General features: G+C 66.0%; 52 protein-coding genes, 5 tRNA genes and 2 pseudogenes (1 of these 59 cut by a window edge). 33 read left to right on the top strand and 26 right to left on the bottom strand.

Going from position 1 to position 54,335, the window contains the following annotated elements:
- From GD429_RS02160 to GD429_RS02175, 4 genes are all read left to right on the top strand, one after another.
- Positions 1–758, top strand: partial view of a helix-turn-helix transcriptional regulator gene (locus GD429_RS02160; protein ID WP_152855451.1) — the 3' portion only. The gene continues 52 nt to the left of window position 1, outside the view; 758 of the gene's 810 nt are visible here — the last part of the coding sequence; its start codon lies off the left edge, out of view; the stop codon is at positions 756–758.
- Between the two features lie 166 nt (positions 759–924).
- Positions 925–2,658 carry an FAD-dependent oxidoreductase gene (locus GD429_RS02165; protein WP_152855452.1) on the top strand — a complete coding sequence of 578 codons (1,734 nt, stop codon included), beginning with the start codon at positions 925–927 and terminating at the stop codon, positions 2,656–2,658.
- On the top strand, positions 2,655–2,876 hold the full coding sequence (locus tag GD429_RS02170) for a hypothetical protein (protein ID WP_152855453.1): 222 nt from the start codon (positions 2,655–2,657) through the stop codon (positions 2,874–2,876). The genes GD429_RS02165 and GD429_RS02170 overlap by 4 nt, the downstream gene beginning before the upstream one ends.
- A 254-nt stretch (positions 2,877–3,130) precedes the next feature.
- On the top strand, positions 3,131–3,385 hold the full coding sequence (locus GD429_RS02175) for a GlsB/YeaQ/YmgE family stress response membrane protein (RefSeq protein ID WP_046545158.1): 255 nt from the start codon (positions 3,131–3,133) through the stop codon (positions 3,383–3,385).
- Between the two features lie 79 nt (positions 3,386–3,464).
- Here the strand turns inward: GD429_RS02175 and GD429_RS40875 are convergent.
- From GD429_RS40875 to GD429_RS02190, 3 genes and pseudogenes are all read right to left on the bottom strand, one after another.
- A pseudogene (locus tag GD429_RS40875) lies at positions 3,465–3,686 on the bottom strand (TlpA family protein disulfide reductase); the annotation flags it as partial.
- Between the two features lie 106 nt (positions 3,687–3,792).
- Positions 3,793–6,153 carry a TonB-dependent receptor gene (locus GD429_RS02185; protein ID WP_152855454.1) on the bottom strand — a complete coding sequence of 787 codons (2,361 nt, stop codon included), beginning with the start codon at positions 6,151–6,153 and terminating at the stop codon, positions 3,793–3,795.
- A 127-nt stretch (positions 6,154–6,280) separates the two neighbouring features.
- Positions 6,281–6,670: a DUF2946 domain-containing protein gene (locus GD429_RS02190; RefSeq protein ID WP_152855455.1), complete on the bottom strand. Its 390-nt coding sequence runs from the start codon at positions 6,668–6,670 to the stop codon at positions 6,281–6,283.
- A 208-nt stretch (positions 6,671–6,878) separates the two neighbouring features.
- Here GD429_RS02190 and GD429_RS40245 point away from each other — a divergent pair, with 208 nt between their 5' ends.
- Positions 6,879–7,025 (top strand): hypothetical protein, encoded by a 147-nt coding sequence (locus GD429_RS40245; protein WP_009690993.1) that lies wholly within the window; start codon positions 6,879–6,881, stop codon positions 7,023–7,025.
- A gap of 223 nt (positions 7,026–7,248) precedes the next feature.
- Entirely contained in the window at positions 7,249–7,842 is a 594-nt protein-coding gene (locus tag GD429_RS02195; RefSeq protein WP_152855456.1) for a chorismate mutase, read from the top strand.
- A 38-nt stretch (positions 7,843–7,880) separates the two neighbouring features.
- On the opposite strand, the gene GD429_RS02200 is transcribed toward GD429_RS02195, so the two are convergent.
- Positions 7,881–9,008 (bottom strand): exonuclease domain-containing protein, encoded by a 1,128-nt coding sequence (locus GD429_RS02200; protein ID WP_152855457.1) that lies wholly within the window; start codon positions 9,006–9,008, stop codon positions 7,881–7,883.
- Positions 9,009–9,149: 141 nt separating this feature from the next.
- The gene (locus GD429_RS02205; protein WP_027783827.1) at positions 9,150–9,353 is read right to left on the bottom strand and encodes a cold-shock protein; all 204 of its coding nucleotides are present in this window, start codon (positions 9,351–9,353) and stop codon (positions 9,150–9,152) included.
- Positions 9,354–9,746: 393 nt separating this feature from the next.
- Here GD429_RS02205 and GD429_RS02210 point away from each other — a divergent pair, with 393 nt between their 5' ends.
- Complete coding sequence (locus GD429_RS02210; RefSeq protein ID WP_152855458.1) at positions 9,747–10,013, top strand: hypothetical protein; 267 nt, start codon at positions 9,747–9,749, stop codon at positions 10,011–10,013.
- A gap of 497 nt (positions 10,014–10,510) precedes the next feature.
- Entirely contained in the window at positions 10,511–11,653 is a 1,143-nt protein-coding gene (locus GD429_RS02215; protein WP_152855459.1) for a porin, read from the top strand.
- An 85-nt stretch (positions 11,654–11,738) separates the two neighbouring features.
- On the opposite strand, the gene greB is transcribed toward GD429_RS02215, so the two are convergent.
- Positions 11,739–12,299, bottom strand: a complete 561-nt coding sequence (gene greB, locus GD429_RS02220) for a transcription elongation factor GreB (protein ID WP_072436094.1) — start codon at positions 12,297–12,299, stop codon at positions 11,739–11,741.
- 131 nt (positions 12,300–12,430) lie between these two features.
- Here greB and GD429_RS02225 point away from each other — a divergent pair.
- From GD429_RS02225 to GD429_RS02235, 3 genes are all read left to right on the top strand, one after another.
- Positions 12,431–12,507: transfer RNA gene (locus GD429_RS02225), tRNA-Arg, on the top strand.
- Positions 12,508–12,572: 65 nt separating this feature from the next.
- Positions 12,573–12,649 (top strand) — tRNA-Arg (locus GD429_RS02230).
- Positions 12,650–12,710: 61 nt separating this feature from the next.
- A tRNA-Arg gene (locus GD429_RS02235) sits at positions 12,711–12,787 on the top strand.
- Positions 12,788–12,978: 191 nt separating this feature from the next.
- Here the strand turns inward: GD429_RS02235 and GD429_RS02240 are convergent.
- The 4 genes from GD429_RS02240 to GD429_RS02255 form a co-directional block, all read right to left on the bottom strand.
- Complete coding sequence (locus tag GD429_RS02240; RefSeq protein ID WP_152855460.1) at positions 12,979–15,345, bottom strand: RelA/SpoT family protein; 2,367 nt, start codon at positions 15,343–15,345, stop codon at positions 12,979–12,981.
- Between the two features lie 63 nt (positions 15,346–15,408).
- The gene (rpoZ, locus tag GD429_RS02245) at positions 15,409–15,612 is read right to left on the bottom strand and encodes a DNA-directed RNA polymerase subunit omega (RefSeq protein ID WP_006025620.1); all 204 of its coding nucleotides are present in this window, start codon (positions 15,610–15,612) and stop codon (positions 15,409–15,411) included.
- A gap of 58 nt (positions 15,613–15,670) precedes the next feature.
- The gene (gmk, locus tag GD429_RS02250; RefSeq protein ID WP_152855461.1) at positions 15,671–16,354 is read right to left on the bottom strand and encodes a guanylate kinase; all 684 of its coding nucleotides are present in this window, start codon (positions 16,352–16,354) and stop codon (positions 15,671–15,673) included.
- A 6-nt stretch (positions 16,355–16,360) separates the two neighbouring features.
- The gene (locus tag GD429_RS02255; RefSeq protein WP_034182984.1) at positions 16,361–17,284 is read right to left on the bottom strand and encodes a YicC/YloC family endoribonuclease; all 924 of its coding nucleotides are present in this window, start codon (positions 17,282–17,284) and stop codon (positions 16,361–16,363) included.
- A gap of 175 nt (positions 17,285–17,459) precedes the next feature.
- On the opposite strand from GD429_RS02255, the gene rph reads away from it, so the two are divergent.
- The 9 genes from rph (at position 17,460) to GD429_RS02305 (ending at position 24,071) form a co-directional block, all read left to right on the top strand.
- Positions 17,460–18,200, top strand: coding sequence for a ribonuclease PH (gene rph / locus GD429_RS02260; RefSeq protein WP_152855462.1), 741 nt, complete (start codon positions 17,460–17,462; stop codon positions 18,198–18,200).
- Entirely contained in the window at positions 18,193–18,819 is a 627-nt protein-coding gene (rdgB, locus tag GD429_RS02265; protein ID WP_152855463.1) for an RdgB/HAM1 family non-canonical purine NTP pyrophosphatase, read from the top strand. Before rph ends, rdgB begins: the two co-directional genes overlap by 8 nt.
- A 34-nt stretch (positions 18,820–18,853) precedes the next feature.
- Complete coding sequence (gene hemW, locus GD429_RS02270; protein ID WP_152855464.1) at positions 18,854–20,068, top strand: radical SAM family heme chaperone HemW; 1,215 nt, start codon at positions 18,854–18,856, stop codon at positions 20,066–20,068.
- Positions 20,069–20,211: 143 nt separating this feature from the next.
- Positions 20,212–20,299: transfer RNA gene (locus GD429_RS02275), tRNA-Ser, on the top strand.
- Positions 20,300–20,438: 139 nt separating this feature from the next.
- Entirely contained in the window at positions 20,439–20,834 is a 396-nt protein-coding gene (locus GD429_RS02280) for a hypothetical protein (RefSeq protein WP_152855465.1), read from the top strand.
- 212 nt (positions 20,835–21,046) lie between these two features.
- Entirely contained in the window at positions 21,047–21,340 is a 294-nt protein-coding gene (locus GD429_RS02285; protein ID WP_152855466.1) for a hypothetical protein, read from the top strand.
- A 349-nt stretch (positions 21,341–21,689) separates the two neighbouring features.
- On the top strand, positions 21,690–22,181 hold the full coding sequence (locus GD429_RS02290) for a TonB family protein (protein WP_193727035.1): 492 nt from the start codon (positions 21,690–21,692) through the stop codon (positions 22,179–22,181).
- 294 nt (positions 22,182–22,475) lie between these two features.
- Positions 22,476–23,786, top strand: coding sequence for an MFS transporter (locus GD429_RS02300; protein WP_152855468.1), 1,311 nt, complete (start codon positions 22,476–22,478; stop codon positions 23,784–23,786).
- A 105-nt stretch (positions 23,787–23,891) separates the two neighbouring features.
- Positions 23,892–24,071, top strand: coding sequence for a hypothetical protein (locus tag GD429_RS02305; protein ID WP_152855469.1), 180 nt, complete (start codon positions 23,892–23,894; stop codon positions 24,069–24,071).
- 19 nt (positions 24,072–24,090) lie between these two features.
- Here GD429_RS02305 and waaC read toward each other — a convergent pair whose 3' ends face one another.
- A complete protein-coding gene (gene waaC / locus GD429_RS02310) occupies positions 24,091–25,089 on the bottom strand; it encodes a lipopolysaccharide heptosyltransferase I (RefSeq protein WP_321574350.1) in 999 nt (332 codons plus the stop codon).
- A gap of 172 nt (positions 25,090–25,261) precedes the next feature.
- On the opposite strand from waaC, the gene GD429_RS02315 reads away from it, so the two are divergent.
- On the top strand, positions 25,262–26,803 hold the full coding sequence (locus GD429_RS02315; RefSeq protein WP_152855471.1) for a chloride channel protein: 1,542 nt from the start codon (positions 25,262–25,264) through the stop codon (positions 26,801–26,803).
- 116 nt (positions 26,804–26,919) lie between these two features.
- Here GD429_RS02315 and GD429_RS02320 read toward each other — a convergent pair whose 3' ends face one another.
- From GD429_RS02320 to GD429_RS02340, 5 genes are all read right to left on the bottom strand, one after another.
- Positions 26,920–27,321: a YXWGXW repeat-containing protein gene (locus tag GD429_RS02320; RefSeq protein ID WP_152855472.1), complete on the bottom strand. Its 402-nt coding sequence runs from the start codon at positions 27,319–27,321 to the stop codon at positions 26,920–26,922.
- Positions 27,322–27,481: 160 nt separating this feature from the next.
- Positions 27,482–27,736 carry a cell division topological specificity factor MinE gene (gene minE, locus GD429_RS02325; RefSeq protein ID WP_006486661.1) on the bottom strand — a complete coding sequence of 85 codons (255 nt, stop codon included), beginning with the start codon at positions 27,734–27,736 and terminating at the stop codon, positions 27,482–27,484.
- A gap of 12 nt (positions 27,737–27,748) precedes the next feature.
- Positions 27,749–28,564 carry a septum site-determining protein MinD gene (gene minD / locus GD429_RS02330; protein ID WP_034182973.1) on the bottom strand — a complete coding sequence of 272 codons (816 nt, stop codon included), beginning with the start codon at positions 28,562–28,564 and terminating at the stop codon, positions 27,749–27,751.
- Positions 28,565–28,623: 59 nt separating this feature from the next.
- Positions 28,624–29,403 carry a septum site-determining protein MinC gene (minC, locus tag GD429_RS02335; protein WP_152855473.1) on the bottom strand — a complete coding sequence of 260 codons (780 nt, stop codon included), beginning with the start codon at positions 29,401–29,403 and terminating at the stop codon, positions 28,624–28,626.
- A gap of 158 nt (positions 29,404–29,561) precedes the next feature.
- On the bottom strand, positions 29,562–30,224 hold the full coding sequence (locus GD429_RS02340; RefSeq protein WP_227791523.1) for a GNAT family N-acetyltransferase: 663 nt from the start codon (positions 30,222–30,224) through the stop codon (positions 29,562–29,564).
- Between the two features lie 518 nt (positions 30,225–30,742).
- Between GD429_RS02340 and GD429_RS02345 the strand changes: the two genes are divergently transcribed.
- Complete coding sequence (locus GD429_RS02345) at positions 30,743–31,903, top strand: alkane 1-monooxygenase (protein WP_152855475.1); 1,161 nt, start codon at positions 30,743–30,745, stop codon at positions 31,901–31,903.
- A gap of 114 nt (positions 31,904–32,017) precedes the next feature.
- Here GD429_RS02345 and GD429_RS02350 read toward each other — a convergent pair whose 3' ends face one another.
- The 3 genes from GD429_RS02350 to serS all read right to left on the bottom strand — a co-directional run bounded on the left by GD429_RS02350 (position 32,018) and on the right by serS (position 35,491).
- Positions 32,018–33,553, bottom strand: a complete 1,536-nt coding sequence (locus tag GD429_RS02350; RefSeq protein WP_152855476.1) for a methyl-accepting chemotaxis protein — start codon at positions 33,551–33,553, stop codon at positions 32,018–32,020.
- 429 nt (positions 33,554–33,982) lie between these two features.
- Positions 33,983–34,073 (bottom strand) — tRNA-Ser (locus GD429_RS02355).
- 116 nt (positions 34,074–34,189) lie between these two features.
- Positions 34,190–35,491: a serine--tRNA ligase gene (serS, locus tag GD429_RS02360; protein ID WP_034182968.1), complete on the bottom strand. Its 1,302-nt coding sequence runs from the start codon at positions 35,489–35,491 to the stop codon at positions 34,190–34,192.
- Between the two features lie 248 nt (positions 35,492–35,739).
- On the opposite strand from serS, the gene GD429_RS02365 reads away from it, so the two are divergent.
- The gene (locus GD429_RS02365; protein ID WP_034182967.1) at positions 35,740–36,009 is read left to right on the top strand and encodes a DUF2164 domain-containing protein; all 270 of its coding nucleotides are present in this window, start codon (positions 35,740–35,742) and stop codon (positions 36,007–36,009) included.
- 39 nt (positions 36,010–36,048) lie between these two features.
- On the opposite strand, the gene GD429_RS02370 is transcribed toward GD429_RS02365, so the two are convergent.
- From GD429_RS02370 to GD429_RS02380, 3 genes are all read right to left on the bottom strand, one after another.
- Positions 36,049–37,359 (bottom strand): replication-associated recombination protein A, encoded by a 1,311-nt coding sequence (locus tag GD429_RS02370; RefSeq protein WP_152855477.1) that lies wholly within the window; start codon positions 37,357–37,359, stop codon positions 36,049–36,051.
- Between the two features lie 177 nt (positions 37,360–37,536).
- A complete protein-coding gene (gene lolA, locus GD429_RS02375; protein WP_152855478.1) occupies positions 37,537–38,226 on the bottom strand; it encodes an outer membrane lipoprotein chaperone LolA in 690 nt (229 codons plus the stop codon).
- Between the two features lie 46 nt (positions 38,227–38,272).
- Positions 38,273–40,582: a DNA translocase FtsK gene (locus tag GD429_RS02380; protein ID WP_034182964.1), complete on the bottom strand. Its 2,310-nt coding sequence runs from the start codon at positions 40,580–40,582 to the stop codon at positions 38,273–38,275.
- Between the two features lie 401 nt (positions 40,583–40,983).
- Between GD429_RS02380 and trxB the strand changes: the two genes are divergently transcribed.
- The 3 genes from trxB to GD429_RS02395 all read left to right on the top strand — a co-directional run bounded on the left by trxB (position 40,984) and on the right by GD429_RS02395 (position 43,471).
- Positions 40,984–41,946, top strand: coding sequence for a thioredoxin-disulfide reductase (trxB, locus tag GD429_RS02385; protein ID WP_152855479.1), 963 nt, complete (start codon positions 40,984–40,986; stop codon positions 41,944–41,946).
- Positions 41,947–42,081: 135 nt separating this feature from the next.
- Positions 42,082–42,861 carry a Smr/MutS family protein gene (locus tag GD429_RS02390; RefSeq protein ID WP_152855480.1) on the top strand — a complete coding sequence of 260 codons (780 nt, stop codon included), beginning with the start codon at positions 42,082–42,084 and terminating at the stop codon, positions 42,859–42,861.
- Positions 42,848–43,471 (top strand): trimeric intracellular cation channel family protein, encoded by a 624-nt coding sequence (locus GD429_RS02395; RefSeq protein ID WP_034182961.1) that lies wholly within the window; start codon positions 42,848–42,850, stop codon positions 43,469–43,471. The genes GD429_RS02390 and GD429_RS02395 overlap by 14 nt, the downstream gene beginning before the upstream one ends.
- Positions 43,472–43,561: 90 nt before the next feature.
- Here GD429_RS02395 and GD429_RS02400 read toward each other — a convergent pair whose 3' ends face one another.
- From GD429_RS02400 to GD429_RS02415, 4 genes are all read right to left on the bottom strand, one after another.
- Positions 43,562–44,680, bottom strand: a complete 1,119-nt coding sequence (locus tag GD429_RS02400; protein WP_131947152.1) for an ABC transporter ATP-binding protein — start codon at positions 44,678–44,680, stop codon at positions 43,562–43,564.
- Positions 44,681–44,790: 110 nt separating this feature from the next.
- Positions 44,791–45,648 carry a carbohydrate ABC transporter permease gene (locus GD429_RS02405; RefSeq protein ID WP_105393441.1) on the bottom strand — a complete coding sequence of 286 codons (858 nt, stop codon included), beginning with the start codon at positions 45,646–45,648 and terminating at the stop codon, positions 44,791–44,793.
- Positions 45,638–46,576 (bottom strand): sugar ABC transporter permease, encoded by a 939-nt coding sequence (locus GD429_RS02410; RefSeq protein WP_321574352.1) that lies wholly within the window; start codon positions 46,574–46,576, stop codon positions 45,638–45,640. Before GD429_RS02410 ends, GD429_RS02405 begins: the two co-directional genes overlap by 11 nt.
- 138 nt (positions 46,577–46,714) lie before the next feature.
- Positions 46,715–47,962: an ABC transporter substrate-binding protein gene (locus GD429_RS02415; RefSeq protein WP_152855482.1), complete on the bottom strand. Its 1,248-nt coding sequence runs from the start codon at positions 47,960–47,962 to the stop codon at positions 46,715–46,717.
- Positions 47,963–48,394: 432 nt separating this feature from the next.
- Between GD429_RS02415 and zwf the strand changes: the two genes are divergently transcribed.
- The 7 genes and pseudogenes from zwf to GD429_RS40880 all read left to right on the top strand — a co-directional run.
- Positions 48,395–49,864, top strand: a complete 1,470-nt coding sequence (gene zwf / locus GD429_RS02420; RefSeq protein ID WP_152855483.1) for a glucose-6-phosphate dehydrogenase — start codon at positions 48,395–48,397, stop codon at positions 49,862–49,864.
- 88 nt (positions 49,865–49,952) lie between these two features.
- The gene (gene pgl / locus GD429_RS02425; protein WP_321574353.1) at positions 49,953–50,633 is read left to right on the top strand and encodes a 6-phosphogluconolactonase; all 681 of its coding nucleotides are present in this window, start codon (positions 49,953–49,955) and stop codon (positions 50,631–50,633) included.
- Complete coding sequence (locus GD429_RS02430) at positions 50,611–52,539, top strand: bifunctional transcriptional regulator/glucokinase (RefSeq protein ID WP_152855484.1); 1,929 nt, start codon at positions 50,611–50,613, stop codon at positions 52,537–52,539. Before pgl ends, GD429_RS02430 begins: the two co-directional genes overlap by 23 nt.
- Positions 52,540–52,868: 329 nt before the next feature.
- Positions 52,869–53,096 carry a hypothetical protein gene (locus tag GD429_RS02435; protein WP_152855485.1) on the top strand — a complete coding sequence of 76 codons (228 nt, stop codon included), beginning with the start codon at positions 52,869–52,871 and terminating at the stop codon, positions 53,094–53,096.
- A 15-nt stretch (positions 53,097–53,111) separates the two neighbouring features.
- Entirely contained in the window at positions 53,112–53,543 is a 432-nt protein-coding gene (locus GD429_RS02440) for an STM2901 family protein (protein WP_152855486.1), read from the top strand.
- Positions 53,543–53,899, top strand: coding sequence for a DUF1493 family protein (locus tag GD429_RS02445; protein ID WP_105393447.1), 357 nt, complete (start codon positions 53,543–53,545; stop codon positions 53,897–53,899). The genes GD429_RS02440 and GD429_RS02445 overlap by 1 nt, the downstream gene beginning before the upstream one ends.
- 118 nt (positions 53,900–54,017) lie before the next feature.
- Positions 54,018–54,200, top strand: a pseudogene (locus GD429_RS40880) (T6SS amidase immunity protein Tai4 family protein); the annotation flags it as partial.
- Positions 54,201–54,335: the final 135 nt, after the last annotated feature.

Consider the following 54,335-nt stretch of genomic DNA (forward strand, 5'->3'; position numbering starts at 1 on the left):
CCCGCGCGACGCGCCTCGTCGCCGCGATCGGCGGCAACGAACCGAACGCATTCGCGGCCGAAGTCCTGAAGCTGTTCGACGACGCGCTGTCCATCACGCAGTGCACGATCTTCGCGTACGAATTCGGCAACCGCCCGCGCACGATGTCGGTCGCCGATCATCGCGGCGGCCGCTACCTGCGCGACCTCGCCGACACCTACGCACGACATTTCTACGCACTCGACGGCAACCAGCAGATCGTGTCGACCGCACATCGCGGCGCACGCCGCCACGACCTGCTGCTGCACCTGCAGGCCGGCGACGAGATCGGTCACGAAGCGTATCGCGCGGCCTGCTACCGCGGCCCCGACGTGTCCGACCGGCTGGCGCTGCTGATGCAGCCCAACGATGCGAGCTGGCTGTCGATCAACCTGTACCGCGCGCATCGCAGCGGCGCGTTCCAGCCGCGCGAGATCGCGGCGATCGAAACGCTCGCGCCGCTGATCGCGCAAGCCGCGAAGCATCACTACGCGCTCGCCGGCGCGACGCAGGTCGGCATCCCGCAAATGATGCTCGCACGGCTGCGCAGTGCGTGCCCGGCGTTGTCCAAGCGCGAACTCGACGTGCTGCGCGGCGTGCTCGAAGGCCAGACCGCGCACGACATCGGCGACACGATCGACGTGAAGGCATCGAGCGTCGTGACCTACCAGAAGCGCGCGTACCGGCGCCTCGGCATTTCGGGCCAGCGCGAACTGTTTGCGCTGTGCCTGCGACCTTGAACCGTCCCGGCTCGCACTGAGCCCGTCGCGGTCACGCCTGCAACCGGTCGCTGTACCCGGAATGGGGACAACGACGGCACGGCCGGCTTCCATACTGCAGCGACCTGTTGCCCGCATCGCATCGCCGATGCGCAAGCGTCGAACCGGATCACCCTGGAAGCCAACGATGGACATCGAATTCAAGCCCTACCCGTTCGTCGCCGAACGCCATCCCGCGCGTCTGCCGGACTGCGTCGACGGCATCGATACGCGCCGGCATCGCGTCGCGATCGTCGGCGGCGGCCCCGTGGGTCTCGCCGTCGCGCTCGGTCTTGCAAACCACGGCATCCGCAGCGTGCTGATCGAGGCCGACGACTCGGTCTGCCACGGCAGCCGCGCAATCTGCATCTCGCGGCGCAGCCTCGAGATCATCGAACGGCTCGGCGCGCTCGACGACTTCCTGCGCACGGGGTTGCCGTGGGTCGGCGGACGCAGCTTCTACCGTCGCGACGAAGTGCTGCATTTCACGATGCCGCAGGACGAGAACCAGAAGCTGCCTCCGATGGTGAATCTCGCGCAGTACCACATCGAGCAGTTCCTGCTCGACGCGGCGCTGCGCCGCCCCGAGCTCATCGATATCCGCTGGCAGACGAAGGTCGTCGGTGTGACGCGGCAGCCGGACGGCGTGCGCCTGGACGTCGACACGCCGCTCGGCGGCTACGCGCTCGACGCCGACTGGGTCGTCGCGTGCGACGGCGGACGCAGCACGATGCGCGACACGCTCGGACTGTCGCTCAAGGGCACGAGCTACGAGGGCCGCTACGTGATCGTCGACATTGCGCTCGACAGCGACCGGCCGACCGAACGGCTCGCGTACTTCGATCCGTCGTCGAACCCGGGTTCGACGGTGCTCGTCCACAAGCAGCCCGACAACGTGTGGCGGATCGACTACCAACTGCGCGACGACGAGGACGCCGAAGCGGCCGTGAAACCCGAGAACGTGATCCCGCGCGTGCAGAACCTGCTCGACATCATGGGCGAGCGCGGTGCGTGGTCGCCGATCTGGATCACGATCTACAAGGCGAACGCGCTGACGCTCGAACGCTACCGGCACGGCCGCGTGCTGTTCTGCGGCGACGCCGCGCATCTCGTGCCGATCTTCGGCGTTCGTGGCGCGAATTCGGGCATCGACGATGCCGACAATATCGCGTGGAAACTCGCGTACGTGATCCTCGGCGTCGCAGCAGACACGCTACTCGACAGCTACTCGGACGAGCGCGTGTACGCGGCGCACGAGAACCTGCGCTACGGCACGAAGAGCACCGAGTTCATGGCACCGCCGTCGTTTGCATTCGAGCTGATGCGCAAGGCCGTGCTGACACTCGCGGTCCGGCATCCGGCGCTGCGTTCGCTGATCAACCCGCGCCAGACATCGGCAATCGCATATGCGGCGTCGCCGCTCAACGCGGCCGAACGCGACACGTTCGCGGCCGGCCCGCCGCCCGGCACGGTGCTCGCGGAATGCCCGCTGACGCTGTACGCGACGCACGACAGCGACACTCGGCGCGGCCATCTGATCGATCTCGTCGCGCCACGCTTCACCGCGTTCTGCTTCACGCGCGACGGCGTGCCCGATCCGTCGCTGGCCGATCTCGAACGACGCCTGCAGGATGCGCGGATACCGTTCGCACTCGTCACGCTCGCACGGCGTGCGGCGCCGCGGGCACCGGCCTGCGGCGGCCATGACGACGACGGCCGGCTGTTCGACATGTACGGCGCGCGCGACGGCACCGTCTATCTCGTGCGTCCGGACGGGCATGTACTCGGCCGCTGGCACGACGCTCGCGCCGACGACGTGGCCGCGGCGCTGGAACGCGCGCTCCATCCGCGCGCATCAACCGATCGTCAGGAGACCGCATGATCACCGACGCCGAGCGCGACACGCTCTACACCGACCTGTGCCGCACGATGACCCGTATCGGCGAAGCCGGCACATCGCTCTTTCTCGCCCGTTTCGCCCTGCTGTCGATCGAGGCGATCGGCGACACCGCGACCGTCACACGGCTGATCGCCGACGCAAGCGACGGGCTGCCCGATGCGGGCATGCAAGCATCGGCGCACGGCGGCGAAGGTTCCTGACTGACGGACTTCATCGTCGACCATTTCTTACAAATTCATTTCGGCACACATCGTCCGCGCGCGAGCCGTGCCATGGGCAGGCAAATTCCCTGGAAAATCCGCTTAAGGGTGCATAACATTACTTAACGATTCTGACCCGCCTATCGCGTTACATTGCGTGGGCGGCGCGGCGGGTCGCAATGCCGCCTTCACCCAGCTTGCGGCGCGACAGCCGAAGTCCGGTCATTTCGACTCAACACAAGGAGAGGACCACCATGACTCATGGCTTGATTATGTGGCTCATCATCGGCGCGATTGCCGGCTGGCTTGCCGGCCTTCTCGTCAAGGGCGGCGGCTTCGGGCTGATCGTCGACATCATCGTCGGGATCGTCGGCGCGGTGATCGGCGGCTGGCTCGCCGGGATGCTCGGCATCAGCATCGGCAGCGGCTTCATCGGCTCGGTGATCGTCGCGGTCGTCGGCGCGGTGATCCTGCTGTTCGTGATCCGGCTATTCAAGCGAGCGGCCTGACGCTTCTCTCCACGCGCCTTCGGGCGCGTTTTCGCATCAGGCCGGCGCGCGGCCCGTTCGCCGCGCGCCACCGGCCCGTTCAGCGCTTCGCGCGCTGCGCCCAGCCGGTCGAGCACGTCGGCCGTCAGCAATCCGCTGCGCGCCTCGCGTGTGCCATCGCGCCCGATCCACACGGTGCGCGGCATTTCCCCTAGCCATCCCACATCGAGCACCGCGCGCAGACGCTCGGGCATCGGTTCCGCGTTCGCATATTGCGCGACCTGCGGCGCAGGTTCATCTGCGCGAGCGCCGTCGACATGCTCATGTGCGCGGCATGCGGCTCGGCGGCCTTCGACACGTCACGCATCGTGCGCGCCGGCGGGCGACAGCGCCGCGAGCCCACAACGCTCAGCCGGCCGCGAACGATTTCACAGCGACCACTTCAGTTCTCCATAGAAAGTTCGGCCCGGATACGGATGGAACACGTAGTAGCGGCGGTCCGTCAGGTTGTCGATGCCGACCGACGCGGTCCAGTGACGGTCGAAGCGGTAGCGTGCCTTCAGGTCGACGACCGTGAACGAGCTCGTGCTGCCGTAAACGTCCGGATTCACGTCGCTGTTGTCGAGCGTGTTGAACTGGCGGCCCGAGTAGCGAACGCCAACGCTCGCGAGCCAGTGTTCGTCGAAGCGATACGACGCGAGCAGATTCGCACGCATGCGCGGAATACGCGGAAAGCGCGAGCCGACATAAGCGGGATTCGCGGCATCGGCAAGGATCTGCGCGTTGCTCGCCGACACGTTCGCGTCGATCGCGAGCCCCTTCAGCCCGACGTTCTCGCCGCTGAACGCGAGTTCGACGCCGCGCACGCGCACGCGGTCGACGTTCGAGATGTTGGTGACGGTCGACGCGCCCGACACGGTCGTCTGGCTGTAGATCGAATCGCGCAGGTCGCTCTGGAACACGCTGGCGCGCACGACGCCGACACCCACGTCCCGTTCGGCGGTGAAGTCCCAGTCGATCGCCTTTTCAGGCCGCAGGTTCGGGTTGTTGTTGACGATCGCGTTGTTCGAGATCGTGCCCTGGAACAGTTCGCCGACCGTCGGGAAACGTGTGCCGGTCGCGAACGACAGCCGGAAGCGCCAGACGTCCGTCGCGTCCCATTGCAGCGCGACTTTCGGCGACAGCGCGTTCGCGCCGCGGTCCGCATAGCCGAGCGTGCCGGTCGCATTGCCGAGCGCGCCGCCGTACGCATCCCAGCGCTCGTAGCGCAGCCCGAGCGTCGCGAGCCAGCCCGGCGCGAAGCGCCACGCATCCTGCGCGAACAGCGCCTGCGTGCGCGTATCGCCCCGATAGACGCTCGCGAGCGACGTGGTCGGCCCGGCCAGCCAGTCCGCCGTGTTGTACGTGACGTTGCGCAGGAAGTAGTTGTCGAAGTGATAGCCGAACGTGAACGTGTGGCCCTTCACTTCCGGCGCCTCGGCCTTCAGGTCGAGCGTGCGCCAGCCCGTGCCGTCGCCCTGGAACAGCGTGCCCGCGCCGCCCCGCACGGCCGACGCCACGCGCAGCACGTCGCGCGACACGTCGTACGCGGACACGACGCCCGACAGCCGCCAGCCGGAATCGAGCCGGCCGTTCAGGCCGAGCGCATACAGCCAGTTCTCCTGGTCGCCGTGCTGCGGCGCGAACGCATTCGGCGCGACGGTCATGTTCTGGCCGCCGATCGACACGTTGCCACCGTAGACCGGATTGCCGGCCGCATCGCGCAGGAAGGATTCGCCGTGCTGCCGGTAATGGTTCTCCCAATGCCCGAGCGTGAGGGTCGCGTCGACGTGGTCGGTGAACGCGTAGCCCATCCGGACCGTCTCGTTGAGCTGCTCGGTCCGCTCGATCGTCTGCGCGCCGACGATCGTCCGCGGCTTGCCGTTGGGCCCGATGTCGGTCGCGGCGCCCGTCACCGGCACGGCGGCGCCCAGCTTCGGGTTGTAGGCCGAATTGGGGCTTGCGTACTGCATCGGCTGCCCGTTGTTTTCCAGCCGGTCGAGCGACAGCGCGAACCAGAACCGGCCGACGCGGTTCGCGATCCGCGCGGTCTGGTGATTGCCGCCGAAGCTGTCCGCGAACCCGTAGCCGTCGTGGTAGCGCTGCGTAAAGAACTGCGTCGACAGCGACGCCTCGAGTTTTTCCGGGCGGCGCGTCGTGAGCAGCACGGTCGAGCCGATCGAATTGCCGGGATACAACGCGGAAAAGGGGCCATAAAGCACGTCGACGCGTGCGATGTCGTCAGGTGGAATCAGCGACCAGCGCGGCGGGTACGCATAGCTCGAGCCGAGCAGGTTCGACAGCAGCACGCCGTCCGCGTAGACGAGCCCGCGCGCGCTCTGCAGTTCGTTGAAGTCGCGGCCCGCAAACACGCTGTTGCGGTCGCCGATATAGCGCTTGCGAACCATCAGGTTCGGCGCGTACTTCAGCGCATCCTCGGTGGTGACGTTGGTGTGCGTATCGATCTGCTCGCGCGTGATCGACTCGACGACGGCCGGCATATCCGGATCGACGGGTTGCCGCTGCGCGGTCACGCTGACGGCGGTCAGCGTATCGCCGGCCGTGGCAGCCGGCACGGCTGCGACAGCGGAGGCCGGCTCGGCACCGGCGGATCGATCGATACCGCTGCGGGCCGGATCGTTGCGTGCATCATCCGGCGAGGCCGCGTGGGCGGCCGGCCATGCGAAAGCGGCCGCGCATGCGAGCGCGAGCCGGCCGCGCGACGACCGCGCGGCGAAGGTAGACGACATGAGTGAATTCCTGAAAACGTGATCGGACGCCGCCGGACACGAGCAGGCGCGCCGCGCACGAGCGGCGCGGCACGCGGACCCGGCCGCGGGCGGCACGCGCGCCACCGGGGCGCGCGGACGACATCAATCAGATCGGCGCGTTTTCAGGCGGGGCGCGCGGCTGCGCGAGGCGGATCCCCTTGCGGGGGAAATCGGGAATGGCCGGGGCGGCCGCACGGTAGGCGAACGTCCGCACGAAGCCCGGCATTGCGGGCAGGCTCGTGCCGAGCGCGACGTTCGCCGCGAAGCCCGGACAGTACACGCAGTGCGGCACGCCGGCATGGTCGAACGACGACGCGTCGCGGTCGTCGCCCGACTGCGCGAGCACGACCTGGCGAGCGCCCGCTGCACTGCACAACTCGAGCGTGAGCTCGCCGGAACCGCTCGACGCAAGACGCGCGTAGCCGATGACAGGCGACAGTACATTCAGTACCAGCGCCAGCCACACAAGGCCGATCCAGCGCGTCGTTCGTTTCATCGCGGTCCAGGAAAAAGTGCGCGCAAGTATAACAAGCGGCCCGATTGTTGCCGATTGCGCAGGACGCAATAGTCGGCATCACACCTCGTCGCACTTCGCATCGGAGCGCATGTGCCGTTAATACAACAGAGACAAAATCTAACGATTCGCCTCTGGCATAAATCCAAGCACGAGGTTGATAATTATCGAACCTGCTGGAGAAACCACCATGGACGAAAGACCAACTCGCATGCCACCGCCCGAGCAAGTGATGAGCCCGGATCCGGAACCCGTCGGCGTGGAATTCCTCGCCGAATTGCCCGAGCACGTCCGGGCATTCTTCGACGAGCAGCACAAGCTGTACTCGCCGAAGTGAACGTCTGTTCGGTTCTGTAACCGCCACGTGTCGATCATCGCTATCGTGCGGTTCATCGCTGCGCATCGCGCGCAATTCGCCTCGCACCCGGGCCGCAACAGCCTGACGGTGCCGGATCAGTTCGCCTGCTGATTCTCCTGTCGCGTCGCTACGCCGCGCGACTGTCTTCGTCTATTCTTCTGGTTTTCCACGTCCGGCCTGCCCGGCTCTCCCGATCATTCCGATGAAACAAGCCATTCGTGCCAGCATCGCTGTCGCCGCGCTCGGCATCGCCCTCTTTTCGTCGCCGCGCATCGCCAGCGCAGACGGCGACGACACCGCACTCACCAACGTCGTCGCGCTCGCGTCGCAGCGCCTCGCACTCGCCGAACCGGTCGCGCGATGGAAATGGGCGAATCACAAGGCGATCGAGGACCAGCCGCGCGAAGCGGCACTGCTCACGTCGGTCGAGAAGCGCGCGGTAGAGGCCGGCGTCGATCCTGCGTTCGCACGGACGTTCTTCGAGGATCAGATCGCCGCGAGCAAGGACGTCCAGAACGCGCTGTTCGCGACCTGGCGCGCGACGCGGCCGCCCGAGGGCACGCCGCCCGATCTCGCGACCAGCACGCGCCCGGCGCTCGACCGGCTGACGCAGAAAATGCTCGCGGGCCTCGCGCAGGTCGCGCCGCTGCGCGATGCGCCCGATTGCCAGGCGCGGCTTGCGCGCAGCATCGCGAACTGGAAGACGCTCACGCGCTATGACTCGACGCAGACGCGGGCGCTCGACACCGCGCTGTCGCATATCTGTTCAGCCGGCGGCGCAAGCGCGATCGGCTGACGCGGCAGGCACCGCTGGCGCGGATTGCGCCGCTGCGCTCAACCCGCGGGCGTCAGCGCGGCAAGCGGAATCAGTTGAAGCCCGCGCGCGAGATGCGTCTGCAGCAGGCGATGGGTGAAGGGTTCGAACGTGCCGTCCGCCGCGTCGGCCACGAGCCGCGCGGCCGCGTCGAGCGATTCGGCCGAACCGAGGTAGCGCCAGCCGTCGATCACATGAAACAGGCGACGCTCGCCGTTCGCCTCGAACGCAACGGCGCCCTCGAACGGCCAGGGCGCACCTCCCGCACGGGCTATATCGGCCGCCGGACGCCGGTTGTACGACGGGCGCAGCCGGGCGATCCATTGCGCTTCTGCCAGCATCGCGCCCAGTTCATTACCGGTCTCGCACCATTCGACACGCCGCACCTGCCGCGCGAGCCGCATTTCCTTCGACGAGCGCCGTTCGCCCGTCAGCAGCGCGCGCAGCCGCTGCCGCACGCGCACGCTGCGGCCGACATACAACGCTTCGTCACCCTCCCCGAACAGCGCGTACGCACCGCACCCGGCCGGCGCGGTGTCGAGCCAGGCTTCGGTCAGATCGCCGGCCAGACGGAAGTGGCGCGTCGTGTGAGCGATCTGGTCGCGCAGCCGCTCGAGCGGCACGATGTCGTGCAGCTGGCGCCAGAACTGCCAGAGCAGGTCGGCATCCGCGAGCGCCCGGTGGCGCGCGGCCGGAACGAGGCCATGCCGTTCGATCAATGCGTCGAGCCCGTGCCGCGATTCGCGCGGGAACAGCGCGCGTGACAGCCGCACCGTACACAGCACATCGGGATTGAACGCAAAGCCGGCGCGCTCGAATTCGGCACGCAGGAAACCGCGGTCGAAACTCGCGTTGTGCGCAACGAACAGCTTGCCGTCGAGCCGCTCGAACAGCGCAGGCGCAAGCGACGCGAACGACGGCGCGTCGCGCACCATCGCGTCCGAAATACCCGTCAGTTGCTGGATGAACGGTGGAATCGACTGGCCCGGATTGACGAGCGTCGTCCACGTCGACACGCCGAGCGGGCCGATTTCGACCACACCGATTTCGGTGATGCGATGCTCGGCGGACGAGCCGCCGGTGGTTTCAAGGTCGACGAAGACGAGCGGTTGTTCGCTGGCGGGATCGGATAGACGGGAATCGGACATGAAAAGACACGGAAACGATGCTTCCGTGAGTATGCACCGGCACGCGTGTTCGCGGCCAGCACGGACGAAAACGATCCGCCCCCGGAAAACAAAAAGCCCCCGCCATGCGGGGGCTGGACGTGATCTGTAACGCGTGGCGCGTCAGACCGCCTGGATATTCGCTGCCTGCTTGCCTTTCGGCCCGACTTTCACTTCGAACGAAACACGCTGGTTTTCCTTCAGCGTCTTGAAGCCGTCCATCCGGATTTCGGAAAAGTGCGCAAACAAATCTTCACCACCATTGTCCGACGTAATAAAGCCGAAACCTTTAGCATCGTTAAACCATTTCACGATACCGGTATCCATGTCTTCGTTCCCCACTCGATTAGATCAAAAAAGCTATTTTTATAGCCGTTTCCCGAAATCCCGAAACATTGCGCCAGCACCCGCACCAGCACGCCGCCCGAGGACGGAGTGCTGACTTTATAAATTGGACAATCCAGGTGCGTCAAGAAAATTTTTGGCGACCTCTTTATCAAAAAAGCGCTAATACCACTGGAATCGGTACACCGTCGCCTTTGATTAATTGATTCGCATCAAAAACCTGTCATTATTACCGGGATCGGATCACCAATAATCCCGACCACGAAAATCCTACCGGGGACAAATCGACTCGGTAAAATCCTCGGGTTTTTTCCGGGTTGCGGAAATCCGGGGACGTTGCGATGCTGGTGTAACGCCGAAAGGAAGGAGAGGGTCATGTGGCTGGACGAAATCAAGCGCTTCGCGAGCCGGCTCGGGCGCGTACGCCGCAAGTCCCGCGCCCTGGCCGAGTCCGCTCGCGAAGCGCCGTGCGATACCGAGTTCGATACGACGTGGCACGGTGATCACTGGCAGAACCTGCTCGCGTCGCCGCTGGATGCCCGTCACTACGTGATGGAAGACTGGACCTACACGCCGCCGCACACCGAACCCGAGGAAGCCGCGCCGACAGGCAAGCGCAAGCGGCGCTCGTACGCGCAATAGCACACGGAGAAGCGGGGCAAAAAAAAGCGCGACTGGGAAGTCGCGCCGACAAAGGTTTGGAGATCTTTTCCGTCAACGAAAAAGTCTGCTTCGGAAAGCAGAGACCGCAGTATAGCGAGAGAACCACCTTTCATTATTCATGCTCCACACAAACCTCTATTGCCGATGCGTCAATAATCGCGCTAAGGCTGCCGCCGCCTGCTGATCGCCTGTCGCGATCACGCAACGCCCGTTACGCAGTCCTGATCGCCATTTCCCTTCGCCGCACTGCCGCAAACCCTTGATGGGTAACGGCTTCCGCATGTTTTTCGATCTTTGCGGATTCCAAAATACACTATTGCTTAAAGCGTGACCCTCCCCCGCTTCGCGCACTCCGTACACTGCAAGTGGCTTTCTGATACGCGCACCGTCGCTCTGCCGGGCCGGTCACAGCGTCACCCAAACATGCCGGTTCGGCAGCAGGTTCGATCGACATCATCCTGTTTGGAGACAGATCCATGAAAAAAACTCTGATCGTCACCGCGTTGTCGGGTGTATTCGTTACGGCAGCACACGCACAAAGCAGCGTTACGCTATACGGCCTGATCGACGCAGGCATCACCTACACGAACAATCAGCACGGCCACAGCGCCTGGCAGGAAACGAGCGGCTCGATCAACGGCAGCCGTTGGGGACTGCGCGGCACCGAGGATCTGGGCGGCGGCCTGAAAGCGATCTTCACGTTGGAAAACGGCTTCGGCATCAACAACGGCACGCTGAAGCAGAACGGCCGCGAATTCGGCCGGCAAGCGTTTGTCGGCCTCGCGCACGACAGCTTCGGTTCGCTGACCTTGGGCCGGCAATACGACAGCGTCGTCGACTATCTCGGGCCGCTGTCGCTGACCGGCACGCAGTACGGCGGCACCCAGTTCGCGCATCCGTTCGACAACGACAACCTGAACAACTCGTTCCGGATCAACAACTCGGTCAAGTACCAGAGCGCGAACTACAACGGGCTGAAGTTCGGCGCGTTGTACGGCTTCTCTAATTCGTCCAGCTTCTCGAACAACCGCGCGTACAGCGTCGGCGCGTCGTACAGCTTCATGGGCTTCAACGTCGCGGCCGCGTACATGCAGTTGAACAACAACATCAATTCGCTGGCGCTCGCGGCGACCGATCCGGGCGCGGTCGCCGGCGACTGGACCTTCGCGGCCAGCCGCCAGCGCACCTGGGGCGGGGGCCTCAACTACACATTCGGGCCGGCGACCGCGGGCTTCGTGTTCACGCAGACGCGCCTGACCGATTCGGCCGGCATCAGCGCGGGCCAATCCGGCGTATCGGGCGGCATTCCGCTGGCGGGCGGCACCCGCTTCAACAACTACGAACTGAACGGCCGCTATGCGCTCACGCCGGCGTTGTCGCTCGCGGGCTCGTACACGTACACCGACGGCCGTCTCGACGGCCAGAAGCCGAGCTGGCATCAATTCAACCTGCAGGCCGACTATGCGCTGTCGAAGCGCACCGACGTGTACCTGCAGGGCGAATACCAGCGGGTGCTGGCGGACGGCCTGCCGATCGGCGCCAACATCAACGGGCTGGGCGCCGCATCATCGACCAACAAGCAGATCGCGGTCACGGCCGGCCTGCGCCATCGCTTCTGAGCGACCGGCGCATCCGCTGCTTCACGCCGGATGACGAAGCGCCCCGCCGGGGCGCTTTTCTTTGCCGGAATACGTGGGCCGCCGCTCAGGCGCCCGGTGCCGGATAGCGGACGTCGAGTATGTCGATCGGCTGCGGGCCGGCCGGCGTCATCAGTGTGACGGTATCGCCGATCTTCGCCTTGATCAGCGCACGCGCGACCGGCGAAATCCAGCTGACGCAGCCGCGGTCGAGATCGACCTCGTCGATCCCGACGATCGTGACCGTATGATCCTCGCCGTCCGGCGTCTCGTAATCGACCGTTGCGCCGAAAAACACCTGGTCGACATTCTCCTGACGGCTCGCGTCGACGACTTCGGCGAGATCGAGCCGCTTCGTCAGGAAGCGGATGCGGCGATCGATCTCGCGAAGCCGCCGCTTGCCATAGATGTAGTCACCATTCTCCGACCGGTCGCCGTTCGACGCGGCCCACGACACGAGCCGCACGACCTCGGGGCGCTCGACGTCGATCAGGTTCAGCAACTCGTCCCGCAGCCGCTTGTGGCCGGCCGGCGTGATGTAGTTCTTCGCGCCCGCCGGAATCGCGGGTTGAGCCTGGTCGAGATCGTCGTCGTCACCGTCCGACTCTTTGACAAACGCCTTGTTCATGATGCAGATTCAACACGTGGATGACTGATGCTCCAAGGGTACACGAAGGGCGCGCCGCAAAGGTCGCGCCACGTAATTCGCGAATAAGGCTTCCCTTTTTATACAACCCTGCTATAATTTCGCTTCTGCGTGCGGCTGTAGCTCAGTTGGATAGAGTACTTGGCTACGAACCAAGGGGTCGTGGGTTCGAATCCTGCCAGCCGCGCCACCTTTTCGAGGGCCTTCCAAACCGAAGGCCCTTTCAGTTCGAAGTAGTAGCATTTTGTTTTGCGTGCGGCTGTAGCTCAGTTGGATAGAGTACTTGGCTACGAACCAAGGGGTCGTGGGTTCGAATCCTGCCAGCCGCGCCACTTTTTTGGGGGCCTTCCCATCGCAGAAGGTTCCGACAGTTGAAGCAGTACCGTTTTGCGTGCGGCTGTAGCTCAGTTGGATAGAGTACTTGGCTACGAACCAAGGGGTCGTGGGTTCGAATCCTGCCAGCCGCGCCACCTTAAAAGGGCTTTCCTCCGGGAAGGCCCTTTTTCTTTTCCGCCCCCCTCTCCCGTCACTCGCGCCCGATTTGCGAGCGCCCGACGCGCTTCGGCAGAGCGCCGGCAAGGCCGCACCTTCGCTCCACGACACAAATGAAAACGGCGGCCATCGGCCGCCGTCGAACCATCGCCCGCAAGAGGGGTACGCGTCAATAATCCTGCCGCTCGCGCTCGATGCGCATGCCGCCATCGTGGCGCGCATGCGCGCCGTCGTCGGTCGAGCGCTCGCGCATGATCCGCATCACGTCCGGATTGGTTCGCACGCGCCGCATCACGTTCGCGAGATGCACGCGATCGCTGACCTGGATCACGAAGCGCAGCACGGTCGATTCGTGCGTCAGATCCTCGTCCATCGCGATATGAACGATGTTCGCGTCGGCCGACGTGATGTCCGCCGCGACGCGCGCGAAGATGCCCTTCGTGTTCTTCACGAGCGCCTTAACCGCGACATCGAACAGCCGGCCCGGCTGCGGCGCCCATTCGACGTCGATCCAGCGGCCCGGATCGCGGCGATGGATGCGCTGCGCGACGCGGCAATCTGTCGTATGAATCGCCATCCCCAGGCCGATGCCGATGTAGCCCATGATCGCGTCGCCCGGAATCGGCCGGCAGCATGCCGACAACTGCACGGACATCCCTTCGGTGCCGGTAATCACGACCGGCGGCGCATGATGCGCCGGATGCCGCTCGGACTTCGGCAGGTCGTCGTCCGCGTCGCGGCCGCTCATCAGCACTTCGATGCGCTTGGCCATCACCGCTGCGACGCGGCGGCCGAGGCCGATGTCCGCGAAAATTTCCTGACGGCTCTTGTTGCCCGTCCACTGCACGAGCTTTTCCCACACTTCCGGCGCAACGTCGGCCAGCGCGAGACCATAGCCCTTCAGGCTCTGGTCGACGAGCCGCTCGCCAAGCTGCACGGATTCGTTCAGGCGCATCGTCTTCAGGTAGTGACGAATCGCCGAGCGCGCCTTGCCGGTACGCACGAAGCCGAGCCACGCGGGGTTCGGCTTCGAGTACGGCGCGGTGATCACCTCGACGATATCGCCGCTCTTCAGTTCGGTACGCAGCGGCAGCAGCTCGTTGTTGATCTTCACGGCCACGCACTGGTTGCCGAGATCGCTGTGGATCGAATACGCGAAATCGAGCGCCGTCGCGCCGCGCGGCAGCGCCATGATCTTCGACTTCGGCGTGAACACGTAGACCGCGTCGGGGAACAGGTCGATCTTTACGTGCTCGAGGAATTCGCTCGAATCGCCTGCTTCGCTCTGGATGTCGAGCAACGATTTCAGCCACTGGTGCGCGCGCTTCTGCACGTCGCTGAGATCCGCACTGCCGTTCTTGTACAGCCAGTGCGCGGCAACCCCCGCCTCGGCAATCTCGTGCATCTTGCGCGTGCGCACCTGGAACTCGATCGGCGCGCCGAACGGGCCGACGAGCGTCGTGTGCAGCGACTGATAGCCGTTGATCTTCGGGATCGCGATGTAGTCCTTGAACTTGCCGGGCACCGGCTTGTACAGCGAGTGCAGCGCGCCGATGCACGTGTAGCAGTCGAGCGCGCTCTCGACGACGACGCGAAAGCCGTACACGTCGAGCACCTGCGAGAACGACAGCTGCTTGTCGCGCATCTTGCGGTAGACGCTGTAGATCGTCTTTTCGCGGCCGGTGATCTCGGCGTCGATCTTCGCGTCGGCCATCGCGCGCTGCGCGGCCTCGAGGATCTTGCTGATCACTTCGCGGCGGTTGCCGCGCGCGGCCTTCACGGCCTTCTCGAGCGTCGCGTAGCGATGCGGGTTGAAGTTCGCGAAACTCATGTCCTGCAGCTCGCGATACGTGTTGTTCAACCCGAGCCGGTGCGCGATCGGCGCATAGATGTCGAGCGTTTCCCGCGCGACGCGGCGGCGCTTTTCCATCGGCACCGCGCCAAGCGTGCGCATGTTGTGCAGGCGGTCGGCGAGCTTGACGAGGATGACCCGCACGTCGCGCGCCATCGCCAGCAGCATCTTGCGGAAGTTTTCCGCCTGCGCTTCCTCGCGGCTGCGGAATTCCATCTTGTCGAGCTTCGACAGGCCGTCGACCAGTTCGGCGACCTTCGGGCCGAACCGTTCGGCCAGCTCGTTCTTGGTCACGCCCTGGTCTTCCATCACGTCGTGCAGCAGCGCGGCCATCACGGCCTGCGCGTCGAGCTTCCAGCCGGCGCAGATTTCCGCGACGGCGACGGGATGGGTGATGTAGGGTTCGCCGCTCTGGCGATATTGACCGAGGTGGGCTTCGTCGCTGAAGTGGAACGCCGCCTTGACCTCTTTGATTTCGTCCGGGGCGAGGTACTCGGCAAGCGCGGCCGTCAGTTTCGCGATCGAAACGACGCCGTGCTTGCGCGGCTGCTCCGGAGTGGCGGTCGGCCCGAACAGATGCCGGAAGGACTGTTCGAGGACCGCATCGATGTACTGGCGCGCAGGCGACTGGGCCGTGGTTTCGGTGGTCGAATCCGCGGAGGCGGACGATGGGGTGGTGCTCATATTCGCCTCCAGGTCGAGTCGTTGCGCGCGTGGACTACATGGCTGGAACGGGCCGGATGCGCGTTAGACCGGCACCTTCTTCAGCATCTCGACGCCGACCTGGCCGGCGGCGATTTCGCGCAGCGCGACGACGGTCGGCTTGTCGCGGCTTTCGATCTTCGGCGTATGGCCTTGCGCGAGCTGCCGCGCGCGATAGGTGGCGGCGAGCGCCAGTTCGAAGCGGTTCGGGATTTGCTTCAGGCAGTCTTCGACGGTAATGCGAGCCATGTTGGTAATTCCTTCTGAATATAGTGCTTATTCTACCTTATGTCCCTCGTCCCCCGCGTCATTCCGCGTGGGGCAGATGGATGCCGAGTTCGATGAACAGCTCGGCGTGTCGCGCGTACTGCGAAGCAAAGCGCAGGCGCGTCGCCGCGACGATGCATTCGAGCTCCGCGAGCGCACGCTCGAAATTCTCGTTGATCACCACGTATTCCGCTTCCGACGCGTGCGCGATCTCGCTGCCGGCGGCAAGCAGACGCCGCGTGATCACGTTCGGCTCGTCCTGGCCGCGCTTCTTCAAACGCTCCTCGAGCGCGTCGAGCGACGGCGGCAGGATGAAGATGCCGACCGCGTTGCGGAACTGCTTCTTCACCTGCAATGCGCCCTGCCAGTCGATTTCGAGCAGCACGTCGTGGCCGTTCTTCATCTGCTCTTCGATCCAGACGCGCGACGTACCGTAGTAGTTGCCGTGCACTTCCGCGCTCTCGAGGAATTCGTGCGCCGCGTGACGCGTGCGGAAATCCTCGACGGTCGTGAAGTGGTAATGCTGGCCGTCCTGTTCGCCCGGGCGCGGCTTGCGCGTCGTGTACGAGATCGACAGGCAGATGTCGCTGTCCTTCGACAGCAGCGCATTCACGAGCGTCGACTTGCCGGCGCCCGACGGCGCGACGACCATGAACAGGTTGCCGGGATAGACGCCGCCGTGCAGCGAATGCGCGGCGTGGCCGTCGTGAGTGGGTTGGGTCATGTTGCGTTACTCCAGGTTTTGCACTTGCTCGCGCATCTGCTCGATCAACAGCTTGAGCGCCATCGACGCGTCGGCCAGTTCCTTCGCCGCCGCCTTCGAGCCGAGCGTGTTCGCTTCGCGATTCAGCTCCTGCATCATGAAGTCGAGACGCTTGCCGACGCGGCCGCCCTTCTCGATCACGTGACGCGTTTCGTTCAGGTGCGCGGTGAGCCGCGACAGCTCTTCCGCGATGTCGATCCGGATCCCGTACATCGTCACTTCCTGACGAATGCGCTCCGCGGCTTCCTCGCGCGTCACGATCGGCGCGCTGCCTTCGGGCGCCGCGATGCCGAGCGCTTCCTGCAGCCGCTCGACGATCTTCTGCTGATGCTTCGCGATCAGCTCCGGCACGAGCGGCGTGATGCGCGCGACGATCGCTTCCATCTCGGCGACGTTCGACAGCAGCATCGTCGCCAGTTGCGCGCCTTCGCGCGAACGCACGACGACGAGCTCGCCGATCGCTTCCTTGCCGCACGCGAGCACCGCGTCGCGGATCGCGTCGGCCGACACGCCACTTTCGGCGATCACGCCGGGCCAGCGCAGGATCTCGCCCGCACGCAGGCGGCCGACGCCCGGGAACGAGTCGAGCACCGCGCGTTCGAGATCGGCAAGCTGGCCGAGCGCCGACTGGTTCAGCGCGCCCGCGCCGATGCTCTGTTCGCCACGCTGCAGGTTGATGCGCACGTCGACCTTGCCGCGCGACAGCTTGTTCATCAGCATTTCGCGCAGCGCGGGTTCGCACGCGCGCACGTCGTCCGGCATCCGGAAATTCAGGTCGAGGAAGCGCGAATTCACGGTGCGCAGTTCGACCGACACGCTGGTGCCACCGTTGCCGGTGGCCGTCGCGAGTTCGCGCGTCGCGCTCGCGTAGCCCGTCATGCTGTAGATCATGGTTCGTCTCGCCGTCTGGGTGCCCTCGCGGGCGGAGGATATGTCGAGGCGCCCGGCGCATCGGATAAGCGCGGGGCGGGAAGCGCGCATTATCCCATTTTTGCGGACCACCCCGCCGGGCAAGCCCGCCGTTCGGCGCTAAAATCGCGGTTTCCCCTCCTTCCGCGATTCCCACATGACGTCCTCCCTTTCCCGCCCGAGCGGCCGCCGCGCCGACGAACTGCGCAAGGTCGCCCTCACGCGCCACTACACGAAACATGCCGAAGGCTCCGTGCTGGTCGAATTCGGCGACACCAAGGTGCTCTGCACCGCGAGCGTCGCCGAACGCGTGCCCGAATTCCTGCGCGACCGCGGGCAAGGCTGGCTGACCGCCGAATACGGGATGCTGCCGCGCGCGACGCACACGCGCAGCGACCGCGAAGCCGCGCGCGGCAAGCAGACGGGCCGCACGCAGGAAATTCAGCGCCTGATCGGCCGCGCGCTACGCGCGGTGTTCGATCTCGAGGCGCTCGGCCCGCGCACGATTCACATCGACTGCGACGTAATCCAGGCCGACGGCGGCACGCGCACGGCGAGCATCACCGGCGCATTCGTCGCCGCGCACGACGCCGTGTCGAAGCTGATCGCGGCCGGCAAGCTCACGCGCTCGCCGATCACCGACCACGTCGCCGCGATCTCGGTCGGCGTGTACGAAGGCGCGCCGGTGCTCGATCTCGACTACGCGGAAGATTCGCAATGCGACACCGACATGAACGTCGTGATGACGGGCGCCGGCGGCTTCGTCGAAGTCCAGGGCACGGCCGAAGGCGTGCCGTTCTCGCGCGCCGAGATGAACGCGCTGCTCGACCTCGCGCAGGGCGGGATCGCCGAGCTCGTGCAACTGCAGAAGGACGTCCTGGGCGCCCGCCATGCCTGACGATCGCACCATCGCGCCGCTGTCGCGCATCGTTCTCGCGTCGAACAACCCCGGCAAGCTGCGCGAATTCACCGCGCTGTTCGCGACGGTCGGCATCGAGATCGTCCCGCAGGGCGACCTCGAGGTGCCCGAGGCGGACGAGCCGTTCGGCACGTTCATCGAGAACGCGCTGACGAAGGCGCGGCACGCGTCGCGGCTCACCGGGCTGCCGGCGATCGCCGACGATTCGGGTCTGTGTGTGCGCGTGCTGCGCGGCGCGCCGGGCGTCTATTCGGCGCGCTACGCACAGCGCGCGGGTCGCGACAACGGCGACGCGGCGAACAACGCGTATCTCGTCGAGCAGTTGCGCGGCGTCGACGACCGGCGCGCATACTATTGCTGCGTGCTCGCGCTCGTGCGCCATGCGGACGATCCCGAGCCGCTGTTCGCCGAAGGGCGCTGGGCCGGCGAGATCGTCGACGCGCCGCGCGGCGAGCACGGATTCGGCTACGACCCGTATTTCTACCTGCCGTCGCTCGGCGCGACGGCAGCCGAACTCGAGCCGGACGTGAAGAACACCCACAGCCATCGCGCGCTTGCGCTGAAGGCGCTGCTTGCGCGGCTCGCGGAGGAAGCATGACCGTGCCCGATACCCAACCGCTGCGGGAGGCCGCATGAGCCAGGCCGCGGAAACCGGCGCGCGCGTCGTCGCGACGTTCACGTCGCCCGGACAGGTGCGACTCACGTCGCTGCCGCCGCTCGCGCTGTACGTGCATTTTCCGTGGTGCGTGCGCAAGTGCCCGTACTGCGATTTCAACTCGCACGAGTGGAAAGGCGAACGATTCCCTGAAACCGAGTATCTCGACGCGCTGCGCGCCGATCTCGAGCAGGCGCTGCCGCTCGTGTGGGGACGGCAGGTGCATACCGTGTTCATCGGCGGCGGCACGCCGAGCCTGCTGTCGGCGGCGGGTCTCGACCGGATGCTGTCCGACGTGCGCGCGCTGCTGCCGCTCGACGCCGATGCCGAAATCACGCTCGAGGCGAATCCGGGCACGTTCGAGGCCGCGAAGTTCGCGCAGTTCCGAGCGAGCGGCGTGAACCGGCTGTCGGTCGGCATCCAGAGCTTCAACGAGGCGCACCTGAAGGCGCTCGGCCGGATTCACGACACCGCGCAGGCGCGTGCGGCCGTCGAGATCGCCGCGAAGAACTTCGACAACTTCAACCTCGACCTGATGTTCGCGCTGCCGAACCAGACGCTCGACGAATGCCGCACGGACATCGAGACCGCACTGTCGTTCGCGCCGCCGCATCTGTCGCTGTATCACCTGACGCTCGAGCCGAACACGCTGTTCGCGAAGTTCCCGCCCGTCGTCCCCGACGACGACGCATCGGCCGACATGCAGGAATGGATCCACGCGCGCACGGCCGAGGCCGGCTACGGGCGCTACGAAGTCTCCGCCTACGCGAAGCCGAATCATCAGTGCAAGCACAACCTGAACTACTGGCGCTTCGGCGACTATCTCGGGATCGGCGCGGGCGCGCACACGAAGCTGTCGTTCCCGAACCGGATCCTGCGGCAGGCACGCTACAAGCATCCGGCAACCTTCATCGAGCAGGCGATGGCCGGCGCGGCGGTGCAGGAAGAACGCGAGGTCGGCGCACGCGACCTGCCGTTCGAGTTCATGCTGAACACGCTGCGGCTCGTCGAGGGCTTCCCCGTGCACAGCTTCGCCGAACGCACTGGCCTGCCGATGAGCACGATCGAGCCGGCGCTGAAGGAAGCGGAACGGCGCGGGTTGATCGAGCGCGATTTCACGCAGATCGCGCCGACGCCGCTCGGCCAGCGGTTCCTCAACGACCTGCAGGAATTGTTCCTGCGCGACGATTGATGCGATGAATGCGAAGCATGGGACCGCGAACAGGCGCTGACGTGCCTGCTGCGGTCAACCGCGAAGCATGAGACCGGAGTAAGCACTGAAGTGCCAACTCCGGTCGACAGACACGGCATTTCGGTTACAATGCCGCCTCGCGTGGAAGCGTGGCCGAGCGGTTTAAGGCACTGGTCTTGAAAACCAGCGACGGGAAACTGTCCGTGAGTTCGAATCTCACCGCTTCCGCCAGGAAATTCGCCAAACCCCGTCCATTCGCTGAATGACGGGGTTTTTGTTTGCCCGCACGCCCCTGCCCCACGTTCCGACGCATCGCGCCGGATGCCGTTACAATCCCGCGCTCCGATTCGCGAAACGGGAAACCCACGTCATGAAGCCCTTCCTCGCCTCGTCGCTCGTCGCCATGCTGGCTGTCGTCAGCACGCACGCCGCGGCCGATACCGCCTCCGGCAGCGGCGCGCAGGCGTCGTGCGCGATCGCGTACGTGACTGGCGTCGGCGGCTCGCCGCGCGGCCTGAGCGAATACCTCGCGAGCCCGTCGCCCTACAACTACCTGAAGGACAACGATCTCCAGTGCAAGGTGTCGGACGACGGGCGCACGTCGAACTGCACCGGCGTGACCTACCTCAGGAACGAACAGGTCAGCGTATACGACGATTCCGATCCGGCAACGCTGACCGTCGTGGCGCGCGTGGAACTCGACCACGGCCAGAAGTACCCGGTGATCGTCGTCGTGCAGCGAAAGGACGCGCGCTGCAAACAATGACGCAGCCACGCGTGCGCGCCCGTCCGTCGGGACGGCACGCGCGCTCGCGGCAGCGCACAACCGAATCCGCGTAACGGCCGCTGTCGCGCCGCGCCGGAAGCCTCCCGGCCCGCCCCGCGATCACCTAGAATTCGTTCAACACGGCGACACGACCGCCGCCGCGTACTCGATGCCGCACGCGCCACCCCTGCGCGCGGCACACGGAGATCGCCATGACCGAACTGTCGACACCGACGGGACACGTCGATTACGAAGGCTTCGAGATCCATGTCGTGCCGGCCACCGCGCCCGGCAGCGACACGCGCTACACCTACACCGGCTACGTGTGCCATCCGGGCGCGAATCCCGCGCTGCCCGGCCACGCGGTACCGTTCCACGCCGACGGCGAGGAAAGTTTCGCGAGCATCGACGAGGCGGTCCACGAAGCCGTGCACATCGGCAAGAGCATCATCGACGGCACGCACCCCGACCTGTCGGTGCTGTCGCTCGTCACGCACGGCTTCTGAACCCGGCGGTCGGCATCGCAAGCGATTGTGCGGACGTCGGTCGCGGTGCCGCACTCGGCGAACGCTGCGTGCAGCCGGACGATCGTCGCGAGCCTGCGCGTGACTCGCGCGCCGCGCCTTTCAAGCTTTCAAACTTGCAACATGTGCACCGACCTGCGCATGCGCTGCCGTGACGTGAGCGAGTCGAGCGCGCTGTCACATGTCACGTCACATCGCGACGTGCGGTGCGGCGCCCGGCCGTCATCATCAGCGATCGCAACGTCCCGCATCGCGCGTTATGCGTTTCTCCCGATATCGACTTGCGTGCGCACGCCTATCATTTTTTTATAGTCACTTCTGGCTATCTCCCATGCGCCCCGTTCTTACTCCGCGCGTCGACCGGCTGCGTACTGCTGCGCTGGCCGTCGTCGCCATGCTTGCGGCGTGCACGATCACGCCACCGCCGTCACTGCATTCGGTCCTGACGATTCCGTCGATCTCGCGCACCGCGAGCCGCGACCAGTATCGCGTCGAGGTCGCGCATCGCGTTGCCGAACGCAATCCGTCCGACATGCTGCACGGCACACCGCAGGCGATGCTCCGCTCGCTCGTCGTCGTCGCATTCACCGTCGATCGCAACGGCCGCCTCGTCCATGCCTCCGTCTATCGCAGCAACGGCGACAGCGAAGCGGAAGCGCTCGCGCTCGCGTCGCTGCGCCGCTCGGCGCCGCTGCCGACGCCGCCGTCGCGACTGCTCGACGGCAACGGCCAGATCGAAATGATGGAAGGCTGGCTCTTCAACGACGACGGCCACTTCCAGTTGCAAAGCACTGCGTCCGCGCAGGCGCAATCGCTCGACTGACCGCCCGCCGCGCCGCGATTGCCGGTGTGCGGCGGCGCTGGCTATAATTTTCCGCAATCGCGCGGCCATCACGCCGCGCGCGCGTTCGCGCGCCCCACCCGGCATGCGAGCCGACCACGCCGGCACCGGACGGCGGCGACATACCCGTCTCCATCGTCGACCGGCGGGTGACGTTCGCGCCACGGCGCGCGTCCACGCCGCCACCGCATCATCCGCTCGGCTGCCCCCCGGCAGGCGTCCGCCTGCCCGAGCGCACGCACCGCCGACCGCCCCAACGACAAAACGGAGACATCCATGTCCGCATCCCCCCCGGCCGTTGCACACGCAACCGGTTCGGCCGGCGCCGTCAGCCACCGGCGCATCGTGTTCGCGAGCTTCATCGGCACCGCGATCGAGTTCTACGATTTCTACGTGTACGCGACGGCCGCCGCGCTCGTCATCGGCCCCGTCTTCTTCCCGCACGGCTCCGCGACCGCGCAGGCGCTGTCCGCATTCGTCACGTTCGGCATCGCGTTCATTGCGCGCCCGATCGGCTCGTTCCTGTTCGGGCATTTCGGCGATCGCATCGGCCGCAAATCGACGCTCGTCGCGTCGCTGCTCGTGATGGGCGTGTCCACCACCGCGATCGGCTTCGTGCCCGGCTACGATGCGATCGGCACGCTCGCGCCGGTGCTGCTGTGCGTGCTGCGCTTCGGCCAGGGGATCGGCCTCGGCGGCGAATGGGGCGGCGCGGCGCTGCTCGCGACCGAGCACGCGCCGCAGGGCAAGCGCGGCTGGTTCGGGATGTTCCCGCAGCTCGGGCCCTCGGTCGGCTTCCTGATGTCGAACGGGCTGTTCTTCGCGCTCGCGCTGTCGCTGTCCGACGAGCAGTTCCGCAGCTGGGGCTGGCGCATCCCGTTCCTGGTCAGCGCGGTGCTCGTCGCGCTCGGCCTGTACGTGCGGCTCAAGATCACCGAAACGCCCGCGTTCCAGGCGGCGCTCGACCGCAACGAGCGCGTGCGCGTGCCGGTCGCGACGCTCGTCACGCAACACTGGCAGCCGACGCTGCTCGGCGCGCTCGCGATGGTCGTCTGCTACACGCTGTTCTACATCTCGACGGTGTTCTCGCTGTCGTACGGCGTGTCGGCGCTGCATATTCCGCGCCAGAGCTTCCTCGGCCTGCTGTGTTTCGCGGTCGTGTTCATGGGGCTCGCGACGCCGCTTTCCGCGTGGGCGTCGGACCGTTTCGGCCGCAAGCCGGTGCTCGCGGTCGGCGCGATCGCCGCACTGCTGTCGGGTTTCGCGATGGACCCGCTGCTCGGCAGCGGTTCGATGCCGCTCGTCGCGCTGTTCCTGACGATCGAGCTGTTCCTGATGGGCGTGACGTTCGCGCCGATGGGCGCGCTGCTGCCGGAACTGTTCCCGACCAACGTCCGCTACACGGGCGCGGGTGTCGCGTACAACCTCGGCGGGATTCTCGGCGCGTCGATCGCGCCGTATATCGCGCAACTGCTGGCTGCGCGCGGCGGGTTGTCGTGGGTCGGCGGCTACGTATCGGTCGCGGCGGCGATCAGCCTGATCGGCGTGCTGCTGATGCGCGAAACGCGCGACGCATCGCTCGTCTGAGCCTCCGGGGCGACCCGGGTTGTGCGGCGACCGGCGCTGCCTATACTCGATCCTGGGCGCGCCGCTGCGCGCCCCCCGGGATCCCGCCTCGAAGGAGCCGCCGCGATGAACATCCACCTCGGCAATGCCGATCTCGTCCTGATCCTCGCGCTCGCGCTGGGTGGCGCGCTGCTGCTCGCGCTGCGCTTCCGACCGAAGACGTGGCGCGGCCTCGTGTTCGAGGCGTTGCTGGCGAATCTGGCGGCCATCGCCGCCGTCATCACGGTCGAGGCGCTGCTCGCCTGAACCGGCCCGCCCCGCTGCGTCAGGCGGTCAGCCGCGCGCGCAGCGCGCCGTAAGCGGGGCTTACCACCTCGATCGCGTCGAGCGCCTGCTCGACGGACGGCATCGTGCCGGGCTCGCCGATCGACAGTGCATTCGGTGCGCCGCCGATGCCGCAATGGTGGCGCGACGTCGCGACGAAGATCATCACGGTCGGCCGCTGCAGCGCGTGCGCCATATGCACGAACCCCGTATCGACCCCCACCACAAGCGCGGCCCGGCCGAGCGCCGCGCCGAGTTCGCGCACGGTCATCGCAGGCAGCACGATCGCGCCCGGCGCGCGCGCGGCGATGTCCTGCGCATCGTCATGCTCGGCAGCCGATCCCCACGGCAACAGCACGCGCACGCCGCGCGCCATCATCTGCGTGGCGAGCGCGGCCCAGTGGTCGGCCGGCCATTTCTTGTCTGGATTGGATGTCGCATGGAACAGCAGCATGAACGGTGCGCCGTCGGTCACGGCGGCCGGCAGGCTCGCGTCCTGCGGCGCGACGATGCCGTACGTGGCGACGCCTTCGGGCACGTAGCCGAGCGCCTCGCCGGCGCTCACGCGCATCCCGTGCCATGCGTCGCAGTCCGGCCGCGGGCCGAAGCGATGCGAATACGCGAAGCGTGCGCCCGTTTCGCCGAGATCCTGCGTCTGGTAGCCGACGCGGCGCGCGGCGCGCGCCAGCGCCGAAATGATCGCGCTCTTGTAGACGCCGTGCAGGTCGATGACGGCATCGTAGCGGTGCGCGCGCAACGCACCGATCGACGCCGAGATCGCCTTCAGGTCGCCGACATTCCGGAGTTTCTTGAAGCGGCGCAGTGGCGCGCACAGGACGGCGCTCACGCCCGGGTGCCAGCGCACGACCTCGGCGCACGATTCGTCGACGGCCCAGTCGACCGTCACGCCGGGAAAGGTGCGATGCAGGTCTGCGACGACGGGCAGCGTCTGGACGACGTCGCCGAGCGACGTCACTTTTACGATGAGGATGCGTTTCACGATATGTGGGGATTGACCGGCCATTTCGGCATGCTAGCGACGGTTGTCGTGCGCGCACATTACTCCAACATTACATTTGCAACAAAATGCTACTAGTTTACGAAATGCTGTCGCCCACGGCGGGGCTCCGGTTCCTTTTTATAATGCGGTCTTTGCCTTCCGGCCCGCGCCGATGCCACGCCCCGCCCTTCCCGCGCTGTTTCCTGCTCTCACCCGCCGCTCGCTGCGCATCTGGCGCCAGTACGGCGTCTTCTGGCTCGGCGCGATCGTCGTCGGCCTCGCGGCCGTGCTCTACGCGCGGCTGATCGACTGGGGCTACGAAACCTTCCGCACGATGCGCGATCATGCCGCGTGGCTACCGCTGCTGCTGACGCCGGCGATCGCCGCCGCGTCGGTGTGGATCACGCGCCGGTTCTTCCGCGGCGCCGAGGGCAGCGGCATCCCGCAGGTGATCGCGACGCTGCATGCGCGCCCGAGTGCGTTCGGCGCCCGGCTGCTGACGCTGCGTATCCTGTTCGGCAAGGTGCTGGTCTCGTTCCTGGGCATCCTGGGCGGCTTCACAATCGGTCGCGAGGGGCCGACCGTGCAGGTCGGCGCGGCGCTGATGTTCAACCTGCGGCGCTTCTACCCGCGCTCGAACGCGCAGATCGAACGCCAACTGGTGCTTGCCGGCGCCGCAGCCGGGCTGTCGGCCGCGTTCAATACGCCGCTCGCCGGGATCGTGTTCGCGATCGAGGAGCTGACCCGCAGCTTCTCCGCGCGCGCGAGCGGCGTGCTGATCACCGCGATCATCCTCGCCGGCGTCGTCGCGCTCGGCCTGAACGGCAACTATACCTATTTCGGCACGATCGATGCCGGCCCCCATTTCCCGAAGCTGCTGGCGCTCGCGGTACTGGTCACCGCGATCGTGACGGGCATCGCGGGCGGCCTGTTCTGCTGGCTGCTGCTCAACACGGGGCGCTGGCTGCCAGCGCAACTGCTCGGCCTGTATCGCGAGCGTCCGATCGCGTTCGCCGCGCTGTGCGGCTTCGTGATCGCCGTCGTCGGCCTCGTGTCGGGCGGCACGACGTTCGGCAGCGGCTACGCCGAGGCACGCGGCCTGCTCGACGGCCGCGAGCAGTTGTCGGTGTTCTACCCGTTCCTGAAAATGGTATCGATGGTCGCGTCGTACCTGCCGGGCATCCCGGGCGGGATCTTCGCGCCGTCGCTGTCGATCGGCGCGGGGTTCGGCAACCTGCTGCACGTCGTGTTCGGCAACATGAGCCTGCCGATGCTGATCGCACTCGCGATGGTCGGCTACCTCGCGGCCGTCACGCAGTCGCCGATCACATCGTTCGTGATCGTGATGGAGATGATCAACGGCCACGCACTCGTGATTTCGCTGATGGCCACCGCGCTGGTGTCGAGCCGCGTGTCGCGCTTTTTCGCGCCGCCGCTTTACGAAACGCTCGCCCAGCGCTATCTCGCGCCGCCCGTCGCGGCCGCCGAACCGGCCGCCGCAACCGCGACGGCGACGACCGGCGTCACCGAGCCGCAGGATGCGACCGCCGCGCCCGCCGATCCGCTCGACACGCTGCGCGACGAAGGCAGCGACGCGCCGGCCGCCGCTGCGCCGGGCGAAGGCGCGGCACACGCAACGGCGACGCACGACGACGGGCCGGCGCCGTCCGGCGCGCACGGCCCGGTGCGGCACGGCCCACGCGACGCTCAGTAGATCACGATGGGTGCCGGCCGGTAGTAGACGGGCCGCGCCGGTACGACGATGCACCCGGCCAGCGTGATCGCGACGAGCGCGATGGCGATTGCGGTTCTTTTCATCACGCGCCTCCTTCACGCCCAGTGGCCGCGGGTCCAGAACCAGTTCGGACCGCGCTGGTCCCAATGGCCCGGCACCCATTGCATGCCGACGCGCTCGGCTTCCCAGTGACCGCCGATCCACACGTAGCGACCATGGTCCCAGTGCCAGTGACCGCGCTCCCACACGTAGCCGACCCGCGTGGTCGGCACGACCTCGTAGCGCACGGGCGGCGGCGCATTCGGCGCGACGACGACGATTTCCTCGGTGCGCACGGCGACCGGCTCGGCGATGACCACGCGCCCCTGCGGGGCGATCACGGGTGCGCCGACGAGAATCTCGTCCGCATGCGCGGCAAACGGCGCGACGACGGCTGACAGGCCCGCGGCAAACAGCGCGAGCGAAACGATACGACGTTGAGCAGTAGAGACAGCCATCACAACCTCCTGGTTGAACAAGTAACGCGAGCGTATTCGTTCAATGCGGGAGGACCGATAACGGCCGACATTCGCCGTGTTACGGCGTGCCCGAAAGTGCAACAGGGCGTAAGACGCGCACGGCGGCGGGTGCCGCCGTGCGGGGGGGGACAGGCAAGGGTCAGGCTTGCGGGATCTCGATCTTCACTTCGAGGACTTCGAGATCGTCCTGGCGCTCGAGGCTCACGCGGATGTCATCGTTCGAAATATGGACGTACTTCGAGATGACCGCGACCAGCTCTTTCTGGAGCGCCGGCAGGTAATCGGCCGGCGGCCGGCCGCCGACCCGCTCGTGCGCGATGATGAGCTGCAGGCGCTCCTTCGCGACCGATGCGGACTTCTTCTTCTCGCCGAGGAGAAACGAAAGGATGGACATGGGCGGCCTCCGTTACTTGCTGCCGAAGAGGCGCTGCAGCAGGCCCGGCTTCTGGTAATCGGTGAAGCGCAGCGGCTTGTCCTCGCCGAGGAAGCGCGCGACGACGTCCTTGTACGCTTCGGCGACGTCGGTGCCGTCGATGTGCACGGCCGGCAGGCCCTGGTTCGACGCATGCAGCACGGCTTCCGACTCGGGCACCACGCCGATCAGCTTGATGCGCAGGATCTCGCTGATGTCCTCGAGCGACAGCATCTCGCCTTCGCTCACGCGCTTCGGGCTGTAGCGCGTGATCAGCAGGTGTTCCTTGATCGGATCCTTGCCTTCGGTCGCGCGCTTCGTCTTCGACGACAGGATGCCGAGAATGCGGTCCGAGTCGCGCACCGACGACACTTCCGGGTTCGTGACGATCAGCGCTTCGTCCGCGAAGTACATCGCGTGCAGCGCGCCGGCCTCGATGCCGGCCGGCGAATCGCAGACGATGTATTCGAAGTCCATCGCGACCAGGTCGTTCAGCACCTTCTCGACGCCGTCGCGCGTCAGCGCATCCTTGTCGCGCGTCTGCGACGCCGGCAGGATGAACAGGTTCTCGCACTTCTTGTCCTTGATCAGCGCCTGGTTCAGGTTCGCTTCGCCCTGGATCACGTTCACGAGGTCGTACACCACGCGCCGCTCGCAGCCCATGATGAGATCGAGGTTGCGCAGGCCGACGTCGAAGTCGATCACGGCCGTCTTGTGGCCGCGCAGCGCGATACCGGACGCAAAGCTCGCGCTCGTCGTCGTCTTGCCCACGCCGCCCTTGCCCGAGGTCACCACGATGATTTTTGCCATTTACCCAATACCCTGTGTTCGTCAATGAGAGCCGATCGATCCGGCGTGCGCGGCGTGAATTACGTCAGGCGCAGCGGTTCGATCATCAGTTTTTCCTCTTCGAGCCGGATCTGCACCGCTTTGCCCAGTACTTCGGCGGGCAACGGGTTCTCGGTTGTTCGATAGATGCCCGCGATCGAAATCAGTTCCGGTTCGAGACACGTGCAGAAAATGCGCGCGTCGTGATTGCCGTGCACGCCCGCGAGTGCGCGGCCGCGCAACGGCGCGTAGATGTGGATATTGCCTTCCGCGATGATCTCCGCGCCGTGACTGACCGGCGCGAGCACCACGAGGTCTCCTTTCGCGTAAATCTGCTGCCCCGAACGCAACGGCCGGTCGATCACGAGCGTCTGGCCGCCCGCCTGGTTCGACGCCGGCGCCGGCTCGGACGCCTGCTCGGGCGCCGCCGCGGCTGCTGCTGCGACGACGGCCTCGGCGATCGGCGACGCTTCCGAGCCCTCGGCCGGCTTCGCGGCCGGCGCGCGGCGATCGCGCGCCTCCAGCAACGGCAGGCCGGCTTCCCCCGCCCAGCCCTGCGTTGCCGATGCGACCACGCCCACCGGACGCATCCGCACGTCGTTCAGCATCTGGCGGATATCGGCCAGCGCGACGCGCTCGCCCTCCGCCAGGCGGCGGACGTCGATCGCGACGACATCGTCGGCAAAAAACTCGGGAGTCGCTTCGAAGCGCTTGACCAGTTCGGCACGCAACGCGTCGAGATCGGTCGTCTTCACGGTGAACAGCAACGTATCGACCGATCCGCTGCGCAGCTCGAAGAATGGCGATTTTTTAAGCGACATGGACACTCTGCAAAAATTTTTTGCGTATTTTACAGGCGTCCACGCGCGGGGCCATTATTTTTGGGACACCGGGTTGCTACGGCCCGGGCGGGCGCGCGACCGGCAGGCGGGCAGGCAAGCGTGCGACCAGGCCTTCATCGCACCGCGCGGGCGTCACTTCAGTGCTTCACCTGCGACACGAACAGCGATTTCATCGCGCCGGGCATCCGCGCGATCGGCGCGTGTTCGCCGGTGTTGCCGAAACCCGCGCGCTCGTAGAAACGGATCGCGTTGCGGTTCGCATCGGCGATCCATGCATAGACCTCGTGGGCGCCGCGCTCGGCGAGCCACGCGGTGGCCGTTTCCAGCAGCAGCACGCCGCCGCGCAGGTGACGCACCGCGTGCGCGACCCACAGCTCGCTGACGAACGCGCGCCGTTCGGGCGTGTTGTCGAAATACGCGCCGATCATGCCGGCCGGATGGCCTTCGGTGTACAGCAGGAAAGTCGTCGACTCGTCGGACACGGCGCGTTGCGCGGCAATCGCCGACGCTGCGTCCGTTTCGACGTTCAGCAATTCGGCCTCCGGCGCTTCGCCGGGCGCGTAGGGCTCACGCAGCGACGCGGCGCGGAGTTCGCGATACACGCCGCCCTGGTCGGCAACGATACGACGAACGGTCAAGGTCGAACTCATGCAGGCACAGCCCCCTTCGGACAGCAAGCTAGTAGCTTCAACCGAAAGCGGGGCATGAGTCAAATCGTAATTTTCAAATGGCGGCACGAATCGAAAGGCGGCAGGCGCCGCCGCCGGCGGTGTGCGCAAACCGGTGTGCAGGTGCAGCATCGGCGCATCGATACGCGCCGACGGACGGCAGTCATGGCCTCTTCGTTCGACGCCTCGCTTCGTTCGCCTTGCGATACGCGGCAGGCGCGTTTCAGGGCGCTTCGCATCTCGTCCGGGGATCGTAATGATTCGTAATATATGTAGCCGAAATAGGCGTCTCGCCGATACCCGCCCCATTTCGCTTATTGCGACGCAACATTCGTTGCGAGCCCGCGGGGCCGATACCTGCGCGCGTCACGCGGCGCCAATCAACTGACAAACAGATGGATCACGCGGGCCGATCCGGCCTCCCGGGCATGTTTCAATCGGCGCGCGCCAGCCCTTCCCGGCATGCGTCGCACGCGGCCCTCCGTTTGGAGCCTCGCGCCTAGCGGCAGGGTTTGGAAACCGTGCGCACGGGTCGTATAACAGGCAGAACCGGGCGACGATCCGGCGCCACCGCGCGTGTCGCGGGCCAACGAGGATTCGAACAACCGTGCATGCGGTCGCCCACCGGGCCGGCCGACTGGAGGGAGACAATGGCAATGACCGACGGATCGGCTTCGGGCTGGTCGGATGGCAAGCGTTATTTGTGGCTGCTCGGCGCGCTGACGATCACGTTACCGATCCTCGCCGCCCAGCTCGCGCTGGCGACGGGCCTTCATGTGTTCTGGTGGTTCGGTCCGCTGTTCGCATTCGGCGTGATCCCGATCCTCGACACGCTGATCGGCGACGATCGCGACAATCCGCCCGAGGCCGTCGTGCCGCACCTCGAACGGGAGCGTTATTACCGGTTCATCGTCTATCTCGCGACGCTCGTCGAATACGTCGCGTTCTTCGTGTGCATATGGATCGTCGGCACGCACACGCTCGCGTGGTACGACTACGTCGGCTTCGCGCTGTCGCTCGGCGCCGCGACGGGCATCTCGATCAATACCGCGCACGAGCTCGGGCACAAGACGAACCGCTTCGAACGCTGGCTCGCGAAGATCACGCTCGCGCCGGTCGCGTACGGCCACTTCTACGTCGAGCACAACCGCGGTCACCATGTGCGCGTCGCGACGGCCGAGGATCCGGCGAGCGCGCGCTACGGCGAGTCGTTCTGGGTATTCCTGCCGCGCACGGTCACCGGCAGCATTCGCTCGGCGTGGCGGCTCGAAAAAGCACGCCTCGAGCGGCTCGGGCATTCGCCGTGGACCTGGCGCAACGAGGTGCTGCACGCATGGGCGATGACCGTCGTCGTGTGGGGCATCGCGATCGCGATGGCCGGCAAGGTCGTGATCCCGTTCCTCGTGATCCAGGCCGTCTACGGCGCGTCGCTGCTCGAAGTGGTGAACTACGTCGAGCACTACGGGCTCGGTCGCCGCAAGCTGCCGAGCGGCCGCTACGAACGCTGCACGCCGCAGCATTCGTGGAACAGCAATCACGTCGTCACCAACCTGTTCCTGTACCAGTTGCAGCGGCACGCCGACCATCACGCGAATCCGACGCGCTCGTACCAGGCGCTGCGCCACTTCGACGATTCGCCGCAACTGCCGGCCGGCTACGCGACGATGATCCTGTTCGCGTACGTGCCGCCGCTCTGGTATCGCGTGATGAATCCACGCGTCGTCGCGCACTACGGCGGCGACATGGCGCAATCGAACATCAAGCCGTCGATTCGTGCCAGGGTGCTCGCGCAGTTTCCGGCTGCGGCGTGATTGCGGATGGCGGGCCGGCGGGAGTCAGTGCGCGCTCGCCACGTCGTGCGCCGCTGAAAGCCGTCGCCGCGTCGGTATCCAGTTCCTTCGGAACCCGGCGCGACGGCCACGCCGTCACGCCATTTCCGGCAGCCTGAACACGGCCACCGCGTGCCGCAGCGCGCTCGCCTGCTCGGCCAGCGCCTGCGTCGCGGCCGTGGCCTGCTCGACGAGTGCCGCGTTGCGCTGCGTCGCTTCGTCCATCTGCGTGACCGCGACGTTCACCTGCCGGATGCCGCCGCTCTGCTCCTGCGACGCCGACGAGATCTCGCCGACGATCGTCGTGACGCGCTGCACCGCGCCGACGATCTCATGAATCGATTCGCCCGCGCGGCCGATCAGCACGGCACCCTCGTCGACCCGCTGCGTCGATTGCTCGATGAGCCCCTTGATCTCCTTCGCAGCCGACGCGCTGCGCTGCGCGAGCGTGCGCACCTCGGCCGCGACGACCGCGAAGCCGCGGCCCTGCTCGCCCGCACGGGCCGCCTCGACGGCCGCGTTCAGCGCAAGGATGTTGGTCTGAAACGCGATGCCGTCGATCACCGCGATGATTTCGCCGACCTTTGCCGCGCTGTCGGCGATGCCGTTCATCGTGTGGACGGCATCCGTCATCACGCCGCCGCCCGCGGACGCGATATTCGACGCGTCGCGCGCAAGCTGCGCCGCGTGCTGCGCGTGCTCGGCCGACTGGCGCACGATGCCCGTCAGTTCGGTCATGCTGGCCGCCGTCTCCTCGAGCGACGCGGCCTGCGACTCGGTGCGCGACGACAGATCGTGATTGCCCGACGCGATCTGCGCGCTCGCCGTCGCGACGGCTTCGGCATGCGTCCGCACTTCGAGCACGACGCCCGACAGGCTCGTCTGCATCGTCTGCAAAGCACGCAGCAGATCGGCGATCTCGTCGCGGCCGGTTGCATCGACGTTGCGCGTCAGGTCGCCGCCTGCGACGGCCTGTGCACACGCAACCGCACGGTCGAGCGGACGCAGGATCGCGCGGCTGAACAGGAACGCACCGACCATCGCAACGCCGAGCACGACCAGCATCAGCGCGAGGCTCGCGGTGGTCGCGTGCTGCGCGTCGCGGCTCGCCTGCGCCGACACGGCGGCGCTCTCGTCGGCGATCGATTTCGCGGCCCGCTCCAGCAGCGCCGCCGGTTCGCGGTCGACGCCCGCGACGGCGGCATCGCCTGTCGACGGCTCGAAGCCGGCCGCCTTGAACGCGTCGAAGCCGCGCCGGTAACCGTCGCCCATCGCCGTGTGCGCACGCATGAACTGCTCGACGAGCGAGCGGCTCTCGCCGGGCGGCAACTGACGCACGAGCTGCGCGGCGAGCGAATCGACCGTCCGCTCGCGCGCCTGGAATGCCTGCCAGTACCGGTCGAGCTTGTCGGGCTGCTTGCCGCGCAGCAGCGTGTCCTTCCACTCCTGCACCTGCAGCTTGAACTGCACGAGCGTGGCCGATACGAGCCGTTCGTTGCCGACGTTCGTCTGCACGTCTTCGGCGAACGTATCGATCGACCGGTTGAGGATGTGGATGCCGTACAGCGCACCGCCGAACATCAGCAACAGCGCGACGGCGAATGCGAGGGGAATCTTGTAGCTCAGCTTCATGGGACCTTGAATCGACGGGGGACGACGCGGCTCGGCACGGGTGCCGGCCGCCGCACCGTGTTAACGGCGCGGGACGAGAAGGCTTAAAGCTGAGGAAAGTGGCGAAGACCGGCGCCGCATTGCCGAGCGTCAGCGCCATGCCGGCACGATGCGCGCCGCGGATGTCCACGACAGCGATGATGGCAGTCAGCAGTGCAAAACCTTCAGGGCTTTCGACAGTCGGTTCGTCATTGTGTCGCGGTGCTTGCCATGCGGCGCAACTGCATCGAAGACGCGACACGATCGTGCGCGCAGTTCGTCGCCATCGCATCAGCACGTCCGACGTGCCGATGACCAAACCGTTGTCACTGCAACTGCAATCGACCCATCGCGCCGCAGACCCAAAACGAAAAACCCCTTGATCTTTCCGGATCAAGGGGTTTCGTATTCTGGCGGAGAGGGTGGGATTCGAACCCACGGTACGGGGAAACCGTACGCCTGATTTCGAGTCAGGTACATTCGACCACTCTGCCACCTCTCCGTTTTACCGCATTTCCCGGTTGGTCATGTCCGGGAAAGAAAAGATTATAAAACGATCTTTTCTGAGCTGACAAGCCCCTTCCGCAATTTTTTTTGCGAGGGCTTCCGCAGCCGATTTCACGACGCCTGTGCTGGCGCGTCGATCCGCTCCATGCCGCCCATGTACGGACGCAGCACTTCCGGCACCGTGACCGAGCCGTCCGCGTTCTGGTAGTTCTCCAGCACCGCGACGAGCGTACGACCGACCGCGAGACCCGAACCGTTCAGCGTATGCACGAGTTCCGGCTTGCCCTGCGCGTTGCGGAAACGCGCCTGCATCCGGCGCGCCTGGAACGCCTCGGTATTCGAGCAGCTCGAGATCTCGCGATAGGTGTTCTGCGCGGGCAGCCACACCTCGAGGTCGAACGTCTTCGCGGCCGAGAAGCCCATGTCGCCCGTGCACAGCGTGATCACGCGGTACGGCAGGCCGAGCTTCTGCAGGATCGCTTCCGCATGCCCGACCATCTCGTCGAGCGCCGCGTACGACGTTTCCGGCGCGACGACCTGCACCATCTCGACCTTGTCGAACTGGTGCTGGCGGATCATCCCGCGCGTGTCGCGGCCGTACGAACCGGCTTCCGAGCGGAAGCACGGGGAATGCGCGGTCAGCTTGATCGGCAGCGCGGACGCGTCGACGATCGACTCGCGCACGGTGTTCGTCAGCGAGATCTCGGACGTGGAGATCAGGTATTGCGTGACCGTGTTCTCCGCACCGCCCTTCTCGACCCGGAACATGTCGTCCGCGAACTTCGGCAACTGGCCCGTGCCGTAGAGGATCTCCGGGTTCACGATGTACGGCGTGTACGTCTCCGTATAGCCATGCTGCTGCGTGTGCGTGTCGATCATGAACTGCGCGAGTGCGCGGTGCAGGCGCGCGATCGGGCCGCGCAGCATCGTGAAGCGCGCGCCGGCGAGCTTCGCACCCGTCTCGAAATCGAGGCCGAGCGGCGTGCCGACATCGACGTGATCCTTCACTTCGAAGTCGAACTGGCGCGGCGTGCCCCAGCGGCGCGCCTCGACGTTGTCGGCTTCGTCGTTGCCGACCGGCACGCTTTCGTGCGCGACGTTCGGCATGCCCAGCATCAGGTCGGACAGGCGCGCCTGGATGTCGCCGAGCTTGGCTTCTCCCGCCTTCATCTCGTCGCCGATCCCGCCGACCTCGGCCATCACGGCCGACGTGTCCTCGCCCTTCCCCTTCATCGCGCCGATCTGCTTCGACAGGCTGTTGCGGCGCGCCTGGAGCTCTTCGGTACGGGTCTGGATCGCGCGGCGTTCCGCTTCGAGTGCGGAGAACGCGGCGATGTCGAGGGTGTAGCCGCGATCGGCGAGGCGCTTCGCGACGCCGTCGAGGTCTTTGCGCAGCAACTGGATGTCGAGCATGGGAGGACTTGGAAAATCGTTGTGTAAGACGGGAATTCTAACGCACCGCGCGGCCGCCACGGCACTGGCCTGATGGACGATGCCCGAAAACGGCCGGTCGTGGCAGTATCGCCATGCCGGCTTGCCTGAGCGGCCGGGGCGTCACATTGTGCCAAACCACATTGCGGACGGCGAAACGCCTGCACCGGCCGCACGCAACGCGTCGTACGACGCACCCGCATCCGCATCACCGCCATTCAAGGAACCCGATGGCCATCGAACTGGACAAGGAAGTACGCGACCGCGCAATCGCGTCGCTGCAACGCTATTTCACAGAAAACATGGACGAGCCGATCGGCAACATCCAGGCCGGCGCGCTGCTGCATTTCTTCGTCGAGGAGATTGCGCCCGCGATCTACAACCTCGCGATCGCCGACGCTCAGGAACGCCTGCACGCGCGGGTCGCCGAGCTCGACATCGACTGCCACGAAGAACCGTTCGAGTACTGGAAGAAACAGCAGCCCGGCCGCAAGCGCTGACGCATCCGGTACGGCGCCGGCCGGGCCACGCGTCGCCCGTCAGTCCTTCTTGCCAGCCTCGCGGTCGAGCTCGCGCAGCCACGCGAGCTTGTCGGCGATCTTCGATTCGAGCCCGCGCGGCACCGGCTTGTACCAGTGCGGCTCGCGCACCCCGTCCGGCAGGTACGTCTCGCCGGCCGCATACGCGTTCGGTTCGTCGTGCGCGTAACGGTACGCGTGGCCGTAGCCGAGTTCCTTCATCAGCTTGGTCGGCGCGTTGCGCAGATGCACGGGCACCTCGCGCGACTTGTCCTGCTTCACGAACGCCATCGCCTGGTTGAACGCGTTGTAGCCCGCGTTGCTCTTCGCCGCGCACGCGAGATAGATCACCGCCTGCCCGAGCGCGAGTTCGCCTTCCGGCGAGCCGAGCCGCTCGTAGGTCTCGGCCGCGTCGTTCGCCATCTGCAGCGCGCGCGGATCGGCGAGGCCGATGTCTTCCCACGCCATCCGCACGATGCGCCGCGCGAGATACTTCGGATCCGCACCGCCGTCGATCATCCGGCAGAACCAGTACAGCGCGCCGTCGGGACTCGAACCGCGCACCGACTTGTGCAGCGCCGAGATCTGGTCGTAGAAGTTGTCGCCGCCCTTGTCGAAGCGCCGCGCGTTCAGCGTCATCGCACTACTGACGAATTCGGCGTCGATCGTCGCGACGCCGGCCGACGATGCGGCCGTCTGCGCCTGTTCGAGCAGGTTCAGGAAACGCCGCGCGTCGCCGTCCGCATAACCGACCAGCGTATCGATCGCCTTGTCGTCGAACGCGAGGCCATCGAGCGCGATCTCCTGCGCGCGCTTCAGCAACTGGCGCATCTCGTCGTCGTCCAGCGACTTCAGCACGTACACCTGCGCACGCGACAGCAAGGCCGAGTTGACCTCGAAACTCGGGTTCTCGGTCGTAGCTCCAATGAAGGTCACGAGCCCCGACTCGACGAACGGCAACAATGCATCCTGCTGCCCCTTGTTGAAGCGGTGGATCTCGTCGACGAACAGGATCGTGTGGCGACCGGTGCGGTTCAACGTGTCCTTCGCCTGCTCCATCGACTCGCGGATGTCCTTCACGCCGCCGAGCACCGCGGACAGCGCAATGAACTCGCAGTCGAACGCGAGCGCGGTGAGCCGCGCGAGCGTCGTCTTGCCGACGCCGGGCGGCCCCCACAGGATCATCGAATGCGGCTTGCCCGATTCGAACGCGAGCCGCAGCGGCTTGCCTTCGCCCAGCAAATGCGTCTGGCCGATCACCTCGGCGAGCGTCTTCGGCCGCAGCGCCTCGGCGAGCGGCCGGCGCGGCTCGACTTGAAACAGGTCGGACATGAACCCTCGCTCCACATCAAACGATGGCGGCCGAACCGGCCGCCGGACCCGACATTATGACAGCCGCGCAACGGCGCCGCCGTGCCCGGTGGCTCGCGCCTGATGCCCGCGCCCGAAAACGACACGGGCCTGCCGTCGCCGGCAGGCCCGTTGCAGAAAAGCGGCGCGCGGCGCCGGTCAGCCGTTGATCACGTCGGCGCCCTTCGGCACGACGAACTTGAACGTGTCGCCCTTCAGCGGCGGATTCGTCTGGATGTTCGTGAACGTCAGCAGCGTGACGTTGCCGAACACGTCATGCAGCTCCATCGCGGCGAGCGTGCCGTTCCGGAAACCGATGCCGATCCGCTGGAACTGCGTGTCCTGCGCCTTCGGCAGCATCTCGAGCCACTCGATGCCGCCCTTCTCGCCGGCATCGCGCAGCGTGTAGTTCTTGTCGAGATCGTTGCTGCCGAACAGGATCGCGGCGGGGCTCGCGCCCAGCGCGCCGTTCAGCTTGCGCTCGGTGACCTGGTTCAGGTCGCGGTCGTATACGTAGAGCTTGTCGCCGTCGGCCTGCAGCACCTGCTGGTACGGCTTCTGGTACGTCCAGATGAACTTGCCCGGCCGCGCGAACACGAACGTGCCGCTCGAATTGTCGGTGGGTTTCGGCGCGGCCTGCACGGCGCTCGCGCCCTTGGCCGGTGCCTTGACGATCTGTTGCGTGAAATCGCCCTTCGCCGAGCGCACCTGCGACACGAAGGCCTTCAGTTGCTCGGTGCCGCCCGCGAACGCGTGCGTCGCCGCGAGCATCAGCGATGCGCCGGCGAACGCCGCACCGAGCCAGCGCCGCGTCGAACGAAGAGACATTGCGAACGAATGTTGCTGCATATTGCGGTTTTCTCCGTGGGTGGCCGGCGCTGCGGGCGCCGCGGACTCATTCCGCGTCGCGCGCCGGCACAAGAATTTCGCGGTTGCCGCTCGACGACATCGCCGATACGAGCCCCGACTGCTCCATCTGCTCGAGCAACCGCGCCGCGCGGTTGTAGCCGATCCGCAGATGCCGCTGCACGAGCGAGATCGACGCGCGGCGGTTCTTGATGACGATCTCGACCGCCTGGTCGTACAGCGGATCAGACTCGCCGCCGCCTTCGCCAGTTCCCGCGCCGGCCGAGCCCTCGTCGCCGTCGGCGGTGCCGCCTTCGAGCAGGCCCTCGACGTAATTCGGCTCGCCCTGCTCCTTGAGCTTCTCGACGACGCGATGCACTTCGTCGTCGCCGACGAACGCGCCGTGCACGCGCACGGGCAGCCCGCTGCCCGGCGGCAGGTATAGCATGTCGCCCATCCCGAGCAGCGATTCCGCGCCCATCTGATCGAGGATCGTGCGCGAGTCGATCTTCGACGACACCTGGAACGCGATCCGCGTCGGCACGTTCGCCTTGATGAGACCCGTGATCACGTCGACGGACGGACGCTGCGTCGCGAGGATCAGGTGGATGCCGGCCGCGCGCGCCTTCTGCGCGATCCGCGCGATCAGCTCCTCGACCTTCTTGCCGACGACCATCATCAGGTCGGCCAGCTCGTCGATCACGACGACGATGTTCGGCAGGCGGCCGAGCGGCTCGGGATCTTCCGGCGTCAGGCTGAACGGGTTCGGCAGCTTCTCCTCGCGCTTGGCCGCGTCGTCGATCTTGTTGTTGTAGCCCGCGAGGTTGCGCACGCCGAGCTTGCTCATCAGCTTGTAGCGGCGCTCCATCTCCGCGACCGTCCAGTTCAGCGCGTGGCCGGCCTGGCGCATGTCGGTGACGACCGGGCACAGCAGGTGCGGGATGCCTTCGTAGACGCTCATTTCGAGCATCTTCGGATCGATCAGGATCAGGCGCACCTGCTCGGCGGTCGCCTTGTACAGCAGCGACAGGATCATCGCGTTGATCCCGACCGACTTGCCCGAACCGGTCGTGCCGGCGACGAGCAGGTGCGGCATCTTCGCGAGATCCGCGCACACGGGCTTGCCGCCGATGTCCTTGCCGAGGCTCAGCGTCAGCGCCGACGATGCGGCCGCATACACCTCGGAGCCGATGATCTCGGACAGGTGCACGGTCTGGCGGCGCTGGTTCGGCAGCTCGAGCGCCATATAGTTCTTGCCGGGAATCGTCTCGACGACGCGGATCGACACGAGCGACAGCGAGCGAGCGAGGTCCTTCGCGAGGTTGACGATCTGGCTGCCCTTCACGCCGGTGGCCGGCTCGATCTCGTAGCGCGTGACGACCGGGCCCGGATAGGCGGCAACCACACTCGCCTCGACGCCGAAATCCTTCAGCTTCTTCTCGATCAGGCGCGACGTGAATTCGAGCGTATCGGCCGAAATCGCTTCCTGCGTCTTCGGCGCGGGATCGAGCAGCGACACCGGCGGCAGCGTCGAATCGCCCGGCAGGTCGGTGAACAGCGGCACCTGGCGCTCACGCTCGACGCGCTCGGACTTCGCCGGCGTGACGACCGGCGGCACGATCGTCACGGGCTCGTGATCCTCGATGCGCACGCGCTCCTCTTCGACCTTGCCTTCGCGGCGCACGGCCGCGGCCTCGCCGAGCTTGCGATCGCGCTCGGCCTCGCGGCGCAGCTTCGCGACGTTGACGGCCGACAGGATCGCGCCGCCGACGCGCTCGGCGACCGACAGCCACGAGAAGCGGAAATACAGCGACAGGCCGATCGCGAGCGCGATCAGCAGCAGCAACGTGCCGCCCGTGAAGCCGAACGCATGCGACATCGCACCGGCGACGGCCTCGCCGACGACGCCGCCCGGCGCACGCGGCAACTGCACCTTCAGCGACCACATGCGCAGCGCCTCGATGCCGTCGCACGCCAGCACGACGAGCACGAACGCGAAGATCTCGGTGAGCCAGCCGATCGGCCGCTCGGGTTCGTCGGGAATCGCCTCGTGGCGCGTGATGCGGCGGTAGTTGACGGCGATGCGCCGCCCGAGCGGCACGATCAGCCAGTAGGCCGACAGGCCGAACAGCAGCAGGATGATGTCGGCCGTCCACGCGCCGACGCGGCCGGCCCAGTTCGAGATGTGGTCCACCTGCGCGGCGTGCGTCCAGCTCGGATCGCGCCGGCTGTAGCTCAGCAGGGCCATCACCAGAAAGGCGCAGAGCGCGACCTGGAGAATCCAGCGGATCTCCGTGAGGAGCTTCGACATCCGGTGCGGCAACGCCTGTGCCTGGGCGGAATAAGGAGCTTTTGCCATGAATCCGTATAAAGAGGACGGGCCATGCGCCCGCCTGTCGTTCGATCCCGCTTATTGTAAACGCTGCACCGGGCCGCCAAGTGTAAATGACGGTTACATAACAGGGACGGGGTGCCGAACCGGGCGCCGCCAGCGAGCGCAAGCCGGCCGGACGGCCGCCCCCTTGACCGGACCTGCGACAACGCACCGCCGCAAGCCGGCCGCCTGCCCGGCCCGCCGCGCCGGCGCGGGAGGCTCGCCGCCAAACGCTATCGGCATGATTGAAACTCTCGTTCGGCAACGCAGCAACGGGGCCTTTATAATGCGCGACTGATACCCATCTATGACGGCATCCCGGTCAACTCCGGATCGTACGGCGAGCCTTACCCCGCCCGCCGCGGCCGCCTTTTACGGATTCGCACATGTCCACGCCCAAACACGCCAAAGTCCTGATTCTCGGTTCCGGCCCCGCCGGCTACACGGCTGCCGTTTACGCAGCACGCGCCAACCTGTCCCCGGTGCTGATCACCGGCATCGCGCAGGGCGGCCAGCTGATGACCACGACCGATGTCGAAAACTGGCCGGCAGATGCGAAAGGCGTGCAGGGTCCGGAGCTGATGGCGCGCTTCCTGGAGCACGCCGAGCGCTTCAACACCGAAATCGTCTTCGACCACATCCACACCGCGAAACTGCACGAGCAGCCGATCCGCCTGATCGGCGACTCGGGCGAATACACGTGCGACTCGCTGATCATCGCGACCGGCGCGTCCGCGCAGTATCTCGGCCTGCCGTCCGAAGAGGCGTTCATGGGCAAGGGCGTGTCGGCCTGCGCAACCTGCGACGGCTTCTTCTACCGCGGCCAGGAAGTCGCGGTGATCGGCGGCGGCAACACGGCCGTCGAGGAAGCGCTCTACCTGACGGGCATCGCGAAGAAGGTCACGGTGATCCACCGCCGCGACAAGTTCCGCGCGGAGCCGATCCTGATCGACCGCCTGCTGGAGAAGGAAAAGGAAGGCGTCGTCGACATCAAGTGGGATCACGTGCTCGACGAGGTGACGGGCGCAGATTCGGGCGTCACGGGCCTGCGCATCAAGAACGTGAAGACCGGTGCGAAGGAAGACCTCAACGTGCAGGGCGTGTTCGTCGCGATCGGCCACAAGCCGAACACCGACCTGTTCCAGGGCCAGCTCGAGATGAAGGACGGCTACATCCTGACGAAGAGCGGCCTGCACGGCAACGCCACCTCGACGAGCGTGCCGGGCGTGTTCGCCGCGGGCGACGTGCAGGACAACGTGTACCGCCAGGCGATCACGAGCGCGGGCACGGGCTGCATGGCCGCGCTCGACGCGCAGCGCTACCTCGAAAGCCTGCACGACAAGAAGTAAGCCGCAATCCTTGCCGCGCCGGGCGCTACAATGGCGTCCGCTGCCGCGAAGCGGGCCCGACCGGAAAGCCGCTGCCGCCGCGCAGCGGCTTTTTTTTGCCCGCGCGCCCGAACGCGCCTGCCCTGCTATCGAATCATGGCGAAGAACCAGCCCCATCCGAGCGATCCCGCGAAGCGACAGATTGCCGCCCGTCCCGCGAACCCCGCGCCGGCCGCCGTGCCGCCCGCGCCCGATCCGGCCGCGTTGCGCGGCCAGGGCCTCGCCGGCCTCGGCGCGCTGCGCAAGTCGCTGCAAGGCGAAGCCGAGCGCCGCGAACGCACGCGCATCGAAACCGCGAAGGCCGAGCGCAAGGCGGAAGCCGACGCGAACCTGTTCCGCAACGAAATCGGCGCGATCCGGCCGCTGAACGCGCCGCCGCGCGCGGCGTCCGGCCGCATGCCGCCCGACCCGGTGCCGAAGCAGACGCAGCGCGACGAGGAAGCCGTGCTGAACGCGACGCTGTCCGACGAATTCGATCCCGAAACGCTGCTCGACAGCGACGACTCGCTGTATTACCACCGCCCCGGCATCAGCCGCGACGTGGTGCGCAAGCTGAGGAGCGGCGCGTGGATCGTGCAGGCGCAGCTCGACCTGCACGGAATGCGCCGCGACGAGGCACGCGACGCGCTTGCCGAATTCGTCCGCGAAGCCGGCAAGAAGGGGCTGCGCTGCCTGCGCGTGATCCACGGCAAGGGGCTCGGCTCGATCGGCAAGGAACCCGTGCTGAAAGGCAAGGTGCGCGCGTGGCTCGTGCAGAAGGAAGAAGTGATCGCGTTCTGCGAGGCGCGCGGCATCGACGGCGGCGCGGGCGCGGTGCTCGTGCTGCTGCAGCCGCTCGCGGCGCCGGCCGACCGGGGGCCGCGTGCCGCATCCTAGGCTGACGCTCGCGATCGCCGTACTGGAGGCGATCGCCACGCTGGCGTTTGCGATTTCGGGTTTCATCGAGGCGCGCAAGAACCGCCTCGACTCGGTCGGCACGTTCGTCGTCGCGCTCGCCACCGCGTTCGGCGGCGGCACGCTGCGCGACATCCTGCTCGAGCGCCGGCCGTTCTACTGGGTCGTGCACGACGACTACGTGATCGCGATCTTCGTGCTCGCGCTGTTCGCGCCGTTCGTGCTGCGGATGCTGTCGCGGCTGTCGGCCGAGCGGCTGCTGCTGGTCGCCGACGCGATCGGGCTCGGCATCTTCAGCATCTCGGGCACGTCGATCGCGCTCGACGCCGAAATGCCGCGCTTCATCGCGGTGATGATGGGCGTGATCACCGGCGTGGTCGGCGGGATCATCCGCGACGTGCTGTGCAACGACATCCCGCTGATCCTGCGCGATTCGCGGCCTTACGCGACCTGCGCATTCGTCGGCTGCTGGTTCTACCTGCTGCTCGTGTGGCTGCAGTTCGATTCGGTGTACAGCGTGCTGCTCGCGACCGGCTTCATCCTCGCCGCGCGGCTGGCGACGTTCAAGTTCGACGTGCGGCTGCCGCACTGACTGCCGCCGCAGCGCCAGCTTCAGCGCCAAAACAAAAGGGGCCGCTCATTCGAGACGGCCCCTTCTCCTTCATTCAGCGCGAACGCCGCATCATGCGATCCGCTCTTCCGATGCCGGATCGAACAGCACGGCCTTCGACACGTCGAACAGCAGCGACTGCGTCTGCCCCGGCTGCGGGTTCGCGGCCGGATGCACGCGGCTCACGATGCGCTTGCCGTTCACCTGCGCGAACACGTGCGTGTCCGGCCCGGTCGGCTCGGTCACGTCGACGCGCACGTCGATCGGCTGCAGGCTCGACGCCTCGCCGTTGTGCGCGTTGCGTGCGTCGGTGATGCGCTCCGGACGCAGGCCGAGGATCACCTCGCGGCCGACGTGGCCGTTCATCCGCTTCGCGTCGAACGGCAGCTTCAGCGCGCTGCGCGCGAGGCCCGTGTCGATCTCGAGCGCGATCCCGCTGCCCTGCTCGACCAGCTTGCCGTTGATGAAGTTCATCGGCGGCGCGCCGATGAAGCCCGCGACGAACAGGTTCGCCGGCGAATCGTAGATCTCCTGCGGCGCGCCGAACTGCTGGACCACGCCATCCTTCATCACCGCGATCCGGTCGCCGAGCGTCATTGCCTCGATCTGGTCGTGCGTCACGTAGACGATCGTCGTGCCGAGGCGCTGGTGCAGCAGCTTGATTTCCGCGCGCATCTCGATGCGCAGCTTCGCGTCGAGGTTCGACAGCGGCTCGTCGAACAGGAACAGCGACGGATCGCGCGCGAGCGCGCGGCCCATCGCGACGCGCTGGCGCTGGCCGCCCGACAGCTGGCCCGGCTTGCGGTCGAGCAGGTGCTGGATCTGCAGCATCTGCGACACGCGGTCGACGATCTGCTGCTGCTCGTTCTTCGGCACCTTGCGGATGTTCAGGCCGAACGAGATGTTCTCGCGCACCGTCATCGACGGATACAGCGCGTACGACTGGAACACCATCGCGATGTCGCGATCCTTCGGCGACAGGTCGTTGACGACCTTGCCGTCGATGCAGATCTCGCCGCTCGTGACTGTCTCGAGCCCGGCGATCATGTTGAGCAGCGTCGATTTCCCGCAGCCCGAACCGCCGACCAGGATCAGGAACTGTCCGTCCTCGATCTCGATGTCGACACCCTTCAGGACCGGCACCCCGTTCGGGTAGGTCTTGTACACGTCACGGATGGAAAGGCTTGCCATGCTGTGAATCCTCTGTCTCGTCTCGCGCGGCGCTAACGCGCCGCGTCGGGTTCGTTTCGATGCGCCGCGCGACGTGCGCGGCCGGTTCGTCGTATCGGATAAGGCCGCGCCTACCCCTTCACCGCGCCCGCCGTCAGCCCGCGCACGAAGTAGCGGCCGGCGACGATGTAGACGAGCAGCGTCGGCAGCGCGGCGATGATCGCGCCGGCCATGTCGACGTTGTACTCCTTCACGCCCGTCGACGTGTTGACGAGGTTGTTCAGCGCCACCGTGATCGGCATCGAATCGACGCCGGAGAACACGATCCCGAACAGGAAGTCGTTCCAGATCTGCGTGAATTGCCAGATCAGGCACACCATGAAGATCGGCAGCGACACGGGCAGCAGGATCTTCGTGAAGATCGTGAAGAAGCCGGCGCCGTCGATGCGCGCGGCCTTCACGAGCTCGGACGGCACGCTCACGTAGAAGTTGCGGAAGAACATCGTCGTGAACGCGATCCCGTACACGACGTGCACGAACACGAGGCCGGGAATCGTATTGGCGAGGCCGAGCATCCCCTGCAGGCGCGCCATCGGCAGCAGGATCACCTGGAACGGGATGAAGCAGCCGACCAGCATCATCGTGAACAGCGCGTCCGCGCCGCGAAAGCGCCAGTGCGTGAGCACGTAGCCGTTGAACGCGCCGATCAGCGACGAGATCAGCACGGCCGGGATCACCATCTGCAGCGAATTCAGGAAGAACGGCTTCATCCCGTCGCAGCGCACGCCGGTACACGCGCCGCTCCACGCCTTCACCCACGGCTCGACGGTCCAGTTGGTGGGCGGCGTCAGCAGGTTGCCGGTGCGCAGCTGGTCGAGGTCCTTGAACGACGTCGACAGCATCACGTAGATCGGGAACAGGAAATACAGCGCGAACAAGATCAGCGCCGCGTAGATCACTGCCCGGCTGATCGTCATCTTAGGCTGCATTGCGGGTGCTCCTCGATTCCATATACATCAGCGGCACCAGCACCGCGACCACGGTCGCGAGCATCATCACCGACGACGCCGCGCCGAGCCCGAGCTGGCCGCGGTTGAACGAAAACGTATACATGAACATCGCCGGCAGCGACGACGACGTGCCCGGGCCGCCCGCCGTCAGCGCGACGACCAGGTCGAAGGTCTTGATCGTGATGTGGCAGAGGATCAGCAGCACCGAGAAGAACACCGGGCGCATGCTCGGGATCACGATCTTGCGGTAGATGGTCGGCAGCGTCGCGCCGTCGACCTGCGCGGCCTTGAAGATCTCGGCGTCGACGCCGCGCAGCCCTGCCAGGAACAGCGCCATCACGAAGCCGGTCGACTGCCACACGGCCGCGATCACCACGCAGAAGATCGCCTTGTCCGGATCGCCGAGCCAGTCGAACGAGAAGCTCGTCCAGCCCCAGTCGTGCATCACCTTCTCGAGGCCGAGGCCCGGGTTCAGGATCCATTGCCACGCAGTGCCGGTGACGATGAACGACAACGCCATCGGGTACAGGAAGATCGCGCGCAGCGCGCCTTCGTTGCGGATCCGCTGGTCGAGCAGGATCGCGAGGAACAAGCCGAGCGCGACGCAGACCGCGATGAACGGAATCCCGAACCAGCCGAGGTTCGCGGCGGATGTCCACCACACGTCGTTCTGGAACAGGTCCGAGTAACGGCCGAAGCCGTCGAATTCGTAGTTCGGCAACAGCCGCGAGTTGGTCAGCGACAGATATCCGGTAATCAGGATGAAGCCGTAGATGAACACCACGGCGATCGCGACGCTCGGCGCAAGCACGAGCTTCGGAATCCAGCGATCGGCGAAGGCCGACATCGGCGACGTACGCCGTGCGGCGGTATCGCCGGATCCGTTTCCGCTAAGAGGGGCAGCCACTTGATTCGACTCCTGGAACGAGGGCGGCGCAGGCCGGGCCGGCGCCGGGTACGGCGCGGGCCCGCGGGCGAGCCCGTTTGCTGCACTTGCAAAAACGCCCGGCCGATGAAGCGTGTCCGGCCGGGCGCCTGTCGCGCGTTACTTGACCTTCGCGGCCTTCGCGAGCGCGGCGACCGCGCTCTTCGAATCCTGCTGCGAGTTCATGAACTTCGTCACGACGTCCGTGATCGCGCCGGCGGTCGCATCGCTCTGCGCCATCCCGTGTGCGAGCGACGGCACGAAGCCGCCCGACTTGATCGCGGTCTGCTCGTCCGCATACGACTTCTTCGCGCAGTCGTCGAACTTGTCCATCTTCACGCCGAGGCGCACCGGCACCGAGCCCTTCAGCAGGCTGAACTGCTCCTGGAAGTCCGGCGTCATGATCGTCTTCGCGAGCGCGATCTGGCCCGGCGTCGCGGCCTTCTCGCCCTTCTGCTGGAAGAACACGAACGAATCGACGTTGAACGTGTACGCATTCGCCGTACCCGGCACCGCCGCGCAGATGTAGTCCTTGCCCGCCTTCTTGCCCGCGTTCTCGAACTCGCCCTTCGCCCAGTCGCCCATGAACTGCATGCCGGCCTTGCCGTTGATGACCATCGCGGTCGCGAGGTTCCAGTCGCGGCCGTTACGGCCCGTATCGAAGTAGCCCTGGATCTTGCGCACCGTGTCGAACACGGACAGCATCTGCGGCGACGTCAGCGTCGCCTGGTCGAGGTCGACCAGCGCCTTCTTGTAGAACGCCGGGCCCTGCGACAGCACGACGTCTTCCCACAGCGTCAGGTCCTGCCACGGCTGGCCGCCCATCGCGACCGGCTGGATGCCCGCGGCCTTCAGCTTGTCGGCCACCGCGAAGAATTCAGGCCAGGTGGTCGGCACCTTCGCGCCGATCTTGTCGAGCGCGGCCTTGTTGATGTACAGCCAGTTCACGCGGTGCACCGAGAACGGCGCGGCGACGGTGTGGCCCTTGTACTTGATGATCTTGTCGATTTCCGGCGGCAGGTTCTGCTTCCAGTCCCCTGCGGCCGAATCGATGTTGACGAGCACGCCCTGGTCGGCCCAGTCCTGGATCAGCGGGCCCTTGATCTGCGCGGCCGACGGTGCGTCGCCGCTGATCACCTTGGTCTTCAGCGCGGTCATCGCCGCGGCGCCGGCGCCGCCCGCGACCGCGAAGTCCTTCCACACGTAGCCCTGCTTCTGCACGTCGTCCTTCAGCACGCCGACGGCCTTCGACTCGCCGCCCGAGGTCCACCAGTGCAGCACCGTTACATTCTCGGCTGCCTGCGCCGCCACGGCGCCAGCCATCAGACCTGCCGCGCAGAGCGCGCCCATGATCGAGCGAACTTTCATTACTTATCTCCTCCAGACTGAATCAACTCGTGAGGTTCCCTGACCGGGAACCGGCTTCTTGATAACGACGGGGAAATCGAGCCGCGGGACGCATGCAGCGTACGGGGCCGATGACCGGCCGGGCTCTTACAGAAAGCGTGAATCGAGATTCAACGGCGTGTCTCCTCTTTGTGTTTCTGGCCCGCCGCGATGATGCGACGCGAGCCCGGGGCCAACGGTGCGCGGACGATGCGCGCCGTCAATGTCCGATAACATTCGGCACAAGGCGCTCCCGAAGGCGAAGCTCGCGCAGTTCATCGACCGCACTTCTTTTTTTCTTCACCCAGGTGCTACCCCTTGCGGCGGATTGTAGTTAAACTACAATTCAGTGTCAAAAATATTTTTATCGCACTACGGATTGCTTCCCAGCACCCCAAAACCCGGCGGAGACACATGCATACCGATTCCAGCTTTACCTTCGTACTTTTCGGCGGCACCGGCGATCTGTCGATGCGCAAGATCCTGCCCGCGCTGTTCGAAGCGCACCGTGCGAACATGCTGGCGGAGAGCGGCCGGATCGTCGCCGTGGCGCGGCACGAATCGGATCAGGCGGGTTATCTGGAGTGGGTCGACACGCATGTGAAGCCGCATGCGGTCAAGGCGGCCGGCAAGGCGTTCGACGAAGCCGCATGGAAGTCCTTTCTCCAGCGCATCGAGTACGTGAAGCTCGACCTCGGCCGCGCGGAAGACTACGTCGTGCTGCGCGACGCGATCGCATCGCTGCCCGGCATCCGCGTGTTCTATCTGGCGACGGGCCCGTCGCTGTTCGTGCCGATCTGCAACGCGCTCGCGTCGGTCGGCCTGAACGAAGGCTCGCGCATCGTGCTCGAGAAGCCGCTCGGCTACGACCTGCGCTCGTCGAATGCGATCAACGACGCGGTCGGCGAGATCTTCGCGGAAGGCCAGATCTACCGGATCGACCATTATCTCGGCAAGGAGCCGGTGCAGAACCTGCTCGCGCTGCGCTTCGGCAATGCGCTGTTCGAACCGCTGTGGCGCCGCGAATGGGTCGAGAGCATCCAGATCACGATCGCCGAGGAACTCGGCGTCGAAGCGCGCGGCGATTTCTACGACAATACGGGCGCGCTGCGCGACATGGTGCAGAACCACCTGCTGCAACTGCTGTCGATCGTCGCGATGGAGCCGCCGCACTCGATGGATTCCGACGCGGTGCGCGACGAGAAGCTGCGCGTGCTGCGGGCGCTGAAGCCGGTCGATCCGCGCGACATCGGCAAGGTTGCCGTGCGCGGCCAGTATCATGCGGGCGTGATCAAGGGCGCGCAGGTGCCGGCCTACGCGACCGAGCCGGGCGTGAAGCCCGACAGCCAGACCGAAACCTTCGTCGCGCTGAAGGTCGAGATCGAGAACTGGCGCTGGGCCGGCGTGCCGTTCTTCCTGCGCACCGGCAAGCGTCTCGCCGATCGTGTCGCGGAGATCGTCGTCAACTTCCGCCCGGTGCCGCACTCGGCGCTCGGACCGACCGCGCTGCGCCCCGGTTCGAACCGCCTCGTGATCCGGCTGCAGCCGAACGAGACGATCCGCCTGTACTGCCTCGCGAAGCAGCCCGGCGAAGGGATGAACCTCGCGAGCGTGCACCTCGACCTCGCGTTCGACCGGTTCTTCAAGGAAGGGCAGATGGAGGCATACCAGCGCCTGCTGCTCGACGTGATCAACGGCCGGCTCGCGCTGTTCGTGCGTCGCGACGAACAGGAAGCCGCATGGCGCTGGGTCGAGCCGATCCTGAACGAATGGGCGCGCTCGCTGAAGCCGCCGAAGCCGTACGCGGCGGGCACGTGGGGGCCGGCCGCGGCGAGCGCGATGCTCGCGCAGCACGACACCTGCTGGCTCGAAGAAGAAAACTGATGCAAGCCGTTGCCGCGCGCGCGACTGCGTGCGGCAACGTGCCCCACGATTCGTACGATTTGAACATACAAAGCAGTCCGGAGGAGATGTGATCGAGATCCACGCTTTCGACACCCAGGAAGCGCAAAGCGAAGCGCTCGCGCGCGCCGTCGGCGATGCGCTGCGCGCCGCGCTCGCCGGCCCCGCGCGCCCGACGCTCGCGGTGTCCGGCGGCACGAGCCCGCGCCCGTTCCTGCAAACGCTGTCGCATGCCGCGCTCGACTGGGCCGGCGTCGACGTGACGCTGGTCGACGACCGCTGGGTGCCGGAGGACGACGCGGCCAGCAACGCGCACCTCGTGCGCGATACGCTGCTGCAGCACGCGGCGGCCCCTGCCCGCTTCCTGCCGCTAGTCGACACGCGCGCCACGCTCGACGCGCACGTCGCCGCGCTGAACGCGAACGCCGACTACCGCGTGCCGAACGTCGCGGTGCTCGGCATGGGCGAGGACGGCCACACCGCGTCGATCTTCGCAGACGCACCCGAATGGGACCACGCGATCGCGACGCCCGAGCGTTTCGTCGCCGTGCATCCGGGCGCCGCGCCGCACGCGCGCGTGAGCTTTTCGCTCGATGCCCTCAAGCGCGTCGAGCGGCTGTTCCTGCTGATCGCGGGCCCCGCCAAGCGCGCCGTGCTCGACGCCGCGGCCGCGTCGCTGCAGAAGAACGCGATTTCCCAACTGGCCAACGACAAGGGGACCCAGCTCGATGTCTACTGGTGCGCAAAGTAAGGCGGTCGTCGCGGGTCAGCATGCCGACGGCCCGCGCCTGCTCGCGGACGTCGGCGGCACCAACGCGCGCTTCGCGCTGGAAACCGGTCCGGGCGAGATCACGCAGATCCGCGTGTATCCCGGCGCCGACTATCCGACGATCACCGACGCGATCCGCAAGTACCTGAAGGATGTGAAGATCAGCCGCGTGAACCACGCGGCGATCGCGATCGCCAATCCGGTCGACGGCGACCAGGTCACGATGACCAACCACGACTGGAGCTTCTCGATCGAGGCGACGCGCCGTGCGCTCGGCTTCGACACGCTGCTCGTCGTCAACGATTTCACCGCGCTCGCGATGGCGCTGCCGGGCCTGACCGACGCGCAGCGCGTGCAGGTCGGCGGCGGCACGCGCCGCCAGAACAGCGTGATCGGGCTGCTCGGGCCCGGCACGGGGCTCGGCGTGTCGGGGCTGATCCCGGCCGACGACCGCTGGATCGCGCTCGGCAGCGAGGGCGGCCACGCGTCGTTCGCGCCGCAGGACGAGCGCGAGGATCTCGTGCTGCAGTACGCGCGCAAGAAGTTTCCGCATGTGTCGTTCGAACGCGTGTGCGCGGGCCCCGGCATGGAGATCATCTATCGCGCACTCGCCGCGCGCGACAAGAAGCGCGTCGCCGCGACCGTCGACACGGTCGAGATCGTCGAGCGCGCGCATGCGGGCGAAGCGCTCGCGCTCGAGACGGTCGAATGCTTCTGCGGGATTCTCGGCGCGTTCGCGGGTAGCGTCGCGCTGACGCTCGGCGCGCTCGGCGGCGTGTACATCGGCGGCGGCGTCGCGCTGAAGCTCGGCGAACTGTTCACGCGCTCGTCGTTCCGCGCGCGCTTCGAGGCGAAGGGCCGCTTCACGCACTATCTCGAGAACATCCCGACCTACCTTATCACCGCCGAATACCCGGCGTTCCTCGGCGTGTCGGCGATCCTCGCGGAGCAGCTGTCGAACCGCTCGGGCGGCGCGTCGTCGGCCGTGTTCGAGCGGATCCGCCAGATGCGCGATGCGCTGACGCCGGCCGAGCGCCGCGTCGCCGATCTCGCGCTGAACCATCCGCGCTCGATCATCAACGATCCGATCGTCGACATCGCGCGCAAGGCCGACGTGAGCCAGCCAACCGTGATCCGCTTCTGCCGCTCGCTCGGCTGCCAGGGGCTGTCGGACTTCAAGCTGAAGCTCGCCACCGGCCTCACCGGCACGATCCCGATGAGCCACAGCCAGGTGCATCTCGGCGACACGGCCACCGACTTCGGCGCGAAGGTGCTCGACAACACGGTGTCGGCGATCCTGCAGTTGCGCGAGCACCTGAACTTCGAGCATGTCGAGAACGCGATTGAGATCCTGAACGGCGCGCGGCGCATCGAGTTCTACGGGCTCGGCAACTCGAACATCGTCGCGCAGGACGCGCACTACAAGTTCTTCCGCTTCGGGATCCCGACGATCGCGTACGGCGACCTGTACATGCAGGCCGCGTCGGCCGCGCTGCTCGGCAAGGGCGACGTGATCGTCGCGGTGTCGAAGTCGGGGCGTGCGCCCGAGCTGCTGCGCGTGCTCGACGTCGCGATGCAGGCCGGCGCGAAGGTGATCGCGATCACGTCGAGCAACACGCCGCTCGCGAAGCGCGCGACCGTCGCGCTCGAGACCGACCACATCGAGATGCGCGAGTCGCAGTTGTCGATGATCTCGCGGATCCTGCATCTGCTGATGATCGACATCCTCGCGGTCGGCGTCGCGATCCGCCGCGCGTCGCCGAACGGCGAGCTGCCCGAGGCCGTCGCGCAGGCGCGGGCGCGGGCGAGCGACGACGAAACGGCGGACGTGCTCGACTGGCTGAGCCACGGCGCATCGCCGGCGGCGAAGGACGTCGCGCGGGATTGACGCTTCGGCGAAACGCCGTCGATCCACGACACCCCGAACGCTGATTCAAGCCCGGCGTTCGGGGTGTTTTGCATGAGCGGTACCGGCGCGCACGACAGCGGCCCGGCAGGCATCGACGATGCCTTCTGCCGACGGCGCGCGTGACGTCATACGTTCGTACACGCTCCCATTTTCGAACAAGTCCAATTGTCAGCAGTTGTCCAGGCTCGGAAACTTCCTTCACTCCGCGTGATGCCGCCATCCCGGTCCGACGCGAGAAATGACGCGTTTCTCACAGAACCCCGATTGGCATCGACAGCATCACGTTCATCCAGTTTGCGGAGAGGGATATGCCTAGACCACGTTTTTCAGCCGCATGGGCAGCAACAATGCGCATTTACGCGCCGATAAATTCCGCGGAGAAAGTTGCCTTGACGATTGGTGGCAACGTGACCACCAATATCCAGCGATGGGGCAAAGCAGAAGTGATCAAATTCCCGCCTTCGCTTGGAGGCAGCACCCTGGACGATAGGCAGGGGATCGTTCTCTTCGAGGTTTCAGCCTCGTCGATAGCCTGAGAGAGGAATACTATAATGAACAATACCTATGCCTTTGGTACACATCGAGATCTCACGCCGATGGAACTGTTTTTCCTTGTCTTTATCGATGAGACATGCAAGGAACTTGGTGTTGACGATGTAGCAGCAGTGGTTGCCATTGTGGCCGGTCAGAATTGGATGCCAACACGAGCGAAGCCCTTTGGTACCACGCCGGGTACTTCTGTTGCGTCGATATTGAGTCGCAAGTATCTGGACTACGATTTGAAGAAGAAGATCCTCCTAACGCTGACCAACGCCAGCGTTAAGCGCTTGAGATTCATTCTGGTAAGAAACATTGGGGTTTTCGTTGGGCGCGCGGTTCCTGTCGTCGGCTGGGTCATTGCTGCCAAGGATGTCACGATGATCAGCATTCGTTCCGTGTCGCGCTATAACTCGCTTGTTAAGCCTGAGGACAAGGTGTTCTGATGAGCCAGCTTACATGGAACGAGTTTGAGGATTTTGTGAGAAGGGAGGCCGGTGTTAGTCCCAAAAAAATTCTCACAAAAGGTCATGCCATCGAGGGTGATTTGGATATCACTGGCGACGATGCGGTCGAGTTTATGGAGAGCTTCTTCGATAAATTTCCGGTGCAATTTGGAGATTTTGATTTCAATCGCTATTTCTCAGGAGAGGGCTTTAGCTTGATTGAAGTGGTGCGGATGGCCTTCTCCAGAAAACGCCGAGAAAAATATGACAAAGTGCCACTGACTCTAGGCATGCTCTATCAGGCTATTTTGGATGGAGAGTGGAGCAATCAGCGCTTGGAAAGCCTGCCGCGCTGATTGCACCTCACCAAATAGACCGGTTTATTGTTTAGGCGATGCGTCGGATCTGTGCATACCTCTGGAGTCCGCCATGAGTCAATATCCGCTGCTCCGGTGTGTGATGTTCGGGGCACTGATGTTCGCGGCACAACCCAGCCACGCCACGGATACGACGTCGTCGCCGCAAGCGGGCGCCCGAACCTACGCGCAGAACTACAAGGACATGGTGCTCGCCGAATGCATCGCGACCGCTTATCGGAATGAACCGTCCGCTGCGATGGACGCGGGAAGCAGCGCCAGTGCACTAATGGATTGGACCGACTTCGAGAACCTGTCCGCATTTTTGTGGGCGAGGCGGTTGAACAACGCGTTATCCACGCGCCTGGGTGAATCGTTCACCGAACAGGATAGCAAACTGGTTCATTGCTGATTTCCAGTCGAACGCTGCCCGCAC

Source organism: Burkholderia sp. BE17 (assembly GCF_009362305.1).
Lineage (GTDB): Bacteria > Pseudomonadota > Gammaproteobacteria > Burkholderiales > Burkholderiaceae > Burkholderia > Burkholderia pyrrocinia_C.

What these genes read in the sequence shown, in the direction of transcription:
- GD429_RS02200 (WP_152855457.1), bottom strand. Translation starts at nt 9,008, where the DNA reads ATGTCCGATTCCCGTCTATCCGATCCCGCCAGCGAACAACCGCTCGTC.
- minE (WP_006486661.1), bottom strand. Translation starts at nt 27,736, where the DNA reads ATGTCCATCCTTTCGTTTCTCCTCGGCGAGAAGAAGAAGTCCGCATCG.
- GD429_RS02195 (WP_152855456.1), top strand. Translation starts at nt 7,249, where the DNA reads ATGAAACAAGCCATTCGTGCCAGCATCGCTGTCGCCGCGCTCGGCATC.
- rpoZ (WP_006025620.1), bottom strand. Translation starts at nt 15,612, where the DNA reads ATGGCTCGCATTACCGTCGAAGACTGCCTGAAGCAAATCCCGAACCGC.
- hemW (WP_152855464.1), top strand. Translation starts at nt 18,854, where the DNA reads ATGAGCCAGGCCGCGGAAACCGGCGCGCGCGTCGTCGCGACGTTCACG.
- GD429_RS02435 (WP_152855485.1), top strand. Translation starts at nt 52,869, where the DNA reads ATGCCTAGACCACGTTTTTCAGCCGCATGGGCAGCAACAATGCGCATT.
- GD429_RS02255 (WP_034182984.1), bottom strand. Translation starts at nt 17,284, where the DNA reads ATGATCTACAGCATGACGGGCTACGCGAGCGCGACGCGCGAACTCGCG.
- GD429_RS02175 (WP_046545158.1), top strand. Translation starts at nt 3,131, where the DNA reads ATGACTCATGGCTTGATTATGTGGCTCATCATCGGCGCGATTGCCGGC.
- GD429_RS02305 (WP_152855469.1), top strand. Translation starts at nt 23,892, where the DNA reads ATGAACATCCACCTCGGCAATGCCGATCTCGTCCTGATCCTCGCGCTC.
- GD429_RS02190 (WP_152855455.1), bottom strand. Translation starts at nt 6,670, where the DNA reads ATGAAACGAACGACGCGCTGGATCGGCCTTGTGTGGCTGGCGCTGGTA.
- zwf (WP_152855483.1), top strand. Translation starts at nt 48,395, where the DNA reads ATGCATACCGATTCCAGCTTTACCTTCGTACTTTTCGGCGGCACCGGC.
- lolA (WP_152855478.1), bottom strand. Translation starts at nt 38,226, where the DNA reads ATGCAGCAACATTCGTTCGCAATGTCTCTTCGTTCGACGCGGCGCTGG.
- GD429_RS02390 (WP_152855480.1), top strand. Translation starts at nt 42,082, where the DNA reads ATGGCGAAGAACCAGCCCCATCCGAGCGATCCCGCGAAGCGACAGATT.
- GD429_RS02205 (WP_027783827.1), bottom strand. Translation starts at nt 9,353, where the DNA reads ATGGATACCGGTATCGTGAAATGGTTTAACGATGCTAAAGGTTTCGGC.
- GD429_RS02430 (WP_152855484.1), top strand. Translation starts at nt 50,611, where the DNA reads ATGTCTACTGGTGCGCAAAGTAAGGCGGTCGTCGCGGGTCAGCATGCC.
- GD429_RS02170 (WP_152855453.1), top strand. Translation starts at nt 2,655, where the DNA reads ATGATCACCGACGCCGAGCGCGACACGCTCTACACCGACCTGTGCCGC.
- GD429_RS02285 (WP_152855466.1), top strand. Translation starts at nt 21,047, where the DNA reads ATGACCGAACTGTCGACACCGACGGGACACGTCGATTACGAAGGCTTC.
- GD429_RS02165 (WP_152855452.1), top strand. Translation starts at nt 925, where the DNA reads ATGGACATCGAATTCAAGCCCTACCCGTTCGTCGCCGAACGCCATCCC.
- GD429_RS02210 (WP_152855458.1), top strand. Translation starts at nt 9,747, where the DNA reads ATGTGGCTGGACGAAATCAAGCGCTTCGCGAGCCGGCTCGGGCGCGTA.
- GD429_RS02405 (WP_105393441.1), bottom strand. Translation starts at nt 45,648, where the DNA reads ATGCAGCCTAAGATGACGATCAGCCGGGCAGTGATCTACGCGGCGCTG.
- GD429_RS02290 (WP_193727035.1), top strand. Translation starts at nt 21,690, where the DNA reads ATGCGCCCCGTTCTTACTCCGCGCGTCGACCGGCTGCGTACTGCTGCG.
- GD429_RS02240 (WP_152855460.1), bottom strand. Translation starts at nt 15,345, where the DNA reads ATGAGCACCACCCCATCGTCCGCCTCCGCGGATTCGACCACCGAAACC.
- GD429_RS02365 (WP_034182967.1), top strand. Translation starts at nt 35,740, where the DNA reads ATGGCCATCGAACTGGACAAGGAAGTACGCGACCGCGCAATCGCGTCG.
- GD429_RS02340 (WP_227791523.1), bottom strand. Translation starts at nt 30,224, where the DNA reads ATGCTGCACCTGCACACCGGTTTGCGCACACCGCCGGCGGCGGCGCCT.
- GD429_RS02350 (WP_152855476.1), bottom strand. Translation starts at nt 33,553, where the DNA reads ATGAAGCTGAGCTACAAGATTCCCCTCGCATTCGCCGTCGCGCTGTTG.
- GD429_RS02320 (WP_152855472.1), bottom strand. Translation starts at nt 27,321, where the DNA reads ATGGCTGTCTCTACTGCTCAACGTCGTATCGTTTCGCTCGCGCTGTTT.
- serS (WP_034182968.1), bottom strand. Translation starts at nt 35,491, where the DNA reads ATGCTCGACATCCAGTTGCTGCGCAAAGACCTCGACGGCGTCGCGAAG.
- rph (WP_152855462.1), top strand. Translation starts at nt 17,460, where the DNA reads ATGACGTCCTCCCTTTCCCGCCCGAGCGGCCGCCGCGCCGACGAACTG.
- GD429_RS02445 (WP_105393447.1), top strand. Translation starts at nt 53,543, where the DNA reads ATGAGCCAGCTTACATGGAACGAGTTTGAGGATTTTGTGAGAAGGGAG.
- GD429_RS02440 (WP_152855486.1), top strand. Translation starts at nt 53,112, where the DNA reads ATGAACAATACCTATGCCTTTGGTACACATCGAGATCTCACGCCGATG.
- GD429_RS02415 (WP_152855482.1), bottom strand. Translation starts at nt 47,962, where the DNA reads ATGAAAGTTCGCTCGATCATGGGCGCGCTCTGCGCGGCAGGTCTGATG.
- rdgB (WP_152855463.1), top strand. Translation starts at nt 18,193, where the DNA reads ATGCCTGACGATCGCACCATCGCGCCGCTGTCGCGCATCGTTCTCGCG.
- GD429_RS02400 (WP_131947152.1), bottom strand. Translation starts at nt 44,680, where the DNA reads ATGGCAAGCCTTTCCATCCGTGACGTGTACAAGACCTACCCGAACGGG.
- trxB (WP_152855479.1), top strand. Translation starts at nt 40,984, where the DNA reads ATGTCCACGCCCAAACACGCCAAAGTCCTGATTCTCGGTTCCGGCCCC.
- greB (WP_072436094.1), bottom strand. Translation starts at nt 12,299, where the DNA reads ATGAACAAGGCGTTTGTCAAAGAGTCGGACGGTGACGACGACGATCTC.
- GD429_RS02370 (WP_152855477.1), bottom strand. Translation starts at nt 37,359, where the DNA reads ATGTCCGACCTGTTTCAAGTCGAGCCGCGCCGGCCGCTCGCCGAGGCG.
- GD429_RS40245 (WP_009690993.1), top strand. Translation starts at nt 6,879, where the DNA reads ATGGACGAAAGACCAACTCGCATGCCACCGCCCGAGCAAGTGATGAGC.
- gmk (WP_152855461.1), bottom strand. Translation starts at nt 16,354, where the DNA reads ATGACCCAACCCACTCACGACGGCCACGCCGCGCATTCGCTGCACGGC.
- GD429_RS02380 (WP_034182964.1), bottom strand. Translation starts at nt 40,582, where the DNA reads ATGGCAAAAGCTCCTTATTCCGCCCAGGCACAGGCGTTGCCGCACCGG.
- GD429_RS02300 (WP_152855468.1), top strand. Translation starts at nt 22,476, where the DNA reads ATGTCCGCATCCCCCCCGGCCGTTGCACACGCAACCGGTTCGGCCGGC.
- minC (WP_152855473.1), bottom strand. Translation starts at nt 29,403, where the DNA reads ATGTCGCTTAAAAAATCGCCATTCTTCGAGCTGCGCAGCGGATCGGTC.
- minD (WP_034182973.1), bottom strand. Translation starts at nt 28,564, where the DNA reads ATGGCAAAAATCATCGTGGTGACCTCGGGCAAGGGCGGCGTGGGCAAG.
- GD429_RS02345 (WP_152855475.1), top strand. Translation starts at nt 30,743, where the DNA reads ATGGCAATGACCGACGGATCGGCTTCGGGCTGGTCGGATGGCAAGCGT.
- GD429_RS02215 (WP_152855459.1), top strand. Translation starts at nt 10,511, where the DNA reads ATGAAAAAAACTCTGATCGTCACCGCGTTGTCGGGTGTATTCGTTACG.
- GD429_RS02280 (WP_152855465.1), top strand. Translation starts at nt 20,439, where the DNA reads ATGAAGCCCTTCCTCGCCTCGTCGCTCGTCGCCATGCTGGCTGTCGTC.
- GD429_RS02315 (WP_152855471.1), top strand. Translation starts at nt 25,262, where the DNA reads ATGCCACGCCCCGCCCTTCCCGCGCTGTTTCCTGCTCTCACCCGCCGC.
- GD429_RS02185 (WP_152855454.1), bottom strand. Translation starts at nt 6,153, where the DNA reads ATGTCGTCTACCTTCGCCGCGCGGTCGTCGCGCGGCCGGCTCGCGCTC.